Source organism: Arthrobacter sp. AL05 (assembly GCF_029960715.1).
Lineage (GTDB): Bacteria > Actinomycetota > Actinomycetes > Actinomycetales > Micrococcaceae > Arthrobacter.
Map to the genome: position 1 here is coordinate 336,216 of NZ_JASBRC010000003.1, position 53,415 is coordinate 389,630.

49 protein-coding genes, 1 tRNA gene and 1 other RNA gene (1 of these 51 cut by a window edge) are annotated in these 53,415 nt (G+C 66.1%); 20 read left to right on the forward strand and 31 right to left on the reverse strand.

Translation table 11 applies throughout. The features are described from left to right. The 3 genes from QK287_RS06125 to QK287_RS06135 all read right to left on the reverse strand — a co-directional run. Positions 1-753: the 5' portion of an ABC transporter permease gene (locus tag QK287_RS06125; RefSeq protein WP_226773910.1), read on the reverse strand. It extends 159 nt beyond the left edge of the window; 753 of the gene's 912 nt are visible here — the first part of the coding sequence; its start codon is at positions 751-753; the stop codon falls past the left edge of the window. Then, on the reverse strand, positions 753-1,790 hold the full coding sequence (locus QK287_RS06130; protein ID WP_226773911.1) for an aliphatic sulfonate ABC transporter substrate-binding protein: 1,038 nt from the start codon (positions 1,788-1,790) through the stop codon (positions 753-755). The genes QK287_RS06125 and QK287_RS06130 overlap by 1 nt, the downstream gene beginning before the upstream one ends. A 131-nt stretch (positions 1,791-1,921) precedes the next feature. Beyond that, on the reverse strand, positions 1,922-2,779 hold the full coding sequence (locus tag QK287_RS06135; RefSeq protein WP_226773912.1) for an ABC transporter ATP-binding protein: 858 nt from the start codon (positions 2,777-2,779) through the stop codon (positions 1,922-1,924). 337 nt (positions 2,780-3,116) lie between these two features. On the opposite strand from QK287_RS06135, the gene QK287_RS06140 reads away from it, so the two are divergent. From QK287_RS06140 to QK287_RS06160, 5 genes are all read left to right on the forward strand, one after another. After that, positions 3,117-3,542 (forward strand): CoA-binding protein, encoded by a 426-nt coding sequence (locus QK287_RS06140; protein WP_226773913.1) that lies wholly within the window; start codon positions 3,117-3,119, stop codon positions 3,540-3,542. 236 nt (positions 3,543-3,778) lie between these two features. Continuing rightward, positions 3,779-4,489, forward strand: a complete 711-nt coding sequence (locus QK287_RS06145; RefSeq protein ID WP_226773914.1) for a polysaccharide deacetylase family protein — start codon at positions 3,779-3,781, stop codon at positions 4,487-4,489. Positions 4,490-4,542: 53 nt separating this feature from the next. Continuing rightward, positions 4,543-4,950: an MmcQ/YjbR family DNA-binding protein gene (locus tag QK287_RS06150; protein WP_226773915.1), complete on the forward strand. Its 408-nt coding sequence runs from the start codon at positions 4,543-4,545 to the stop codon at positions 4,948-4,950. Then, complete coding sequence (locus QK287_RS06155) at positions 4,947-5,492, forward strand: DUF1990 domain-containing protein (RefSeq protein WP_226773916.1); 546 nt, start codon at positions 4,947-4,949, stop codon at positions 5,490-5,492. The genes QK287_RS06150 and QK287_RS06155 overlap by 4 nt, the downstream gene beginning before the upstream one ends. A gap of 132 nt (positions 5,493-5,624) precedes the next feature. Continuing rightward, the gene (locus tag QK287_RS06160) at positions 5,625-5,918 is read left to right on the forward strand and encodes a DUF503 domain-containing protein (protein WP_226773926.1); all 294 of its coding nucleotides are present in this window, start codon (positions 5,625-5,627) and stop codon (positions 5,916-5,918) included. Between the two features lie 213 nt (positions 5,919-6,131). Here the strand turns inward: QK287_RS06160 and purL are convergent, their stop codons facing one another. The 3 genes from purL to purS are packed head-to-tail and all read right to left on the reverse strand — an operon-like array spanning position 6,132 to position 9,467. After that, positions 6,132-8,459 (reverse strand): phosphoribosylformylglycinamidine synthase subunit PurL, encoded by a 2,328-nt coding sequence (gene purL, locus QK287_RS06165; protein WP_226773917.1) that lies wholly within the window; start codon positions 8,457-8,459, stop codon positions 6,132-6,134. Continuing rightward, on the reverse strand, positions 8,456-9,214 hold the full coding sequence (purQ, locus tag QK287_RS06170) for a phosphoribosylformylglycinamidine synthase subunit PurQ (RefSeq protein WP_226773918.1): 759 nt from the start codon (positions 9,212-9,214) through the stop codon (positions 8,456-8,458). Before purQ ends, purL begins: the two co-directional genes overlap by 4 nt. Before the next feature lies 1 nt (position 9,215). Continuing rightward, positions 9,216-9,467: a phosphoribosylformylglycinamidine synthase subunit PurS gene (gene purS, locus QK287_RS06175; protein ID WP_011690410.1), complete on the reverse strand. Its 252-nt coding sequence runs from the start codon at positions 9,465-9,467 to the stop codon at positions 9,216-9,218. Between the two features lie 268 nt (positions 9,468-9,735). On the opposite strand from purS, the gene QK287_RS06180 reads away from it, so the two are divergent. Together QK287_RS06180 and QK287_RS06185 are read left to right on the forward strand one after the other, a co-directional pair. Then, positions 9,736-9,921, forward strand: a complete 186-nt coding sequence (locus QK287_RS06180) for a hypothetical protein (RefSeq protein WP_226773919.1) — start codon at positions 9,736-9,738, stop codon at positions 9,919-9,921. A gap of 355 nt (positions 9,922-10,276) precedes the next feature. Then, positions 10,277-13,474: a S8 family serine peptidase gene (locus tag QK287_RS06185; protein WP_226773927.1), complete on the forward strand. Its 3,198-nt coding sequence runs from the start codon at positions 10,277-10,279 to the stop codon at positions 13,472-13,474. A gap of 117 nt (positions 13,475-13,591) precedes the next feature. Here the strand turns inward: QK287_RS06185 and QK287_RS06190 are convergent, their stop codons facing one another. Genes QK287_RS06190 through QK287_RS06205 form a run of 4 tightly spaced genes read right to left on the reverse strand, consistent with a single transcriptional unit; the run spans position 13,592 to position 15,961 of the window. After that, the gene (locus QK287_RS06190) at positions 13,592-13,957 is read right to left on the reverse strand and encodes a serine protease inhibitor (RefSeq protein WP_226773920.1); all 366 of its coding nucleotides are present in this window, start codon (positions 13,955-13,957) and stop codon (positions 13,592-13,594) included. Then, the gene (locus QK287_RS06195) at positions 13,957-14,910 is read right to left on the reverse strand and encodes a 3-methyladenine DNA glycosylase (protein WP_282359596.1); all 954 of its coding nucleotides are present in this window, start codon (positions 14,908-14,910) and stop codon (positions 13,957-13,959) included. Before QK287_RS06195 ends, QK287_RS06190 begins: the two co-directional genes overlap by 1 nt. Further along, positions 14,903-15,460, reverse strand: coding sequence for an SSI family serine proteinase inhibitor (locus tag QK287_RS06200; protein WP_226773921.1), 558 nt, complete (start codon positions 15,458-15,460; stop codon positions 14,903-14,905). Before QK287_RS06200 ends, QK287_RS06195 begins: the two co-directional genes overlap by 8 nt. Before the next feature lie 27 nt (positions 15,461-15,487). Beyond that, positions 15,488-15,961, reverse strand: a complete 474-nt coding sequence (locus tag QK287_RS06205; protein WP_226773922.1) for a MarR family transcriptional regulator — start codon at positions 15,959-15,961, stop codon at positions 15,488-15,490. A 76-nt stretch (positions 15,962-16,037) separates the two neighbouring features. Between QK287_RS06205 and QK287_RS06210 the strand changes: the two genes are divergently transcribed. Together QK287_RS06210 and QK287_RS06215 are read left to right on the forward strand one after the other, a co-directional pair. After that, on the forward strand, positions 16,038-16,271 hold the full coding sequence (locus QK287_RS06210; RefSeq protein WP_226773929.1) for a hypothetical protein: 234 nt from the start codon (positions 16,038-16,040) through the stop codon (positions 16,269-16,271). A gap of 194 nt (positions 16,272-16,465) precedes the next feature. Continuing rightward, on the forward strand, positions 16,466-16,660 hold the full coding sequence (locus QK287_RS06215; protein WP_226773930.1) for a hypothetical protein: 195 nt from the start codon (positions 16,466-16,468) through the stop codon (positions 16,658-16,660). Positions 16,661-16,807: 147 nt separating this feature from the next. Here QK287_RS06215 and QK287_RS06220 read toward each other — a convergent pair whose 3' ends face one another. After that, on the reverse strand, positions 16,808-18,166 hold the full coding sequence (locus QK287_RS06220; protein ID WP_253031338.1) for an aspartate kinase: 1,359 nt from the start codon (positions 18,164-18,166) through the stop codon (positions 16,808-16,810). Between the two features lie 243 nt (positions 18,167-18,409). On the opposite strand from QK287_RS06220, the gene QK287_RS06225 reads away from it, so the two are divergent. Then, positions 18,410-19,519, forward strand: a complete 1,110-nt coding sequence (locus QK287_RS06225; RefSeq protein ID WP_282359567.1) for a hypothetical protein — start codon at positions 18,410-18,412, stop codon at positions 19,517-19,519. Positions 19,520-19,592: 73 nt separating this feature from the next. Here the strand turns inward: QK287_RS06225 and recR are convergent, their stop codons facing one another. The 3 genes from recR to ffs form a co-directional block, all read right to left on the reverse strand. Next, a complete protein-coding gene (gene recR, locus QK287_RS06230; RefSeq protein WP_226773925.1) occupies positions 19,593-20,192 on the reverse strand; it encodes a recombination mediator RecR in 600 nt (199 codons plus the stop codon). A gap of 54 nt (positions 20,193-20,246) precedes the next feature. Continuing rightward, positions 20,247-23,219 carry a DNA polymerase III subunit gamma and tau gene (locus tag QK287_RS06235; RefSeq protein ID WP_282359568.1) on the reverse strand — a complete coding sequence of 991 codons (2,973 nt, stop codon included), beginning with the start codon at positions 23,217-23,219 and terminating at the stop codon, positions 20,247-20,249. A 27-nt stretch (positions 23,220-23,246) separates the two neighbouring features. Continuing rightward, positions 23,247-23,343: signal recognition particle sRNA small type (ffs, locus tag QK287_RS06240), an RNA gene on the reverse strand. Between the two features lie 224 nt (positions 23,344-23,567). Between ffs and QK287_RS06245 the strand changes: the two genes are divergently transcribed. Then, positions 23,568-23,652: transfer RNA gene (locus tag QK287_RS06245), tRNA-Ser, on the forward strand. Between the two features lie 67 nt (positions 23,653-23,719). On the opposite strand, the gene QK287_RS06250 is transcribed toward QK287_RS06245, so the two are convergent. Then, complete coding sequence (locus QK287_RS06250) at positions 23,720-24,631, reverse strand: oxygenase MpaB family protein (RefSeq protein ID WP_282359569.1); 912 nt, start codon at positions 24,629-24,631, stop codon at positions 23,720-23,722. Positions 24,632-25,638: 1,007 nt separating this feature from the next. Next, a complete protein-coding gene (locus tag QK287_RS06255) occupies positions 25,639-26,166 on the reverse strand; it encodes a hypothetical protein (protein ID WP_282359570.1) in 528 nt (175 codons plus the stop codon). Between the two features lie 160 nt (positions 26,167-26,326). Between QK287_RS06255 and QK287_RS06260 the strand changes: the two genes are divergently transcribed. The 3 genes from QK287_RS06260 to QK287_RS06270 all read left to right on the forward strand — a co-directional run bounded on the left by QK287_RS06260 (position 26,327) and on the right by QK287_RS06270 (position 29,383). Continuing rightward, positions 26,327-26,812: a glutathione peroxidase gene (locus QK287_RS06260; protein WP_282359571.1), complete on the forward strand. Its 486-nt coding sequence runs from the start codon at positions 26,327-26,329 to the stop codon at positions 26,810-26,812. A gap of 221 nt (positions 26,813-27,033) precedes the next feature. Beyond that, a complete protein-coding gene (gene fdhA / locus QK287_RS06265) occupies positions 27,034-28,245 on the forward strand; it encodes a formaldehyde dehydrogenase, glutathione-independent (protein WP_226775009.1) in 1,212 nt (403 codons plus the stop codon). 196 nt (positions 28,246-28,441) lie between these two features. Beyond that, a complete protein-coding gene (locus tag QK287_RS06270) occupies positions 28,442-29,383 on the forward strand; it encodes a phosphodiesterase (RefSeq protein ID WP_282359573.1) in 942 nt (313 codons plus the stop codon). Between the two features lie 88 nt (positions 29,384-29,471). On the opposite strand, the gene QK287_RS06275 is transcribed toward QK287_RS06270, so the two are convergent. Together QK287_RS06275 and QK287_RS06280 are read right to left on the reverse strand one after the other, a co-directional pair. Then, entirely contained in the window at positions 29,472-31,049 is a 1,578-nt protein-coding gene (locus tag QK287_RS06275) for a stealth family protein (RefSeq protein WP_282359574.1), read from the reverse strand. A gap of 125 nt (positions 31,050-31,174) precedes the next feature. After that, a complete protein-coding gene (locus tag QK287_RS06280) occupies positions 31,175-32,089 on the reverse strand; it encodes a hypothetical protein (RefSeq protein ID WP_282359575.1) in 915 nt (304 codons plus the stop codon). A 176-nt stretch (positions 32,090-32,265) separates the two neighbouring features. Here QK287_RS06280 and QK287_RS06285 point away from each other — a divergent pair, with 176 nt between their 5' ends. After that, on the forward strand, positions 32,266-32,565 hold the full coding sequence (locus QK287_RS06285) for a type II toxin-antitoxin system VapB family antitoxin (RefSeq protein WP_253031332.1): 300 nt from the start codon (positions 32,266-32,268) through the stop codon (positions 32,563-32,565). Then, a complete protein-coding gene (locus tag QK287_RS06290; RefSeq protein WP_282359576.1) occupies positions 32,558-33,235 on the forward strand; it encodes a LytR C-terminal domain-containing protein in 678 nt (225 codons plus the stop codon). The genes QK287_RS06285 and QK287_RS06290 overlap by 8 nt, the downstream gene beginning before the upstream one ends. On the opposite strand, the gene QK287_RS06295 is transcribed toward QK287_RS06290, so the two are convergent. The 11 genes from QK287_RS06295 to QK287_RS06345 all read right to left on the reverse strand — a co-directional run bounded on the left by QK287_RS06295 (position 33,232) and on the right by QK287_RS06345 (position 43,728). Further along, positions 33,232-33,870 carry a TetR/AcrR family transcriptional regulator gene (locus tag QK287_RS06295; RefSeq protein WP_282359577.1) on the reverse strand — a complete coding sequence of 213 codons (639 nt, stop codon included), beginning with the start codon at positions 33,868-33,870 and terminating at the stop codon, positions 33,232-33,234. The genes QK287_RS06290 and QK287_RS06295 overlap by 4 nt on opposite strands. A gap of 59 nt (positions 33,871-33,929) precedes the next feature. Next, on the reverse strand, positions 33,930-34,646 hold the full coding sequence (locus QK287_RS06300; RefSeq protein WP_282359579.1) for a DsbA family oxidoreductase: 717 nt from the start codon (positions 34,644-34,646) through the stop codon (positions 33,930-33,932). A gap of 55 nt (positions 34,647-34,701) precedes the next feature. Then, the gene (locus QK287_RS06305; protein WP_282359580.1) at positions 34,702-35,238 is read right to left on the reverse strand and encodes a GNAT family N-acetyltransferase; all 537 of its coding nucleotides are present in this window, start codon (positions 35,236-35,238) and stop codon (positions 34,702-34,704) included. Between the two features lie 76 nt (positions 35,239-35,314). After that, positions 35,315-36,184 (reverse strand): biopolymer transporter Tol, encoded by an 870-nt coding sequence (locus QK287_RS06310; protein WP_282359581.1) that lies wholly within the window; start codon positions 36,182-36,184, stop codon positions 35,315-35,317. A gap of 14 nt (positions 36,185-36,198) precedes the next feature. Continuing rightward, the gene (locus tag QK287_RS06315; RefSeq protein WP_282359582.1) at positions 36,199-37,194 is read right to left on the reverse strand and encodes a sugar phosphate isomerase/epimerase family protein; all 996 of its coding nucleotides are present in this window, start codon (positions 37,192-37,194) and stop codon (positions 36,199-36,201) included. Position 37,195: 1 nt separating this feature from the next. After that, positions 37,196-38,353, reverse strand: coding sequence for a Gfo/Idh/MocA family oxidoreductase (locus tag QK287_RS06320; protein WP_282359597.1), 1,158 nt, complete (start codon positions 38,351-38,353; stop codon positions 37,196-37,198). Between the two features lie 196 nt (positions 38,354-38,549). After that, complete coding sequence (locus QK287_RS06325; RefSeq protein WP_282359583.1) at positions 38,550-39,389, reverse strand: carbohydrate ABC transporter permease; 840 nt, start codon at positions 39,387-39,389, stop codon at positions 38,550-38,552. Continuing rightward, positions 39,382-40,413, reverse strand: a complete 1,032-nt coding sequence (locus tag QK287_RS06330) for a sugar ABC transporter permease (RefSeq protein WP_226775021.1) — start codon at positions 40,411-40,413, stop codon at positions 39,382-39,384. Before QK287_RS06330 ends, QK287_RS06325 begins: the two co-directional genes overlap by 8 nt. A gap of 55 nt (positions 40,414-40,468) precedes the next feature. Then, positions 40,469-41,791 carry a sugar ABC transporter substrate-binding protein gene (locus tag QK287_RS06335; protein WP_282359584.1) on the reverse strand — a complete coding sequence of 441 codons (1,323 nt, stop codon included), beginning with the start codon at positions 41,789-41,791 and terminating at the stop codon, positions 40,469-40,471. Between the two features lie 57 nt (positions 41,792-41,848). Beyond that, positions 41,849-42,991, reverse strand: a complete 1,143-nt coding sequence (locus tag QK287_RS06340; RefSeq protein WP_226775023.1) for a Gfo/Idh/MocA family oxidoreductase — start codon at positions 42,989-42,991, stop codon at positions 41,849-41,851. Beyond that, on the reverse strand, positions 42,988-43,728 hold the full coding sequence (locus QK287_RS06345; RefSeq protein ID WP_226775024.1) for a sugar phosphate isomerase/epimerase: 741 nt from the start codon (positions 43,726-43,728) through the stop codon (positions 42,988-42,990). The genes QK287_RS06340 and QK287_RS06345 overlap by 4 nt, the downstream gene beginning before the upstream one ends. A gap of 211 nt (positions 43,729-43,939) precedes the next feature. On the opposite strand from QK287_RS06345, the gene QK287_RS06350 reads away from it, so the two are divergent. Further along, complete coding sequence (locus QK287_RS06350) at positions 43,940-45,151, forward strand: ROK family transcriptional regulator (protein ID WP_226775025.1); 1,212 nt, start codon at positions 43,940-43,942, stop codon at positions 45,149-45,151. Positions 45,152-45,257: 106 nt separating this feature from the next. Next, positions 45,258-46,451 carry an MFS transporter gene (locus QK287_RS06355; RefSeq protein ID WP_226775026.1) on the forward strand — a complete coding sequence of 398 codons (1,194 nt, stop codon included), beginning with the start codon at positions 45,258-45,260 and terminating at the stop codon, positions 46,449-46,451. Between the two features lie 211 nt (positions 46,452-46,662). On the opposite strand, the gene aceB is transcribed toward QK287_RS06355, so the two are convergent. Continuing rightward, entirely contained in the window at positions 46,663-48,324 is a 1,662-nt protein-coding gene (gene aceB, locus QK287_RS06360) for a malate synthase A (protein WP_226775027.1), read from the reverse strand. A 205-nt stretch (positions 48,325-48,529) separates the two neighbouring features. Further along, positions 48,530-49,846, reverse strand: a complete 1,317-nt coding sequence (aceA, locus tag QK287_RS06365; RefSeq protein WP_282359585.1) for an isocitrate lyase — start codon at positions 49,844-49,846, stop codon at positions 48,530-48,532. A 168-nt stretch (positions 49,847-50,014) separates the two neighbouring features. Between aceA and QK287_RS06370 the strand changes: the two genes are divergently transcribed. Beyond that, positions 50,015-51,499, forward strand: coding sequence for a helix-turn-helix transcriptional regulator (locus QK287_RS06370; protein WP_226775029.1), 1,485 nt, complete (start codon positions 50,015-50,017; stop codon positions 51,497-51,499). Positions 51,500-51,604: 105 nt separating this feature from the next. Next, positions 51,605-53,353, forward strand: a complete 1,749-nt coding sequence (locus tag QK287_RS06375) for a pyruvate dehydrogenase (protein ID WP_282359586.1) — start codon at positions 51,605-51,607, stop codon at positions 53,351-53,353. Positions 53,354-53,415: the final 62 nt, after the last annotated feature.

The following is a 53,415-nucleotide window of genomic DNA, read 5'->3' on the forward strand; positions in this document are numbered from 1 at the left end:
GATGAGTTCGGCGGCCACCAGGAACAGCCAGGCCTGGGCCAGCGCGAGCCGGAGTCCGGAGAACACTGCGGGAACCACTGCCGGAAGCTGGACGGTGGTCAGCAGCTTTACCCCGTTGAGGCCGAAGGCGCGCGCGGCTTCCACCAGGTTGCGGTCCACGTGCCGCAGCGCCAGGGAGACGGTCGTAAAGACGGGGAAAAAGGCGCCGATCAGGATCAGGGTGATCTTGGAATCCTCGCCGATTTTCATCCAGAGGATAAGCAGCGGTACCCACGCGAGGGAGGGGACGGCGCGGAGGGCCCCGATGGTCGGAGCCAGTAGGGAGTCGGCGACTTTGGACAGTCCTACCAGTGACCCGAACACCAGGCCAAGGGCCGCGCCGGCAGCAAAGCCGATCAGCACGCGCTGGGTGGAGATCGCGATGTGCTGGCCGAGTTGCCCGCGCTGGAGCAGGTCAAGGCCTGCCTCCAGCACCATCTCCGGCGGCGGGAGCTGGACAACGCTGAAGACCCCGGCAGCCGTGGAGACCTGCCAGGCGGCCAGAACCGCCGCGGGAAGGACCAATCCAAGGAACAGACGCGTCCAACGGCTGGCCAGGATCCCGGCGGGGAACCATCCGTTCGCCGGGGAGCCGCCAGCGCGCGAACCAGGGGAGGCCGGCCGGGCAGCGTCTGCCGGACGTGCGGGGACGGCTGCAGTGCCCCCGTCGGCAACGCTCGTGCCGGTGCCAGGCGGATTCCGGTGGTTTGTCATCAGGAATCCCTGATCGCGGATGCATCCGCCTTCTTCACCAGCGAGTCATCAAGAAGAGTCGACAATGCCGTGTCGATTTTGTCCTGGCCGGTGACATCCCCGGTCTCAACGAAAGTGGGGCCGATCTTGGCCAGGACCTTGCGCTGGGCCTCACCCGGCGCGGGGTCGACGGCGAGGTTGCTGCGCTCCAGGATCACGGTTTTGGCGATGCCGACGTCGAGGCCCGCGACGTCGGCGAGGATCTGCGCGGTCTCGTCCGGATTCGCGGCGGCCCAGGCACGGGCCTTCTCGTAGGCATTGACGACGGCCTGCGCCTGCTTCGGCTTAGCGGCCAGGAACGACTCGTTCGCGTTCAGGAAGCCGTAGCTGTTGAAGGACACGTTTCGGTAGAACAGCTTTGCACCGTTCTTCTCGGCGCCGGCCATAATCGGATCGAGGCCGGCCCAGGCATCCACGGCCCCGTTCTCCAGTGCCGTGCGTCCGTCCGCGTGCTGTAGGTTCTGCACGGTGACGTCCTTGGCCGAAAGTCCGGCTTCGGCGAGGGACTGCAGGAGGAAGAAGTACGGGTCGGTACCCTTGGTCGCGGCCACGGACTTGCCCCTGAGGTCGGCCACCGTGGCGATCCCGGAGGAGGGCCCCGTGACGAGCGCGGACCATTCGGGCTGCGAGTAGATGTCGATCGTCTTGATCGGGGAACCGTTGGCACGGGCCAGCAGCGCGGCAGATCCGGCCGTGGAACCGACGTCGATCGCGCCGGACCGCAGCGCCTCGTTCGCCTTATTGGAGCCCGCGGACTGGACCCAGTTCACTGTGACACCCTGGTCCTTGAGTGCGGCCTCGAGCCAGCCCTTCTTTTTGATGACCAGGCTCAGCGGGTTGTAGGTGGCGAAGTCGATATTCAGCGTGCCGCCCGAGAATGCGGCGGCGGGGGCCACGGAGGATCCTTCGCCCGCAACGCAGCCAGTAAGAGCAAGGGCGGCGGAGGCGGCAAGGGCCGCCACTACTGAACGGCGGGTGGTTGTGCGGGCGAATGACATGGCGATCCTCTGGGAAGTGAAAAATGCGGAAGTGAAGCAACGTGGACCGGAGCGAAAACTCGCGGTGTAACAGGAGGTGGCGCGGGCCGGGCAGCGGCATTCCGGCTGGCGTTCGAGGCGCCGGCGGGCTGCTAATGGCCGCCGACGCCGAGGGACTGAAAGAGCGAGGTCCGCAGGCTGGCCAGTTCCACGGAACCGCGGCCGCGGGGCCGCGCGCCGGGCACCACAGCGGTGCGAACGATCGTCGCGCCGGTCCCGGCCGCGGCGGATCCGGTACCGGGCCCGCTTTCTTTGCCCAGGACGATGATGCGGTCGGCAAGCTGGAGGGCCTCGTCGACGTCATGGGTCACAAGCAGCACAGTGGTGGGCTCGACTCGGTGGATCTCCAGCAGCAGGTCCTGCATCTTGATCCGGGTGAGCGCGTCGAGTGCGCCGAACGGTTCATCCAGCAGCAGGACACCGGGGTTGCGGGCAAGGGCGCGGGCCAGGGAGGCGCGCTGGGCCATGCCGCCGGATATTTCGCGGGGCCGGTGCTTGGCGAACTCCGTGAGGCCCACGAGGTCAAGCAGCCGGGCCACCTTAGCCTTTCCGTCCCTGGCGCTGATGCCTGCGGGCAGGCCGATCGCGATGTTGGCTTGCAGGGTGTGCCACGGCAGGAGGCGCGGTTCCTGAAAGGCGAAAGCGCAGCGGGAGTCGATGCCCTGGACCGGTGTGCCGTCGATCTCAACACTGCCGGCGGTGGGGGAGTCGAGCCCTGCGGCGGCCCGGAGCAGCGTGGACTTTCCGCATCCGGAGGTGCCAAGGATCGCGAGGACTTCGCCGGCCCGGATTTCGAAGTCGACGTCGCGCAGGACGGTGTGCGCCGCGGCCCCGGCCCCGAAGGTGCGGCGCAGCGATCGGAAGGCAACCGGCAGCGCCGGGGTGCGGGGGGCGGCTCGGGCGGCGTCGTAGGACGACGCCGGCGCGGGGGCGGACAGGGCAGTAGTCATGGGGCACTCCATCGGTCCTGGCAGTAGCACCCTACGGAAAGAGCCGCTCGGCCGGATGGTCAGTCCGGCCGTTCCCGCGGCTCTTACCTCGTTATCGCCGGAGCCAAGGGAAGAGCTCCGGCGACCAGGGTTGCTGCGGCTTCATCGATCCAGGTCTCTCGGCCGCTCGGGATGGTCACCTTCTACTAAAACGGAATTGCCGGTTTTGCCCAAATCGACAACGTAATATTCGGAAACCTGACGGCGCGGGCAGGTGTTTCCGTAGATTATTCGAAACGCCGTGCCGGGGTGCCGTGACCCCGCGCGGGATGGCCGCGCGCGGGCCTAGGCTGGGTAGATGACCCATGTGAACGACCCCGCAGTCATCGAACGGCTCCTGCGCGAGAAGGGGCGCTGGGCCATCGTCGGACTGTCGACGAATCAATGGCGGGCGGCATACCAGACGTCCCTGTTTATCCGTGACAGTCTCGGGATGGAGATCGTCCCGGTAAACCTGCCCGGGGATGCCGTCCACGGCGAGCCCGGCTACGCCAGGCTGGCCGACATCCCGGCGTCCGGCCAAGCCCTTGACGTTGTGGACTGCTTCGTGAATTCGCAGCGGGTCGGAGCCGTAGTGGACGAAGCGATCGCCGCCGGCGCGAGGGCCGTCTGGCTGCAGCTGGGCGTGATCGACGAGGCCGCCGCCGCCCGTGCCAAAGCCGCAGGGCTGGACGTGGTGATGAACGCCTGCCCGGCGCAGGAAGCGCCGCGGTTCGGTCACTGAGTAACGGCCGCAGGCTGCCGGTCACTTCGACCTGCTATTCTGCGCCGGACCTACTTCGCCTAGCGCTGGGACCAGACTTGTGTGAGCACCACGTAACAGAGCCCCGGCGGCCCCTTGGGCGCCGGACGGCGCTTGGGTTCCTGGGCGCCTCGCTGGCGACGGCCTTGGTGGCCTGCGCGGATCCGGCTGGCCCGTCCACTGCGCCGCCGCAAGCACCCGGCCCCGCAGCCCCTGCCGTGTCCGCCCCTGCCGTGTCCGCCCGGCCCGGGCGTCTGCGCCTCCCGCTCTTGCCCGACGACGGACCCACCCGACGTCCGCGCGCACCGGTTATCCGGGATTTCACGCTGCCTCCGGTTCAGAACGGGCTGGCGCCGGTGCTGACCAAGATCGAGACGAAGCAGCCGGTGGTTTTCCTCACCATTGACGACGGGGTGGCGAAATCTCCCGAAATGATCCGGCTGATGGCCGCGTACGATTATCCGGCGTCGATGTTCCTGACCCGGAACTTCGTTCAGGACAACCCCGGTTTCTTCGAACCCTTCGCCGCCCAGGGGAGCCTGGTGGAGAACCACACACTGAGCCACAACATCAACATGGTCACTCAGATGGGGTACCAACAGCAGCTCGCAGAAATCACCGGTATGCAGGATTATGCCCAGCGGGTGTTCGGACGGCGTCCCGCGCTGTTCCGCCCGCCCGGTGGCGCCTACTCGATCAGCATGCGGCAGGCAGCCGCGGCGGCAGGGATTAAGGCGATCGTCACCTGGGAGGCTAAAGCCAACGCCGGCCGGATGGACTACCAGTACGGCAATACCCTGCGTCCGGGGGATATTGTGCTGATGCATTTCCGCCCCGAGTTCGCCGCCGATCTGGCTGCTTTCCGGGCCGCCCAGCTGGCCGCCGGCCTTGAAGTGGTGCTGCTGGAGGACTTTCTCGGCGTCGTTTGAGGTACTCCCGGCGGGGACCCAAGAAAGTCGGCGGAGGCAAGTAGGCTGAGTTCATGGACGCAGCGGGACTTCGTGGAATCTGCCTTGGCTTGACCGGTGCTTTCGAAGACTTTCCGTTCGGCCCGGAGACCGCTGTCTTTAAGGTGCGGGCCGCAGTGTCCGGCGGCGTCCGCCACGAAGCAAAAATATTCGCCCTCTCTGCCCTGCAGGCGACTGACTTCTCCGTCAGCCTGAAATGCGAGCCGGCCCTGGCAGAGCAGCTGCGTGCGGCGCACCCCGAGATCACCGGAGCCTGGCACCTGAACAAGAAGCACTGGAATGGTGTGCGCCTGGATGGTTCCCTTCCCGATGCGATGGTGCGCGACATGGTTGAAGATTCCTACGACCTCGTGGTGGCTTCGCTGAACCGCCGCCAGCAGGAACAGCTGGGCTGGGCGCGGCTGGCAGGAGGCCGGGCATGAGCGCGCGGATCGCGGCCGGAGAGCTGAACTATCCGGGCATCGGCTCCACGGAGCATGGGCCGGCGCCTGCGGGCTACGAATGCCTGGTCACGCACGCCTACGTGGGCGAGGGCCTGGCCAGCTACCGGCGCGTGGTCCAGGGGACGCTGAACTGGCAACTGCAGAAACGGGCAGGACTGCGTGTCCGCGCGGAATCGGATGTGGTGGCCCCCGGCACCCGCGTGGTCAGCGGGTTCGGCGTCGGGCCGTTCCGGATCGACGCACCGTGCGAGGTGGTCTGGGTCCGCCGCCCGGTACCCGGTAAGGGCCCGCAGTCCGCCGGGTTCGGCTACGGGACCCTCCCCGGGCATCCCGTCCGGGGCGAGGAGGCGTTCGAGATTTCCATCGATGCAGGGGGCCGGGTAGCTATCCGGATCACGGCGTTTGGGGTGCCGTCCAACTGGTTCTACGCGGCGGGCGACGTGCTGGCGAAGCGGGTGCGGGGCCACATCACGTCCCGCTACATCCGGAGTGCACGGGAACTTGCCGCAGGGGTGGACTGAGAGCAGCAACAGTGCTGAATCAACTGACCCTCGACCCAGCAAGGCCTCGACCGGACGCCGCATGAGGGACGCCGCTGCGCTCGGGCGATGGTGGAGCTCGCCATCGTCCGGAACCTCAGGAGGGACAGTGCAATGTGGATCGGCTGGATTGAATGTGACCTGCTCCTTGGCGACGTCCACAGCCTGAAGGAAAAGCGGTCCGTGGTGCGGCCCGTGCTGGCCGAGCTGAAGCGGCGTTTTGAGGTCTCCGTGACCGAGGCTGGCCTCCAGGACCAGTACCGGCGGACCATAATCGGCGCCGGTCTCGTCGCAGCGGACCGGGCCCATCTTATGGAAGTTCTTGCCGCCGTCGAACGCTTTGTCGCCGCCCGGCCCGACATGGAGCTGCTCAGCGTCCGCCAACGGGAGTTGCGCAGCGATGACTGACCTCAACTGATCGATGCAGCAGCGGCGGTGCGGGTGCCGCCAAGGCCCGCGGTCCCGGGCAGGACGAGCCTCCGCCGTGGACCGCCGCGGTCAGCGCTGTCCAAGCCACGCGGGGTGACTTGGCGCCCATCCCGAGGGGGTTCTCCAAGCGGCAAGTGGCCCCACGGCGCGGTCGGTTAGGCCCGCGCCGTGGGGTCAGGGTTGCGGTGCGGACTAGCCGAAGTACTTCGGCAAGGTAGCCTCGTGGGCTTCGCGGAGCGAGGCGAGGTCCAGGGTGTCGACGCCGTTGATCTCAAGCGTGCCGCCCTCGGCGTCCACGACGCCGATCCGGAGGTGCGCGAAGCCGCGGGCGGTGCACATGTCCTTGAACCTGATTTCCTCGGAGCGGGGCACCGCCACGATGGCGCGGCCCTGGGTCTCGGAGAACAGCGCGGTGAACAGGTCCACGCCATCGCGGTCCAGGATATCCTGCAGCGCAATCCGGGCACCCACGCCGTAGCGCAGCGAGGACTCCACGAGGGCCGCGGCAAGGCCGCCCTCGGAGAGGTCGTGCGCGGAATCCACCATGCCGTCGCGGGAAGCGTTAATCAGGATCTCGCCCAGCGCACGCTCGGCGGCCAAGTCAACCTTGGGAGGCAAACCACCCAGGTGTCCGCGCATGTTGGACCACTCCGAACCGTCCAGCTCCGCAGCGGTTGTGCCGAGGAAATAGATGGCCTGGCCGTCTTCTTGCCAGCCCGACGGCGTGCGCCGGTCGACGTCGTCGAACTTGCCCAGCACGGCCACCACGGGGGAGGGGTGGATGGGCACTGTGCCGGTCTGGTTGTAGAGCGAAACGTTGCCGCCGGTGACCGGGATGCCCAGGACCATACACGCGTCGGACAGGCCGCGGATGGCTTCGGCAAGCTGCCACATAACGTCGGGATCCTCGGGCGAGCCGAAGTTCAGGCAGTCGCTGACGGCCATCGGCACGGCGCCGGAGGTGGCGACGTTGCGGTACGCCTCGGCCAGCGCCAACTGTGCGCCGTGGTAGGGATCAAGGTAGGTGTAGCGGCCGTTGGCGTCGGTGGCCAGAGCCACGCCCAACCCGGTTTCCTCGTCCACCCGGACCACGCCGGCGTCGTCCGGGAACGACATCGAGGTATTGCCGCCGACATAGCGGTCGTACTGGCTGGTAATCCAGGACTTGCTGCACATGTTCGGCGAGGAAACGAGTTCGGTGATGGCGGTGGCCAGGTCCGCGGGGGCGGACGGGCGGCCGGCGTCCTGCACGGACCCGGTGAAGGAGTCGGCCTGCACGGCGTCCTGCCAGGCGGGGCGGGCAAACGGCCGGTCGTAGACCGGCCCGTCGTGGGCCACTGTGCGCGGGTCGACGTCAACAATCACGTCACCTTCCCACGTGATGATGAGGCGTCCGGTATCGGTCACCTCGCCCAGCCAGGAATACTCGACAGCCCACTTGTCCATCACGGCTTCAAATGCTGCGACGTTTTCCGGGGTGACGACGGCCATCATGCGTTCCTGCGACTCGGACATCAGGATCTCGCCCGGCGTCAGGGTGGGGTCGCGCAGCAGGACGGAGGTGAGCTCGACTTCCATGCCGCCGTCGCCGTTGGAGGCGAGCTCGGAGGTAGCGCAGGAGATGCCGGCGGCGCCGAGGTCCTGGATGCCCTCAACCAGGGAGCCCTTGAACAGTTCGAGGCAGCATTCGATCAGGACCTTCTCGGCGAAGGGGTCCCCGACCTGGACGGCCGGACGCTTGGAGGGTTTGGTGTCGTCGAAGGACTCAGAGGCCAGCACGGAGGCGCCGCCGATGCCGTCACCGCCGGTGCGGGCTCCGAAGAGCACCACCTTGTTGCCCTTGCCGGAGGCGTTGGCGAGGCGGATGTCCTCGTGCCGCATCACGCCGACGGCGAGGGCGTTGACCAGCGGGTTGCCCTGGTACACGGAGTCGAAGACCATTTCGCCGCCGATGTTCGGCAGTCCCAGGGAGTTGCCGTAGCCGCCGATGCCGGCGACGGCGCCGTGCATCACGCGGGCGGTATCGGGGTGGTCGATGGCGCCGAACCGCAGCGGATCCATTACGGCCACGGGCCGGGCACCCATCGAGATGATGTCGCGGACGATCCCGCCGATGCCGGTCGCGGCACCCTGGTAGGGCTCGACGAACGACGGCGAGTTGTGCGACTCGATCTTGAACGTCACCGCCCAGCCGTCACCGAGATTCGTGACGCCGGCATTTTCGCCGATGCCCACAAGCATGTCCTTTTTCATCTCCTCGGTCACCTTTTCGCCGAACTGGCGCAGGTGGTTCTTGGAGGACTTGTAGGAGCAGTGCTCGCTCCACATCACGGAATACATGGCGAGCTCGGCGCCTGTCGGGCGGCGGCCCAGGACCTTAACGACTTCCTCGAACTCGTTCTGCTTCAGGCCCAGCTCGGCCCACGGCAGCTCGACGTCCGGTGTCTTGGCCGCGTTCTCGACCGTGTCGATGTTGAACTTCTTGGTCTCGGTGGCGTTGGGGCGCGACGTGTCCGTCATTTGTTGTCTCCCACGATCTTGTTCAGGACAGAGGTGAAGAAGCCAAGGCCCTCGGTGCCGGAGCCGTTCTCGGGGCCGAATCCTGCTTCCACGGCGTGTTCCGGGTGCGGCATAAGGCCCACAATGTTTCCCGCGGCGTTGGCGATGCCGGCGATGTCGCGGCGGGAGCCGTTCGGGTTGAAGCCGACGTAGCGGAACACCACACGGCCCTCGGCTTCCAGCGCGTCAAGGGTCTTGGCGTCCGCGATGTACTGGCCGTCCTGGTTCTTCAGCGGCACGGTAATTTCCTGGCCGGCGGCGTAGTCGCCGGTCCAGGCGGTTGTGTTGTTTTCCACCCGCAGGACCTGGTCGCGGCACATGAATTTCAAGTGGTCGTTTTTGATCATCGAGCCGGGCAAAAGGTGCGATTCGGTCAGGATCTGGAAGCCGTTGCAGATGCCCAGCACGGGCAGCCTGCCGTCCGAGGTCGCGGCGTCGATGATTTTGGTCATCAGCGGCGCGAACCGGGAGATGGCGCCGGCGCGGAGGTAGTCGCCGTAGGAGAAACCACCGGGAATGACGACGGCGTCGACGTCCCCCAGGGTGGTGTCGGCGTGCCAGAGCGGGACGGCGGTGGCGCCTGCGAGCCGGACCGCCCGGATGGCATCGCGGTCGTCAAGGGTGCCGGGGAAGGTCACGACGCCGATTTTCGCGCCGGCGAGCCGGGGCTCTGCGGCGACGGCAATGGCTTCGCCGATCAGGGGAAGTTCAGTCATCTCAGGCCTCGACGACCTCGACGTTGACGACGTCTTCGATCACCGGGTTGGACAGCAGGGTCTCCGCGGCGTTCCGGGCCTGGGCCAGGATCTCTTCGGTCACCTCGCCATCGACCGTGAGTTCAAAGCGCTTGCCCTGGCGGACAGAGCTAAACGCGGTGAAGCCCAGACGGGGGAGTGCACCCACGATGGCCTTCCCCTGGGGGTCGAGAATCTCGGGCTTGGGCATAACGTCGACAACGATCCGGGGCATCCGGCAACTCCTGTGCGTGAGCGTTGGGTAAGGGCGCAGCGGAGTGGTGCCGTCTCACGCCGGTCTGCTGTGTGGTGAGGACAGCGTAAAAGGGCGCTCCGCGAGCTTGCATCCCTATTCTACCGGCCGCGGTGCGTCCGGCCGCATTCGCGCGGGCAGTGTGAACACCGGCAGCGCGGCGGGCGCAGGCGCTGGTGCGCCCTTCGCCTCCGGCCCGGGACGCCGCAGTGCTCTGGTCACCCCGGTGCCCCGTCAGTAGCATGTGCCTATGGCTGAGAAAACGAAGTCCGTGCTGTTGCCCGTTGTTGCTGCTGCCGTTTTTGCGGGCCTCGGGAGGATGGTCCTGCAGAAGGTCATGGGGGACCGGAAGGCCAGGGAAAGCAATGTGGCCGGCCCGCTTGACGAGAAGACCCGCGCCGGGATCAGCGAACTGGTGAGGACGCCGCGGGAGTAGCGTGCCGGCGAGACGCCCGGCTCCTTTCTTCCGGGGGCCGCAATTCGGCCTCCGGGGCCCACCCGGGCGGCCCGGCCCAAGGATCTTGTCGAATTGTGTGACAAATTTCGATTTCCTGTTTGTGTTCTATGTCATAACCGGCTCTCAGTCTGTACTGTATGAATCGGCTGGTATCCGTCAGGGCCGTGAGGTTCCTAGCTCTTTCAGTCCTGCCAGTCCCCTGACCCGGTAGTGCCGCCGCAGTCCCCTGACCCGGCAACGCCGCCGGTATCGTTCCTTATGAAAGGTTCAACTACACGTGAAATCACCAGGAAAGAGCTTCCTTCGAAGCGGGGGACTCCGGAGGGCCGCGGCACTGACCCTGGGCTTGCCGGTTCTCTTGTCAACAGCCGCAATCGCGCCCGCCACGGCGGCTCCCGCGATGGGCTCGCCCGTCGCCGGAGTTGCGCAGAAGAATCTGGATCCGAACAGCTACCAGGACGGACGCTACATTGTCGTCCTCAATGAGAAACCGGCGGCCACCTACGATGGCGGGACGCCCGGGCTGGCGGCAACCAAGCCGGACTCCGGCAAGAAGCTCGACACCGGGAAGACCGACGTCCAGCGTTACGAGGCCCACCTCGAAGCGAAGCAGGCCGAGGTCGCCGGGCAGCAGAACGTCCGGATCAAGCGGCAGTTCACCGCGGCCGTCAACGGTTTCAGCGCAAACCTCACGGGGGACCAGGCCATCAAGCTGGCCAAGGACCCCGGCGTGCTGGTGGTTGCTCCGGATACCGAAAATGCCCCGGACTACTCGAGCACTGACTTCCTGAAGCTCAGCGGCCCCAACGGCACCTGGAGCACGAAGTTCGGCGGCCAGGCGGCCGCCGGCAAGGGTGTTGTCGTGGGTGTCATCGACACCGGCTACACCCCCTCCAGCGCCTTTTTCGCCGGCGACCAGGTTATGCCGCTCGTTGGCGATCCCGTCGTTGGCGTGCCGTACCGCACCGACGACGGCAAGATTGCAATGCTCAAGTCCGACGGCGATACCTTCATCGGCGAGTGCCAGAAAGGCGAGGGTACCGGCGCAGACTTTGACGGCTCCGCCTGCAACTCCAAAGTCCTCGCGGCGCATTACTTCGCCGATGACTTCCTGACGTACGTTCCGGCGGAAGAACGCTCCCCGCTGGAGAAGATCTCCCCGGTCGATGTCGCCAGCCACGGCACGCATACGGCCAGTACCGCTGCCGGGAACGCGAACGTCGAGACTTTCGTTGACGGTCGCAGCTTCGGTCTGACCAGCGGCATCGCCCCCGCGGCCAAGCTCTCTGTTTACAAGGTCTGCTGGGAGGATACCGACCCGAACAGCGGCGGCTGCTACAGCTCCTCATCGATCGCCGCAGTCGACCAGGCCATCTACGACGGTGTGGATGTCCTGAACTATTCGATTTCCGGCGCCACCTCCACCACCACCGATCCGGTCTCCATGGCGTTCCTGTCGGCCGCCTCCGCCGGAATCTTCGTGGCAGCATCGGCCGGCAACTCCGGCCCGACGGCGAGCACAGTGAACCACGGTGAACCGTGGGTCACGACTGTCGCTGCCAGCAGCTTCTCGCAGGAACTGCAGGGCACCGTCGAGTTCTCCGACGGAAGCAAGTTCCGCGGCGCCAGCATCATGAACCGCGAAGTCAAGGGTGCCGGCGTCGTGCTGGCTGCCAACGCGGCCGCCACGGCCGGAAACCCCAACGCAGCACTTTGCGGTCCGGACACACTGGACCCGGCGAAAGTCGCCGGCAAGGTAGTGGTCTGTGACCGCGGCGTCTTCGATCGCGTCGCCAAGAGCAAGGAAGTCCAGCGCGGCGGCGGTGTCGGCATGATCCTCGTCAACCTGAGCAACTCCTCGCTGGACACGGACAAGCACGCCGTCCCGACCGTCCACGTCAACCCGCCGGCCACCGAGACCATCAAGGCCAAGGTCACGGCCAACCCGGCCATAACGGTTTCCCTGGTCAACAAGGACACCACCGGCCTGGCGCCTGAGGCCCAGCCGCAGATCGCCGGTTTCTCGTCCCGCGGCCCGCTGCTGGCAACCGAATCCGACCTGCTGAAGCCTGATGTGACTGCCCCCGGCGTTGCAGTCCTGGCGGGCGTTTCGCCGATAGGCACCGGCGGGGACAACTTTGGCTTTTTGTCCGGTACCTCCATGGCGGCTCCGCACGTCGCCGGCTTCGGCGCACTGGTCCTCGGCAAGAACCCGAAGTGGTCCCCGGCCACGGTCAAGTCCGCGATGATGACCACCGCCGGTGACATCAAGAATGCCGACGGCAGCAAGAACACCGATGTCCTCGCCACCGGCGCAGGCCAGGTTGATCCGGCCCGCATGCTGGACCCTGGATTGGTGTACGACGCCAACGAAGACGACTACCTGAAGTTCATCCAGGGCACCGGAGTGGACCTCGGCATCCCGGGGCTGGGCAGCACAAAGGCCCGCGACATGAACGTCCCGTCGTTCTCGCTGGGCAACCTGACCGGCAAGATCGAAGTAACCCGGACCCTGACCGCGCTGACCCCCGGCACCTACCGGGTCAAGGCCGACGTCCCCGGTGTCAAGGTCACGGTAACCCCGTCCATCCTGACGTTCGGAACGGCAGGGGAGAAGAAGAACTTCAAGGTCTCCTTCGAGAATCAGAGCGCAGCACTGGGCAAGTTCGCCATGGGCTCGCTGACCTGGCAGGGCGCCAACAAGAACGTGGCTTCCCCGATCGCGGTCCGTCCGCAGTCGGTCGTCACCTCCAAGGATGTTGCCTTCACCTCCGAGGGCGGCACCGGCTCCGGTGACCTCAAGGTTGTCTCGGGCACCAACAATGCCATCAACATGACCCTGGACGGTCTATCCAAGGCGGACTCCTCTGCCGTTGAACTGGTCCCCGGTCCGGTGGCCCTTGGGGTTACGAACGCCTCGAACTTCGCCAAAGCCGTCCAGGTGCCGGCCGGCAGCCCGCTGGCCAAGCTCTCGGTCTACTCCGCGGACCCGAATGCCGACTTCGATATGTATGTGGTGAATCCCGCCAACCAGCTGATCCAGGTCGCAACCTCGTCTGCGAGCGAGTCGCTCTCAATCCCCAACCCGACCCCGGGAACCTACCGGATTTTCGTGAACCTCTACGCCAGCCCCAACGGCCAGGCCACGAAGGCGAGCGTCGATGCAGCTGTGCTCGGCTCCAATGTCGGCAACGCGACGTTGACGCCCAACCCGTTGCGTCTTGCCAACGGCAAGTCCGGAGTCGTGACGCTGAAATGGAAGAACCTGGCAGTCGGTTCCTACATCGGCCGGGTGACGTTCGCCGGCACCAGCGAGCCGACGTTTGTCAGTGTGCTCGTGACTCCGGCAGGCGCCGTGGTGGTGCCGCCGACCTCTGAGGACCAGGACAGCAATGACGGTCCCGGTGACAGCGGCGACGGAAGCCACGACGGCAAGGACAAAAAGGACAAAAAGGACAAGGGCAAAAAGGTGAAGAAGGAGCAGGCTAAGTTCCAGAACGAGGAACTTAGCGCTCCCAACAACGCCGTCTAGGCGCAGTTCCAGTCCTGACAAAACGGCAACGGCCGGCGGTTTGCACCGCCGGCCGTTGCCGTTCCTGCACTGCCGGCCGTTGCCGTTCCTGCGTCCTGCCGGACGCAGGCGGCCAGCCTAGATCGCGCCGGTGGAACCCGCCACTCCGCCCAGCAGCGGCGCCATGGCCCGCCAGCGGGCGATCTCGCAACCGTCCGTGCGGCTGAACTGGCTGGTGACTTCCCGGCCCAGGAACCACCCGGTGACCACGGCCAGCTGCGGACCGCCGTACTGCTGGGTGCACAATTTCGGCGGACCGGGCCGGGGGAAGAACATGTCCTCCCCATGCTGTGTGACGGCAGCGAGGGCGGCGGTGGCATCCGGCAGGGTACATCCCGCCGCGAGGACGCCGTCGCTTGCCGACAGCTGAAAAACGTGTTCCGGGGCGCCCGGTGCCTCGGTCAGTCGAACGGTGAGATCGATCTCGTGGTGATTGTGGGTCATTACTGTCCTTTTGTACGTTCGATGTCAGGGCCGGACCGTATCGACCGCAGCAGGGGAGCAAGCTCCCGCAGCAACCGCTCCCGCAGGTCTTGCGCTTCGGTCGAAAAAGCCCGCTGGTATTCGATATAGGCGGCTTTGCCCTCGGGTGTTTCGATCAGGATGGCGGGATAGCCCCACTCGTCCAGGTCATAGGGGGATGCCTGCATGTCCATGGCCCGGATCCGCCAGGAGAGCTCGAAACAGTCCATCACCAGCTCACTCGGCAGCAGCGGGGCAAGCTTGTAGGCCCACTTATAGAGGTCCATGTTGGCGTGCAGGCAACCGGGCTGTTCCATGGACCGCTGGTTTTCCCGGCTTGGCGCCAGGCTGTTGAGCGGAACCGCGTCCGGTGTGTAAAAACGGAAGGCGTCGAAGTGGGAGCAGCGGATCCGGTTTTGCTCCACCACTTCGTCGGTTCGTTCGGAGCCTAGCCGCAGCTGGAGGTATTCGTGCCGAAGCTCGAACTTATCCTGCCGGTAGACCATGGCCCATTCGTGCAGCCCAAAGCAGCCGAATTGGGCCGGGCGCGCCGCAGTCCCGGCCAGGATAATCCCGGCGAATACCAGGGCCTCCCGACGGTCCCGGACGAAGGCTTCGACGTCGACAGTGGCAGCCGTGGTGCCCGGCGGCAGCCCCGCGGCGGCGAGTTCGCCGTCGTCGGCCGCGCGGTAGTACTTCCAGCCGGTCCGCTCGGCCGCGGCGGGCCCTGACAGTACGACGCCGGCGCCGGGGTGCCAGCGCAGCAACTGCCCGGGTTTCTGGGTGTAGTAGGTGAAGAGAAAGTCCTCTACCGGGTGCTTCTTGCCCGCCGAACGCCGGGCGAGGTAAGGGTCCGCGTAGCGGCGGACACGCGCGTGGTGGGCAGCTTGGCGGGGCAGCCAGTGATCTGTGGAAAGTCCCTGCAGTTTAGACAGCTCCGCCGGTGGAGCCCAGGACGTCCTTGGCGGCGTTCCAGGCGGAGATCTCGCAGCCGTCGCGCAGACTGAACGTTGTTTCGACCGGACGTCCGTCCACGACGCCCGTGACCGTGGCCTCCTGCGGGCCGCCGTACTGCTGGGTGCAGGCCTGGTCTTTTGGCCGGGGCTGCGGGCTCAGGAGCGCTGCGTCGTTCTTCAGGGCGGTGCAGGCTGCGGCAGCGTTGGGGTGCTGGCTCTCGGCGGAGGGAACTCCGTCCACGCAGACCAGTGTGAAGTTTGCGGGTGTGCCGGACGCGGACGGTTTGACGCTGATGGCGAGTTCGGCGTTGCCCAGTCCCGGCCCCGGGGTCGCGGAGGCGGCGGACGGCGCAGGTGCCGGCGTTTTTGTTTCGGCATCGGGCGAGGGTGTGCCTGTCGGGGCAGTGCTGGTCCCGTCCGTCGGGGCGGTGGCGGTGGTCGACGGCGTCGGTGTTGTTCCTGGCGAGCAGGCGGCGAGTCCGGCCACTGCCATCAGAACGAACGCCGCCTGGCTCAGTTGCTTGCGCATCAGCAGTCCTCCTGTGTTTTGCCCAGTCTACCGCCGCGGCGGCAGCTCGACGGGGGTCTTTGTGGCAGCAATCAGGCCCATCATGGCGCTGTGCAGATGGCTGACCTGTTCACGGGTCATGCCCAGCCGATCCATCATGGTGCCGGGCACGGCTGTCGCTTGCTGCCGCAACGCCGCACCCCGCGGCGTCAGGCCCACGGCAAGGGTCCGTTCGTTGCCGGGCACGCGCTGGCGGGTGATGAATCCGGCCGACTCCAGGCGGCGGAGCAGGGGCGAAATCGTTGCCGGTTCCTGGGCGATGGCAGCGCTGATGTCTCGTACGGAGCGGGGGCTGGATTCCCAGAGGCAAAGCATCACAAGGTATTGCGGGTGGGTCAGGCCGAGCTGGTCCAACACCGGCTTGTAGGCGCCGACGACGCTCCGGGAGGCCACCGTAAGAGCGAAGCAGAGCTGGTGCTCTAGCAGGAGGTCGTCCCGGGCTTCCCCGGTCGATTCCGTCATCTGGCCTCCTAGATAGTTCGTGTACTAATCATTAGCGTACACTGGAGTCATCGTCCCGTTCTAGGAGTGGATTGTGATGGCCAACGAAAAAGCCGAAAACGGCTCGCAGCGTTTTATGCGTGCCACCGGCAAGCTCCGGATGATCTTCGGCCCCGCCAACCGCAGCGCCCTCGGCCATGAGATGACGGAACAGAACCGGCAGCTGCTGGCCGCGCGCGAAGCCGAAACCCAGCAGTGGGAGACCCTCCGGAGGCCGGACGGAAGCACCTATGTTGTGCCGCGCAACCCCGATGACAAGTCACTGCGCTGAGCCGCAGCAAGGCCGGGGCTCCGGGGCCGCGTCCGGCCCTGGTCTCGGGCCGCCCGGCGCCTTTTGCCGCCGTCGGGCGTAAAATGAGGGCACTGGCCCCGCACGCAGCCGTGGCCGTTCAGCATGGCCCGGACGCTGGAGAGGGGGTGGGAATTGTGGCACTCGCACTGCGGAAAGCTGCCCTCGGAAAGCACCTGCACCCGTCGTCCTGGATAGGTTTCTTTTTCGGTACTGCTTCGAGGGGGGATACCTCCTCGCCGGTCGTGCACAAGCACGACGACTTTGAGCGGGCTTCCGAAGTGGACCTCGCCGGTTTCGAAGTGGAGACCGATGCGCAGGGACATCACTACGCTGTCCGAAAGGAAGATCTCCGGAACCAGGAAGCCTGAGCATTCGCCGGAGGGGCGCAAAGGTCCCGGGCGTAACGGGCAGGGAGCGGCCGGCGCCGGTCCCTGCCTTCAATAATGGTGTCTTGTCTTAATGACGGCTGGCTAGCCGCGTCCGGCGTGAATCCCCGCCGAGTCCCGCCGTTCCGGTCAGCGGCCGGTACCGCCGTAGACCGTTGCCTCGTCCTCGCTGTCCAGGTCAAAAGCCTTGTGAATGGCGCGAACGGCGTCGTCGAGCAGATCAGCGTGCGTGACGACGGAAATCCTGATCTCCGAGGTGGAGATCATGTTGATGTTGATGCTGGCCTCCGAAAGCGCCGCGAAGAACCGCGCAGAGACACCGGGATGGGACCGCATGCCGGCGCCGATCAGCGACAGCTTTCCGATCTTTTCGTTGTATTCGATGCTTTCGAAGCCGATCCGGTCCTGCGCGGCGTGCAGGGCGGCCAGGGCGTCGGCGCCCTCGACGATCGGCAGGGTGAAGGAAATATCGGTCCGGCCGGTGCCGTGCGTGGATACGTTCTGGACAATCATGTCAATGTTCGAGTGCGCATCGGCGATGACCTGGAAGATCGCCGCGGCCTTGCCGGGAATATCAGGAACCCCGACGACCGTGACCTTGGCTTCGGAACGGTCGTGGGCAACACCGGAGATGATTGGCTGCTCCAAGGCAACTCCTTCTTGGGTTGGGATCTTGTCGTCGGCGCCGGGTAGGACCCAGGTGCCTTCGTTCTGGCTAAAGGAGGATCTTACATGCAGCGGCATACCGAAACGGCGCGCATACTCGACGCAGCGCAAGTGCAGGATCTTGGCGCCGGACGCCGCCAGTTCGAGCATCTCCTCGCTGGAGATCCGGTCGATCTTGCGCGCGGACGGTACAACTCTGGGATCTGCGGTGTAGATCCCGTCGACGTCGGTGAAGATCTCGCACACGTCGGCATCGAGGGCGGCGGCCAGCGCCACCGCTGTGGTGTCCGAACCGCCGCGGCCCAGCGTTGTGACCTCGTTGGTGGTGCGGCTCATGCCCTGGAAGCCTGCGACGATCGCAATGTGTCCCTTGTCCAGGGCGGTGCGGATGCGGTGCGGGTCGACGTCGATGATCCGGGCTTTGCCGTGGATGCCGTCGGTGATCATGCCGGCCTGGGAGCCGGTGAAGGACTGTGCCGAAGCGCCGAACTTGTTGATGGCCATGGCGAGCAGGGCCATCGAGATGCGTTCACCGGCTGAGAGCAGCATGTCCATTTCCCGGGCCGGCGCCGCATCGGTGACCTGTGCGGCCAAGTCCAGCAGTTCATCGGTGGTGTCGCCCATGGCCGAGACAACCACAACGACTTCGTCACCGGCGTTCTGGGCGTCGACGATCCGCCTGGCCACCCGCTTTATCCCCGCAGCATCCGCTACTGAGGAACCGCCGAATTTCTTGACCACCAGGTGCCTGGTGGGGGCGGCCGTGACGGGCAGCGTTAGCGGCTGCGGTCCGGAGTGGACTTCGGTAGTGGGCAAACTCATGCGCGCACCCTCACTGGATCATCGGGGTTCTGGGCCAGGCAACCAAACGGCGCGACGGCGTAACTTCTCAGCCCAGTTTATCGCCGTGTCCCGTCGGTTGCTTCATTGTGACCGAATGGCAGACGGGCCCCCTCATTTCCTCTGGACATGCTCTCCCTCGCGGATCAGGATTGGGCATATGGCGGGTATGTCCGTTCAGGGACGCGGGTGCTGGACATGTCCACTAGGTCGGAGGCTCAAACGGTGGACCAGGATGGGGAAGAGTTTGGCTATGAGCTGATCGGCGCCGGGGCCACTCCGGATGCCGCGCCCGGGGTCGGCGACGGGCAGAGCGGCGACGACCGGGACGGCGGGCCATTCCAGGCCGCCGGCCGCATGACCCGCGTAGTCCGGGCAGCCGTTCACGAACGCCTGCTGGCCGTGCGCACGCTGAGGTTCTGGCTCGCGTCGGCAGCGGTATCGCTGGCTTCGTGGGGTTTGGCCATGTTGCTGGTCGCGGTCCTGGGTGCCGGCGAAGAACTCCACGGCGATTCGTACCGTTTGGCGTACGTTCTGACCGCGGCGGCGTTGACAATGGTCGCGGCGTTAGCAGGGGTGCTGTGGGGTCTCGGTTGGCGCAGCCGGGTCCATTGCCCCTCGCCTTCGGAGCCGGTGTCCGAACGGGGCGGCGGCGCTGGCCCGCTGCCACGCTGGTTCGAGGCTGCGTCGCGGGGTGTCGCGTTTGCTTTGGCTGCCTTCGTTTTCCTGCTGGTGCCGGCCTTTGGATCCGGCGGGCCGGTTGAAGCAGCGGTTGTTGCGGCAATCGTTATGGTGGTGGCTTCTGCGGCGTTCGGTGGGATTGGTGCCGGCGCCGCTGCCTGGCTCCGTCCCGGTGCCGCGCGAACCGCCGCCTGCGTTGTTGCGGCCTTTCTGGTGCTGGGAAACGTGGTGGCAGTGGTCGCTCTACTGCCGGCGGTTCGCGCTGACGAGCCGGTGCTGGTGGCCATCAATGTCGAGCGCGATGACTTGGGCCGGGTGGTGCATTTTGAATGTTCGCCCGAGTTTGCCGGGATTGCCGAGGTCTTCCACACCGAGCGGATCTTCTGGCTGGCGGTTTCGAACCCGGTGATTATATTTACCCTGCTGCTTGGGGACCCATCGTCTCCGCCGGACTCCCTCCGCTGGCTGCCGGTTGAACTCCAGGCCGCCGCCGAAGGCCGGCATGTCCCGTGTCTTGAAGCGGAGCCGTTGGAAGAATCCGGACTGCAGATCCCGTTGGCTCTCAGCGGGTTGGCCGGCCAGGGTGTGCTGGCCGGGATTTTCCTGAACGGAGGGGCTGCGGCAGTCCGACGGCGTGAGGTTGCTCCGAGGTAAACGCCCCCGGGCCGGTTAGGCGCTAGTGTGCCAAGGTGGGGCCGAGGCGGCGTTCATCATCATCCCGGGTGGACTAGCTCAGAGCGTTGCGGCGGCCCTCGAACGCACGGCCCAGCGTGACCTCATCGGCGTATTCGAGGTCGCCGCCCACGGGCAGTCCCGACGCCAGCCTGGTGACGGCGATCCCGATCGACTTGAGCATACGGGCCAGGTAGGTAGCCGTTGCCTCGCCCTCCAGATTGGGGTCGGTGGCAATGATGACTTCCTGGATGGCCCCGTCGTTGAGCCGGGTGAGCAGCTCACGGATCCGGAGCTGCTCGGGGCCAACACCGGCGATGGGGTTGATGGCCCCTCCAAGCACGTGGTAACGGCCGCGGAAAGATCGGGTGCGTTCGACGGCAAGGACGTCTTTGGATTCTTCAACGACGCAGATGATCGAGGGGTCCCGGCGCGGGTCCCGGCAGATGTTGCAGAGTTCCTGCTCCGTGACGTTCCCGCAGACGGTGCAGAATTTCACCCGCTCTTTGACAGTGATGATGGCATCGGCCAGCCGCTTCATGTCCTGCGGGTCGGCTTCAAGGATGTGGAAAGCCAGCCGCTGGGCGGACTTGGGCCCGACGCCGGGAAGCCGTCCGAGCTCGTCGATCAGCTCTTGAACTGCACCTTCGTACACTTTGTCCTCGTTCGTCTTTGTGTGTGGGGGGGTCGGTGGCCTGCGGCGGGGCGGCTAGAACCGCGGCGGCAGTGCGCTGCCGTCCAAGGACCGTTCTTCCACGAGTTTTCCGCCCAGGATGCGTTCCACGGCGGCCCGTCCGAAGACGCCTGATTCTTCGATAGTCTCGTCGTCGGCGCTGGGTACGTCCTGGACATAGGTGTTGACCGCGGCTGCGGCGCGGGCCGGGGCCTTGGCGCGGCCCGCTTCGGCCTCAGGGCTGTTGGAGAGGCGCTGGTACAGGCTTTGCCTGCCAGCGGATGGTGGGGTTGCCAGGTCCGCGGGCGCCATCACCGGCGTGGCGTGCAGGGCAACGGGCTCGCCGCTGGTTGACGCTGGCTCGGAGGCAGCGACGGCCGGCACCAGCTCCGCGGAATCTCCCCACCCGTTCGAAGAGGCAACGGGCTGGTAGGACGCGGAAGCCGACACTGCCGCGGCGTACTGCGGGACCTGTGCCGCTGCTGGTTCATACTGCGGTGGATCGGGCTCGGGCGTTGGGGTGGCAGCGACGGTTTCCTCGCGCCGGTAGCCTCCGACGTTGGAGTCGGTGCCGACGGTCCAGACGCCGGGGGCTTCCTCGAGGGCACGGCCCCAGGGGTCGTCGGCAGGGGCTGGCGCTTCGACCGGCGGAACGGCGGTCGGGGTTGTTTTGGCGGCAGCCCCGGCGCGGGCGGGTGCGGCGGGCCTGTTGCGTACAGCTGAGGCTGCCGGTTGCGGGGCGGCGCTGGCAGCTGGGGCCGAAGGGTCCCAGTCCATCGGCGGTTCCTCGTCCAGCGGCGGAGCGTCTTCGTCCCGCGGCGGTCCCCAATCGTCGTCGGGATAGGCGTAGGAGCCGGCCGGGTCCTGGACCGGTCCCGGGTGTTCGTTCGCTGCCGAAGCTGCCGGAACGGCGGTCCGGGGTTCCTCCGGCGTGGTTTCTGTCGGAGCGTGCGACGGCGTAGGCGCAGAGGCAGAGGCAGAGGCAGAGGCAGCGGGTGCCGGGGCCGCCGCTGGAGCATCTTCGGCCGGCGCAGGCCCTGGTGGCAGCGCGGTGGCCGGGGCGTCCTGGTGCGCAGCACTTTGCTCCGCCGCGGCCGTGGGCAGGCTCCAGCCAGCGTCGGTGGGCGTGGCCGGGACGTCCCGGCTAGCGGGTGCTTTTGGGTTTGGCTCAGAGCTCGCTGCGCTGTTGCTTCCACTGGCCACGGCAGTGATCTGGCATTCGATGCCAATCGTCTTGTGGATCGCCTGCCGCAGATTCTCCGAGTGATCTGCCCGCCCGAACGCGCCCGCCAGGCCCGCGGTATTAAAGGCGAGCGTCAGTACATGGTCTTCGAAGTGCCCCACTTGGGCATTTGGTTCGACGAGGGCCCAGGTGCTCCGCTTGATCTTGCTGAGGGTCTGCAGGATCTCGGGCCATGCGCGGCGGAGGACTTCGACATCGGCCCCGGATCCGGTGCCATTAGCAGCAGCGGGAGCTGTTGACGCGGCGGAGGGGGCGGGCCGGATTTGGGCCACAGCGGACGGGGCAGCGACCGCCGGCACCGGCGGAGCTGCCTCGCGCGCCGGCGCCGGTCCGGAGGCCGCCGGGTTGACCGCCGCCGGCTCAGTGACGGGCCAGTCCCGGGTGCTGACACGCGGCGGAGTGAGAGTTTCCCTGGCCGGTTCAGCGTCGGGCAGCCGGGCCGCTTGAACGGCGGCGGCCGGCGGAGTGGCGGCTGCAGGCACCGGAACGGCAGGCGCCGGAGCCGCCGCCGCGGGGGCAGCCGCCGCTGCGGTAGCGTCCGGGGCCTGGGCGGCCGTGACCGCTGGGGCGGCAAGGGGGGCCCCGACGTCGTTTCCGGCATAATTCAGGCGGCGTTCCACCCGGTCGATTCGGGCGGCAATGCCGCGCTCTGTCTGCTCCGAAGACGGCAGCAGGATCCGGGCGCAGAGTAATTCCAGGTGCAGCCGCGGCGACGTCGCACCGGTCATCTCGGTCAGAGCGGTGTTGGAGACGTCCGCTGCCCGGGACAGCTCTGCCGCGCCCAGGTTGTGTGCCTGGTTCTGCAGACGCGCGATTTGGTCGGCGGGAACGCCGCGGAGAATTGACTGGGCGCTCTCCGGCAAGGCTTGGACGATGATGAGGTCGCGGAAGCGTTCGAGCAGGTCCTCCACGAACCGGCGCGGGTCATGTCCGGTTTGGATGACCCGGTCCACTGCGCGGAACACGGTGGCGGCGTCGGAGGCCGCGACGGCCTCCACAACGTCGTCGAGCAGCGTCGCATGGGTGTAGCCCAGCAGGGCAACGGCGAGCTCGTAGTCCAGGCCGTCCGGTCCGGCGCCGGCCATAAGCTGGTCCAGGACGGAGAGCGAGTCCCGCACGGAACCTCCGCCGGCGCGGATAACGAGCGAAAGCACGCCCGGCGCCACGGGGACATCTTCCTGCCTGCAGAGCAGCTCCAGGTACGCCATCAGCGGCTCGGGCGGCACGAGGCGGAACGGGTAGTGGTGTGTACGGGAACGGATGGTGCCGATGACCTTGTCCGGCTCCGTGGTGGCAAAAATGAATTTGATGTGTTCCGGCGGCTCTTCGACGATCTTGAGCAGGGCGTTGAAGCCGGCTGAGGTGACCATGTGGGCTTCGTCGATGATAAAGATCTTGTAGCGGTCGCGGACGGGAGCGTAGGTTGCCCGTTCGCGCAGGTCGCGGGCGTCGTCGACACCGCCGTGGCTGGCGGCGTCGATCTCGATGACGTCGAGGGACCCGGAGCCGCCCCGGGCCAGTTCGACGCAGCTCGGGCACTTGCCGCAAGGGGTATCCGTGGGGCCCTCGGCGCAGTTCAGGCAACGGGCCAGGATGCGGGCGGAAGTCGTTTTTCCGCAGCCGCGGGGGCCCGAAAAGAGGTAGGCGTGGTTCACGCGATTCTTGCGCAGAGCGGTCATCAGCGGCTCGGTGACGTGTTCCTGCCCGATAACGTCCGCGAACGAATCAGGGCGGTATCTACGGTAAAGGGCGGTAGTAACAGTCACAGCTAAACCCTACCAATCGGCACAGACATAAAAGACCCCTCATGCACCCGCCAGAGCCCATTTACCCTTGCTACCTTCCGGTCCTGGGGGAGTTCAACAGGATGACGCCACATGAGGGGCCGTCAGCAAGTTTACCCGACGTTTGAGTGTGCCCCGAATCGTGGGCTGCGAGCCGGGAAAATCCCGCCGGACATGCTCATTTTCCAGTGCAGAGGCAGGGCACAATAGGCATATGTCCATTGGTCGCGGTGAGCGTGGGGCATGTCCGGTGGGGCCGGGGGCGGGGCCAATTGGGCGATGCCGGGAAGTTCAGGTATTCTAGTATCTGCTTTTGATTCAGAAGCTACTGGAGAATTCGCCTAGCGGCCTATGGCGCACGCCTGGAACGCGTGTTGGGTTAACGCCCTCGGGGGTTCAAATCCCCCATTCTCCGCGCTTGGCCCCGGTCCCTTGGACCGGGGCCTTTTTGCTTGCCCCGAAGATGACGGCCCGGCGGGGCCTCAGGCCCGGTAGCCCAGCCTGCGGAGTCGATTCCGGGCAGCCTGTTCACTCGGGCCCACCCGACCCAAAGCGAGATGGACGATGCTGAGCGTAACCTTCGTCGCCAGCCGCACCGGCAGCGGGAAGGGCCCCAGCCGGGCGGTGCGCAGGCCCAGCAAGTCCCGATACTTGGGCTCGAGGCTGACCACGGCCGCCGCGAACAGCACCCGGTAGCCCGGTCTGAGCACGGGGTGGAGCGGCGGGTTGCGGATGAACGCCACGGTCTCGGCAACCCTGCCGTCGGAGCGGAGCTCGCCGGCTTCATACCAGTGGTCCAATTGCCGGCGCATAGCCGCCTCGCTGAGCGGCGGCGACTGCACCCCCATCAGTTCACCGGCCTGTGCCCACTCACGCACGTAGGCGTCGGGACCGCCAGGAATCGGCCGGCCCCAGATCTTGTGCGTCGAGAGGAAAGCGTCGGTGAAGGCGATATGCACCCAGCGAAGCAATTCCGGATCATCCGCCGCGTAGCTGCGGGCGACACCGTGACCGTCCACGTATTCCCCGCGCACCGATCCGTGGAGCCGCAGCACCCAGTCGGAGGCAGCGCGGGCCGCGGTGGTTGACCCGTAGGTAACCGTAAAGATCCAGCGGATCGTCCCCGCAAGCCGGCCCAGTGGATCCTCGCGGAAACGGGAGTGGTCGTGGACGCCGGCCAACGCGCCGGGATGGAGCGTCTGCATAAGCAGTGCCCGAATGCCCGCCACAATCGGTGTCATGTCCCCATGCACGGCCCAGACTGCCGAGCCTGGCGTGTGGTAGCCGGGGTCGTTGCCTTCCGCCAGCCGGGGCACCCATTCCGGGACCTCGTCCCGGGACCCGGAAAACGTTTGCTTTAGTTCGGCCTGCCATTCCCTGAGGACATTGCGCATACTCCCATTCTCACCCACAGCCGCGGTGCCAGATACTCGCCGCCGGGCGCGGAACTACTGTGCTGCCCACTCGAGTTTGAAAGCGACGGGTTTTTACGGTTCACAGGCCACGACGAATGTGGTCCCATAAGAACGTCGGTCCGAGGTATTTGCGATCGGCGAACAGGATGCGGGAGCCACATCGTGGGAAAACACTGGGGAAACTCATCGGGTGGGCAGGCCACTAGAACCCGAATCTTTGCTGGGCGCCTTCTGTCCGGGGGTTTGTGCCTCTCCCTTGCGGTGCTGAGTTTCGGAGTCCAGGGGCTCGCGGGCAGCGGAACTGCCGGATTGCCGGCCCGAGTGCCGGCGCGAGTGCTGCCCTCCGGCGTCGTGGGTCCGGGCACCTTGGCGGCGGACGGTGGAGGCATCCCCGCCGCTTCGGCTGTTGGCGCCTTGGCCGCCACATCATTCACCGCCGACGCCCTGGCGCTTTTGGCCTACAACCGGTCAAGTGTCCTGACGACGCCCAGGGACGGCGTAGCCGTGCAGCTCAACGTTGCATCTGCCGGATTGAAACGGCCAGCAGAAGGCTTCCTGATGGCTCCCCTCGAATCCCTGCACGAGTCCTCTCCGTTTGGGCAGCGAATCAGCCCCATCTCGGGAGCGCCCGGCGAATTCCATTGGGGCCAGGACTACTCGGCGCCATGCGGTACCCGGGTCTACTCCGCCGATGCCGGAGTGGTGCGGGCAGTCGGCTGGCACCCCTGGGGTGGCGGAAACCGTGTGGAAATCGATCACGGCAACGGCCTAGTGACCACGTACAACCACCTTGAGGGGATCGCCGTCAAAAAGGGCGACTCGGTTCGGGTTGGCCAGGTCATTGCGAGGGTGGGAACCACCGGGTCCTCCACCGGCTGCCATCTGCATTTTGAGACCATCCTCAACGGCTCCCACAAAAACCCCCATGAATGGATCCTCCTGCCGATAGTGCAGACGGACCAGCTTGGCGCCCTGGTGATGACCAGCTACGCGCCCAATGCCGGGCTGCCGTCGAATACTTCACTTGGCTGGGCGATCCCGGGTTCCCGGGACCGGAGCGGCGAGTCCGGCGCCCAAGCAGCACCCCCAACGGAGCTGCCGCAACTGCCAAACCTCATCGCGACGCCGACGACGCCGACCGAGACGACGCCGACCGTGACGCCGACGACCCCGCCGACCGCGACGCCGACGACGCCGACCGTGACGCCGCCGACCCCACCGACCGTGACGCCGACGACGACGCCGACCGTGACGCCGACGACGACCGTGACGCCGACGACGACCGTGACGCCGACGACCACACCGACCGCGACGCCGACGACCACACCGACCGTGAGGCCGACGACCCCGTCCACCGTGACGCCCGCGCCCACACCGACCGTGACGCCGACGACCCCGCCCGCGACGACGCCGTCCACCGCGCCGCCAACGACGCCGGCCACCGCGACGCCGACGCCCACACCCACCGTGACCCCCGCCTCCACCCCTACCCCTACCCCGACGACCGAGCCCACGCCGCTGACTGCGCCGCGGGTACCCGTCCCGTCGCTGCCTCCGGGGCCGTAGCAGGCCCCGACCCATACCCGCGTACGTTGGTATCGAATGACAGTCGTGACCAATCCGGATCACTGCTCCGGGCACGAACTCCCTACCAACTTCGCGAGGAACCCCGCTATGATCGATCTCCACAGCATTCCGCTCACCCTTATCGACGGCACCAGCACCGACTTTGGCCGGTTCAAGGGGGAGGTGGTGCTGGTGGTCAACGTGGCGTCGCAGTGCGGTTTCACCCCGCAGTACGCCGGGCTTGAGGCGCTTCACAATAAGTTCCGGGATCAGGGCTTTCAGGTACTCGGGGTGCCCTGCAACCAGTTTGCCGGCCAGGAACCCGCCGCGGACTCCGAGATCGCGGAATTCTGCGAACGGAACTTCGGTGTGACCTTTCCACTCAGCACCAAAGCCGACGTACGCGGCAAAAACCAGCACCCTCTCTACGCGGAACTCACGAAATTCAAAAACGGCTTCCTGCCGGGGCTGGTTAAGTGGAACTTCGAGAAATTCCTTGTGAACCGTGAGGGCGCAGTGGTTTCCCGGTTTGCTCCTACCGTCGGTCCGGATTCGCCCGAAGTACTGGAAGCCGTTCGCTCGGCCCTTAGCTGAGAGCTGGGTCCCGGACTGCAAGGGGACAAGGACCCCTATCCCTAAGCAGGCTTACCGACTTAGACTGGCCGGACCTTCCAGATACACCGGGCATGCCCACGGCGCCAACGCGCTCGTGCGCGCTGGCGCTCTGCTGCGCGTGCCTGGGGACGGTACGTCAGTACGCTTCGTGAATCACTACCGGACTCTCAGAGCGGGTCCTTGAAACCAGGAGGAATGTGATGACAGGGAACAAAGCCGTTGCCTACAAGGGGCCGGGAAAGGTCGAGCTTATCGACATCGACTACCCCAGCTTCGAACTCAAAGACGGTCCGGGGGTCAACCCCGCCAACGTGGGCCGCTCCGTGCGCCATGGCGTAATCCTCAAAACCGTTGCCACGAACATTTGCGGTTCGGACCAGCACATGGTCCGCGGCCGCACCACCGCTCCCTCAGACCTGGTGCTGGGCCACGAAATCACCGGCGAAGTGGTCGAAGTAGGGCCCGACGTCGAGTTCATCAAGGTGGGGGACATCTGCTCGGTTCCCTTCAACATCGCCTGCGGACGGTGCCGCAACTGCAAGGAACGCAAGACCGGTATTTGCCTTAACGTCAACCCGGACCGTCCGGGCAGCGCCTACGGCTACGTCGACATGGGCGGCTGGGTCGGCGGCCAGGCCAACTACGTCCTGGTACCGTACGCGGACTGGAACTTGCTGAAGTTCCCGGACCGGGACCAGGCGCTCGAGAAGATGATGGACCTGACCATGCTCTCGGACATCTTCCCGACCGGCTTCCACGGCGCTGTTACCGCCGGCGTTGGAGTCGGTTCCACGGTCTACGTCGCCGGGGCGGGCCCTGTTGGGCTGGCTGCGGCAACCAGCGCCCAGCTCTTGGGCGCCGCCGTCGTTATTGTCGGTGACATGAACGCTGACCGCCTGGCGCAGGCGCGCAGCTTTGGCTGCGAAACCGTGGATTTGAGCGAAGGCGGCCCGGCGGAGCAGATCGAACAGCTGCTGGGCGTCCCGGAGGTCGACTGCGGCGTCGACGCCGTCGGCTTCGAAGCCAGGGGACACGGCCACGACGCCAAGGAAGCGCCGGCAACGGTGCTGAACTCGCTGATGGAAATCACTGCAGCCGGCGGCGCCCTGGGCATTCCGGGGCTCTACGTCACGGGGGATCCAGGCGGTGTGGACGAGGCGGCCAAAAAGGGGGCGCTCTCGCTCAGCCTCGGGACCGGCTGGGCCAAATCGCTGAGCTTCACCACCGGCCAGTGCCCGGTGATGAAGTACAACCGCCAGCTGATGATGGCGATCCTGCATGACAGGGTCCACATCGCTAAGAACGTCAACGCCAAGGCGATCACGCTGGAGGAAGCGCCGAAGGGCTACGCGGAGTTCGACGCCGGCGCCGCCACGAAGTACGTGCTGAACCCGAACGGCTACCTGAGCTAGCAGCCAGGTGCCTGAGTAAGTACGTTCCGGCGAGCGCATAGCGGGGCAAGTATGCGTTCGCCGGAATACTCGTTGTTGTCTTTTTTTCAAACATGCCTACTGGAGTTTGCGCATTGTTCGCCGATTGTCTGGTTGGATAGACCTTACTGAGAGGGACGTTGGGGGCTACAGCCTCCACCCAACCAGGAAGGTAGCAATGGAGCTCATCGAGGCCGAACACCCCCGGCCACGTCATTTTCTACTCCATCTGAGTGACCCCCACCTGCTGGGAGGTCCGGATCCACTCCATGGTGTGGTCAACAGCGAATCCCTGCTCCAACAACTTTTTGACGAAGTGCAGGCCTCCGGAGCCCGCCCGGAAGCCGTGATTTTCACCGGCGACCTGGCCGACCGGGGCGAAGCGGCGGCCTACGCCAAACTGCGGGCCATTGTTGAGCCCGCCTGCAAGGCCCTTGGGGCAAAGGTCATTTGGGCAATGGGAAACCACGACGACCGCGCCAACTTCCGTACCGGCCTGCTGGACGTCCCGGCCGACGATTCCCCCGTGGACCAAACGTATTTCATCAACGGGCTGCGGATCATCACCCTCGACACCTCGGTTCCGGGCTACCACCACGGCGAGCTGAGCCCCGGGCAACTGGAGTGGCTCGCGGCCGAACTCGCCACGCCCGCCCCGGATGGAACCATCCTGGCCCTGCACCACCCGCCGGTGCCTTCGGTCCTGGATCTCGCGGTCCTCGTCGAGCTGCGGGACCAGGCGGCCCTGGCCGGGGTCCTGCGGAACTCCGACGTTCGCGCAATTTTGGGTGGCCACCTACACTATTCGACGACGGCGACTTTCGCCGGGATCCCGGTCTCGGTAGCGTCAGCCACGTGTTACACGCAGGACCTCAACGTTCCGGTCGGCGGAACTCGCGGGCGCGACGGCGGCCAGGCGTTTAATCTCGTGCACGTCTATGAGCACACAATTGTGCACTCCGTGGTCCTGCTCGGCGACACACCCGCGGTCGGCGAGATTGTTCCGGCCGCGGAGGTCCAGCGGCGGATCACGGCGGCCGGGATCCGCATCCCGGCCAAGGCGAAGCTTGAGGATCCGGCCAGGACCCCCAGCAACCGCCGCCTGACTTCCCGCAGCTAGCGCAGGACCCGCCGTCGCCCGCCGGGACCCCGGTCCGGTGACCGCGGCCGGAGGGCGATGTTGGTTTCGCCCCGCGGCCCGCGCCCGGCTACTTTTCCCAGGGGGCCTTGATCGGGTAATACTTCTCCAGGAAGTCAGTCACGAGCTCGGCCCGTTCCTCAGCGGCAACCTCGGGGAAGCTTCCGTCATTGAGGCAAAAGAAGTCCATGTTCCGCTTGGCGAGCAGTTTTGGCAGGTAGTTCAGGCCGGCCCTGGCGGTGGTGTCCACGTAGCGCACCTTTGCCGCCGTCTGGGTAACGGCCCGGCCGGTGAGCAGGGCGTAGTAGTGGTAGAACGAGTTGGTCACCGAGATGTTGTCGGCCGCGCGGAAGGTACTGGCCGCAGTTTTTGCGAATTCGGCCGGAAACTCCTGTTCCATCGTGGCCACGACACTGCGTCGCAGCGGTGCGGCCGTGTGTTCCAGGTGCCGTGTGGTGATCCGGCCGAAGCGGTCCCAGAGCAATTTTCGGTTGACCCGGGCAGCGTTTTCGAAGCCGCTGCGCTCGGCGTCGTTGTCCCCAAGCCCGATCCGGGTTTCGGCTTCAATAAACTTCGTGATGCCGCCTGGGGTAAAAAACATGTCCGGTCCGACGGCACGGCCGAAGAACATGTCGTCGTTGGAGTACAGGAAGTGCTCGGACAAGCCGTCGATGTTGTGAAGCTGGCACTCCACGGCCTGTGAGTTGTGGGTGGGCAGCACGGACGGGTCCGCAAAGAACTCTTCGCTGCGGACAATCGTCACTCCCGGGTGGTCCGCAAGCCAGGCCGGCGCGGTCGAGTCCGTGGCGATGAAGATCCGGCGGACCCAGGGCGCAAACATGTACACCGAGCGCAGCGCGTACTTGAGTTCGTCGATCTGGCGGAAACGGGCTTCGTGGTCGTCGCCTTCGCCCACCACAACGCCGGCCATCCGTGCGCGCCGCGCTGCAATGTACTCCGGGGAACTGCCGTCCACCCAGGAGAACACGATGTCGACGTCGAAGCTGATGTCACTTGCGTGGTCAGCGAACATGTTCTCGATCGTGGGCCAAGTGTGGCCGTAGCGCTCCACCGTGCCGCGGACGGCGTCCTGGGCCAGCAGTGTCCGGCGGGTCAACGAGTTCTCGATCGGCAGGATCAGCTGGTCCCCCTCGAAACTCCACAGTTCCAGCTGCACGCCGGCCGAGGCGCCGAACTCGAAGCCGCCCTCAGGCTCGACCCGCGGACGGTACAACCGGAAGATCCGGGCCTGCCGGTTGGGGGAGAGTTCGCCGTCGGCAACCAGGACGGAGGACTTCTTTTTGGCGTCAACGGTCATCGAGTAGAAAGGCTCGTCGCGGCAGGCAGTGACGAGGGCGCTGCGGAGTTTCTTGCGGTCCTTCCAGTCCACAGCGATGACCGGCCGGTCGTTATTGCCCCGGACCAGGAGATAGTCGAGCCCGGCGTCGTCAAGCACCGACCTGATGAGCATCAGGTCCTCGACCATGGCCTGGTACGGCGTGCGGTTTTCGTTGATCAGGCCGTAGCGGCCCCGCCGGCGCACGACGTGCTGGCGGGTACGGAATCTCGCGACCGCAGCCGCGGAGGTGACCTCGTCGTGGGCGTCCACGGATGCCTGGCTGCCGTAATAGATCTCGTCCTGGACCATTGCGTCTGTAATTTCGGTTCTCCGTGATTCTTTGCGTGAGTGGGTGCCTACTTGCATGATAACGCCCGCCCCAAAATCGGCCGGAATTTCCGCGGCTAGGGATGCTGCGGAAGTGGCCGGCCGGCTCAGCCCGCCAGGGCTAGGCGCCAGCTGCGCAGGAAGGCCGCGCCGGCGTCGTCGTGGATGACTTCCGCACCCAAACCCAGATCCGCCGCGGTGAGGACCTCGTAAGGTTTTACCGGGACACCGTCGGCCGGCCGGACATCGACATGCTTCACCGGATGGTCGTTGTGGTGCAGCCAATCGGCCATGGCGTAGTCGGTGCGGGAATCGCCCACCGTGCGCCAGGCCTGCGGGGTAACGCCCTGCGCTGCCAGCAGTTCCACGGCCCGGCTCGCACCGAGGTCCTTGCCGAGCCGGACCGACTCGATGTCGGTGGAGATGATGGTCGGATCCACCCGATAGTCGACCCGGTCATCGGAGTCCGGGACGTGATGGTCCAGCCGCACGACTCCCAGTCCATGCCGGGACATCAGTTCGATGGCGTCGGCGTCGAAGAGCTGCTGCTCGGCCTGGTAGTCGGAGCTCTCGACGGCGATGTGCTGTTCGACGGAGACCATGGCCAGCTTGGTTTCGTCGAAGAACATGTGGCTGGTGTAGTCCTCCGCCACGAGCCGGCGGACGTCATCGCTGAAAGCCCGGGGAACGGCCAGTTCATGGTCGACATGCACTGGGCCGGGCCCCGCAGCGGTGTAGCTGAACCAGACAGCGCCCTTTTCACATACCGCATGGATCAGGGTGCCGGCCGGCATTCCCGCGGCAATCATCGGCTCCATCACCTGTTCACGGATGAAGTCGGCCGAACGGCCGGTATTAAAGACCACCGGGATCCCGGCCCCGGCCAGCGCGAGCAGGTCCGCGATGATCTCCGGCTGCACCGTGCGGGTGACGGGGCTCGCTACCGGACCGTCGACGTCGAGCAGGAGTGCCAGCGGGGGAGTCGACGGCGTGAGGGAGGCGTGGATCTCGGCAGTTGTCATGACCCCATTCTCCCAGCAGCCAGGCACCAATGGATGCGTTGGAAGCCGTGCTGCCGGAAGATGGCACTGTGACAGTTCGACTCGACGGTGTGACAGATGGTTACCGTTTGGCCACAACCTCCCGCTAGCGGGAGTGGTGGATTCCCTTGGCCAGCCAAGTTCCATAGGCTTGCCGGGTGATATTCAAAGCCGTGGGCGAGGGCCGCCCGTACCCCGACCATGGTTACCACACGCCCAAGGATTGGGCGTCGCTGCCACCGCGGCCGGTCCGGCTGGATGAGCTGGTGACCACCAAGCGCACGTTGGACCTCGATGCGCTGCTGGCGGAGGACTCCACGTTCTTCGGCGATCTGTTTCCGCATGTGGTGGAATACCGCGGCGTCCTCTACCTCGAGGACGGACTGCACCGCGCCCTTCGGACTGCCCTGCACCAGCGCACTGCGATCCACGCACGCGTTCTGGTGATAAATGGCTAGGAAGCCGAAGGACGTCAGGGTTCTGCATGGGCACCAGGTCATCACCGGCGCGGATTTGCGAGCCACCTTTGTGGCGGATGATGAACTGCACGAGAATCCGGTCAGAATGCGGCGACGCATCCGCCACGGCGTTGTGCTGGTGCTGCTGGTGGGACTGGTTACGGCCGCGATTGTGGTGGCGGTCGCGATTATGAACGGGCAGATTAAGATTCCGACGGCGCAGCCCAGCCAGACGGCCGCGTCCGCCTGCCCGGCGGCGAGCTTTGACTACACGCCGCCGGAGAAGATCAACCTCAATGTCTATAACTCAACATCCCGCCCCGGTCTGGCCCGCACCGTGGCCGACGAGTTCGCGGCCCGGAAGTTCCTGGTCGGCGCCGTCGACAATTCGACGTCGGGCTACCGCGGGGTGGCGTTGGTTGTCTCCGGTGCCGCCGGCCAGTCCGCGGCGTTCAGCGTGCAGCGCAACCTGCCGGGCTCGGATTATTTCCAGGACGGGAGGACGGACCCCAGCGTGGACGTTGTCCTCACCGGGGACTTCAAGGAACTCGCGAAGCCGGAACTGGTCGATCAAACCCCCGGCAAGCTTAGCTGTCCGCGGGAGGACCGCCGGGTAGTGGATGAGCCGGGTTCCATTACGCCTGCGGTCACGCCCGCTCCCGGCGGTTAGACGATTCGGCGGACGGGCCGGCCTTCGCCGTCAAACCGTGCACCGGCGCCCAGTTGGATAAAACGCACCGTCCGGGCCAGCCGGGCTTCTGCCTCGGCGTCCCCGGACGCACCGTCGCCACGGGCGGCACTGGATGAGAGGGTGCCGTGGATAAGCTGCGCCAGCTGGATGACGTCTGCGTCCGGCAGGTAACCCTGGGCCATGCCGGCCCGCAGGATGCCCTGCAACAGCTGGCTGAGCTCCCCTACGTGGCCGGCGAGTTTTGCGAACGATGCCGGCGAGAGCACTGTGGCCATTGCGGGTCCGGGTGGCAGGTGGCGCCGGCTGAGGTCCTCAACCTGGGCGCGGACGTAGCGGGCCAGACGGTCCACCGGGTTCTCCAAGGAATCCAGGGACTGCCTCAGGTCAACCAGAAAACGCCCCGTCTGATCCAGCGCGTACGCAATCAGCAGTTCTTCGATGTCCGCGTAGTAGTTGTAGACCGCCGTCCGGCCAATCCGGGCATGCCGTGCGACGTCGGTCATCGTCAGCCCCGGCAGGCCATGCGTAAAGAGGAGCTCGCCGAAACCGGTCAGGATACGCCGCTGGGTTTCGGCGCGTTGGGCGGCGTTGTTCGCCGCCGAAATCCTGGGCATACGGACACTTTAGCGCGATCTGTCAGCAAAATGCGCTATGTCGCCAGCCGCGGCAGCCGTTAGACGGCGCAACCATCCGGTCCGCAGGCCGCCGCAGTTTCAGCGGCGCCGCCGGCGCCGGCCGGGACCATCGTCAGGGGGCGGCTCTCCTGCCAGGCCTGTTCGAGGGCGTTGCTGAACGTCTCGGCGGGCTGGGCGCCGGAGAGCCCGAACTTGCGGTCGATCACAAAGAACGGTACACCGGTGATACCCAGCGCCCGCCCTTCTTCGAAGTCCAGCCGCACCTCATCGGCGTATTTGTCGGTGCTGAACAGCTCGTCCAATTCGGCAGCACCGATCCCCAGATCCAGACCCAGAGAGGTCAGGTAGTCCTGGCTGCCGATATCTTTACCGTGTTCGAAGTGGTCGCTGAGCAGCCGCTCCTTCGCAGCATCCTGGAACCCGTGCGCGGCGGCGAGGTGGATCAGCCGGTGGGCGCTGAAGCTGTTCGCGACAACGACGTCGTCGAAACGGTAGTTGAGGCCCTCGCCCTTGGCCTGCTCCGCCACATGTGCGAACATTCCGGCGACCTGGGCCGGGGCCATACCCTTGCGGGTGCTCAAGTACTCCAGGGTCGTGCCGTCGTAGTGGTCCGGCAGGGAAGGATCCAACTGGTAGCTGCGCCAGAGCACCTGCACCGAATCGCGGTGCGGGAAGGCCGCGAGTGCGGTTTCAAAGCGGCGCTTGCCGATGTAGCACCAGGGGCAAGCGACGTCGGACCAGATTTCAATCTTCATATCCACCGCAACCCGCACCGGGCCGGCTCCATTCCCCCGGGCACTGTCGGGTTGGTCACGGGGTGAGCCGGCGTTCCATCACGAAGTCGTGTTCCACGGTGTTTCCGAGCGTAAATGATTTGGTGCCGACCCTGCGGAAGCCGGACTTCTCGTAGAACCTGATGGCGCGGGCATTCTGGCTGTTCACCCCGAGCCACAGTCCGCGGGCGCCGGCCGCCGCGGCTGCCCCGATACTCGCATGCATCAATTCGGCTGCGGCGCCGAGGCCGTGGTGGTCCGGATGCACGTAGCACTTGCTCAGCTCGGTGCACGGGCGTTCTGTCAGGACCGCAGCGACGGCCGGGTCCCCGGTGGGGCGGGTGGCCAGGAGGCTGTAGCCCCGGAGGTCACCGCCGCCGTCGATCACCAGGACGGTGACCCCAGGATCGGCAATGTAGCTGCGGAAGTTGGCCTCGCTGAGTGTACTAGCGAGGTGGGCGGCGATGTCTTCCGGGGAAGAACCCGGCGGGCACGCCAGCGGGAAGGTGACGGCCGCGAGACCGGCCAGCCGGGCGGCGTCGTGGGCGGTTGCCGGTCTGATTACGTGCGTCATGCCCAGAACCGTAGCCCGCGGAAGCGGCGGCCTGCGCTTTGTGAAGCGTTGTTGCGCCCGGAGTCCGCTGCGGGAGTCAGCCGAGCGGGTACGCGACGTAGGCGAACCGGGTTGAATCGGGAGACCAGCTGTTGACGTTGAGCGTCCCCTGGCCCCCGCGCAGGGTCCAGGTGTGCAGCGCGGTGTTCCAGTCCGCCGTCGAGACCGTTACGACCTCGACGGGCAGATCTGCCGGGTGGCCGACGGTACCTGCCGGGAACCGAAGATAAGCGGCGTGAAGCCCGTCGGGGGAAATATGCGGGAACCAATCGGCTGTTCCGCTCCGGGTCAATTGCTCCAGCCCTGATCCGTCGCTGCGAACACGAGCGATTTGCGCGTGCCCGGGCCAGTCGCCGAAACTCTCGGTATTGAGGTAGATCCACTCGCCCTCCGGTGCGTATTCCGGCCCGTCGCAATGCCCCGGCCCGGTGTCAATTGTTGTCCCGGGTCCGCCCCCGGCCGGCATCGTGATGAGCAGACCCGGTTTCGCGAAATCACCCGCCGCAACCCCCACATAGGCGAGTTCGCGTCCGTCCGGACTCACGCCGTGCAGGAAGTGCGAAGACCCGTCGTGCTCCGTTACCCGGACCGCTTCCCCGCCCTGGATCGCCGCCCGGTAGATGTGGCCGTCATCGGCGGAGAGGTAGATGTGGTTGCAGCCGGGGGCCAGAACATGATCATTGTTCAGATCGGGGATGCCGGTGAGAGGGACCTGCCCGAGCGAGCGGCTGGACATGTCCAGCCGCCACAAGCCACCGGCACCGTTGAGGAAAAGCGCAGAATTGTCCGCTGCCCAGTTCGGCGCTTCCAGCAACACGGCGCTGGTGAGGATGAGCTCGCGGGCACCCGTGGTCAGGGACGCGATCCAGACTTCGCAGCGGTGGCCGGCTGCCAGCGCCCGGGGCACCAAGGACCCCTGACTTACTGCTTGAACGCGGCGTCGAAGGAGGTATTCGACGCCGGGAAGTCGAACCTCTTGAGCGCGGCGAGGGCTTCGGGGGCGCCGTGCAGCCGGTCCATGCCGGCGTCCTCCCATTCAATGCTGATCGGGCCGGTGTAGCCGATCGCGGTCAGGGCGCGGAAGGACGATTCCCACGGCACGTCGCCGCGGCCGGCGGAGACGAAGTCCCAGCCGCGGCGCGGGTCGCCCCAGGGCAGGTGTGAGCCCATAACGGTGTTCCGGCCGGTGGGGCGCAGCTTGGTGTCCTTGCAGTCCACGTGGTAGATCCGGTCCTGGAAGTCCCAGATGAAGGAGACCGGGTCGATGCCCTGCCACATAAAGTGGGAGGGGTCCCAGTTCAGCCCAAAGGCCTCGCGGTGGCCGATCGCCTCGAGGGTCCGGACTGTGGTCCAGTAGTCGTAGGCGATCTCGGACGGGTGGACCTCGTGGGCGAAGCGGACGCCGCATTCGTCGAAGACGTCCAGGATGGGGTTCCAGCGGTCGGCGAAGTCTTGGTAGCCGGCCTCGATGACCTTTTCCGGTACGGGCGGGAACATCGCGACGTACTGCCAGATCGAGGAGCCGGTGAACCCGACTACGGTGTCCACGCCCAGGGCCCTGGCCAGGCGTGCCGTGTGTTTCATTTCCTCGGCGGCTCGCTGCCGGACGCCTTCGGGGTCGCCGTCGCCCCAGACCTTGGCCCCGACGATGGCCTCGTGCCGGAAGTCGATCGGATCATCGCAGACGGCCTGGCCCTTGAGGTGGTTGGAGATGGCCCAGACCTTGAGGTTGTACTTCTGAAGCACGGCGAGTTTGGACTCGACGTAGCCGGGTTCGTCCCAGCGCCAGGCGTCCAGGTGGTCCCCCGAGACGGCGATTTCCAGGCCGTCGTAGCCCCAGCCGGATGCCAGGCGAGCCACTTCCTCGAAGGGCAGGTCGGCCCACTGGCCGGTGAACAGGGTGTACGGGCGGGCCATGTCAGGCTCCTTCGGGGGCGGGGTTCGATGCAGGGATGCCGGCGGTCGGCTCGCCGGCGAGTTGGATGATGGAGCTTTTGGCCGCCGCACTTTTCTCCACAGCGGCCAGAATACGCTGGACTATCAAGCCGTCCTCGAAGGACGGCGAGGGCTCGAAGCCGGCGCCGATCGCGACGAGGAAGTCCCGGATTTCGTGGGTGAAAGTGTGTTCCCAGCCAATCACGTGCCCCTGCGGCCACCAGGCGGCGGCATAGGGGTGAACCGGTTCGTTGACCAGGATGCGCCGGAAGCCTTGTTCCCGGACCGGCACCGTTGCGTCCAGGAAACCCAGTTCGTTCAGCGACTCAAGGTCGAAGAGCAGGGAACCCTTGTCCCCGTAGATCTCCAGTTTGAGCGAGTTTTTCCGCCCGGTGGCGACCCGGGAGACTTCCACCGAGGCGACGGCTCCGGAGGCGAGCGAAAGCGTGGCCCAGGCGGCGTCGTCGACAGTTACTTCTTCGAGTCCGTTCCGGCCGGGGCGGTGCGAGGTGAAAGTGTGCAGCCGGCCGGAGACCTCGGTGACCTGGTCGCCAAGCAGGAAGAGCACCTGGTCGATGGCGTGCGAGGCGATGTCCCCCAGCGCCCCGGAGCCGGCGGTGTCCTTGTTCAGCCGCCACGTTATGGGCGACGCCGGGTCAACGAGCCAGTCCTGCAGATATGCCGCCCGGACGTGCCGGACGGCGCCCAGCCGGCCCTCACTGATCAGTTCCCGGGCCAGGGCCAGGGCCGGGACGCGCCGGTAGTTGAAGCCGATCATGGACTGGATACCCTGGCGCCGGGCCGACTTCGCCGCAGCGGTCATCGACTCGGCCTCGGCCAGGGTGTTGGCCAGTGGCTTCTCCACCAGCACATGCTTGCCGGCGGCCAGCGCGGCGACGGCGATCTCCGCGTGCATAAAGCCCGGGGCGCAGATGTCCACGACCTGGATGTCGTCGCGTTCGATCACCGAGCGCCAGTCGGTGGAGGACTCCGCCCAGCCGTACCTGGCGGCCGCTTCGGCTACCCCGGCCGCGTCCCGTCCGACCAGGACGCGTTGTTCGAAGGCCGGGACGTCGAAGTAGCTGGCCACGTTGCGCCAGGCGTTCGAGTGGGCCTTGCCCATAAACGCGTAGCCAATCATGGCCACGCCGAGCGGGGAACCGGCAGGGGACCCGGTTGCCCCGCCGGACGGGGTGAAGGTGCGGGTGCCGGGCTGCGCCGGCGGTGGCGTGGGCGCCGTCGTCATCTGATGCTCCTTGGAACTGGGGTGGCCGGGCCGCTACGGCGCATGCCGGGTCAGGGGGTGGGCCGGGTGGAATTCACTGCGCTTGCCGCGCCTACTTCACTGCCCCTGCCGACAGCCCGGAGACGAGGTGCTTCTGGACCAGGATGAAGCCGATGAGTACGGGCAGGCTGACCACCACGGACGCGGCCATCAACTGGTTCCAGAACACGTCGGATTCGCTGGCATAGGACTTGAGCCCCAGGGACAGCGTTTTGGTCGCCTCGTTGGTCAGGACCGAGGCGAACAGGACTTCCCCCCAGGCGGATATAAACGAGTACACCGCCACGGCGATGATGCCCGGCTTGGCCACGGGCAGGATGACCCGGAACAGGGCGCCCATCCGGCCGGTGCCGTCGATCATCGAGGCCTCTTCGAGTTCCTTGGGGATGGCGGCGAAATACCCGGTCAGCATCCAGATGGCGAACGGCAGGGTGAAGGTCATGTACGTGATAATCAGGCCCAGGTATGAGCCCTGGAGCTGCAACCCGGTGACGTTCCTGATCTGCGTGAAGATCAGGTACAGCGGCAGCAGGAACAGGATGCCGGGGAACATCTGGGTGGACAGCACCGTCAGGCTGAAGGCGCGCCGGCCGCGGAACTGCAGCCGCGCGACGGCGTACGCGGCCAGTACGGCGACGGTCACCGAGCAGACCGTGGCGGCCACCGTGATGATCAGGCTGTTCTGGAAATACTTGGCCAGCGGCACCGTGGTCCAGATATCGAAGTAGGGCGAAGCCGTGAGCTCGTCCGGGATCCACTGGAACAGCCCGGAGACGTCCTTGAGGGGCTTGAGCGAAGTGGACACAACGACGTAGAGCGGCACGGCCACCCAGAGGGACAAGATGGTCAGGACGATATTGCGCAGAATGCGGAAGTTGCGGGTCTCAATCATTGTCGGCCCCCTTGGGCAGCACCATGCGGATGTAGAAGAAGGACGCAATGAACAAAGCGATCAGGAGCAGTACGCTCATGGCGCCGCCCAGGCCGAAGTTCCAGCTGCCGAAAGAGTTCTGGTAGATCAGCGGCGAAACCAGGGTAGCTTCCTTCGGGGAGGCCGCGCCGAAGAGCACAAACGGGATGTTGAACTGGTTGAAGGTCCAGAGCGACATCACCAGCAGCAGCACGCCGTTCGCAGGGCGGACCATCGGCAGGGTAATGCTGCGGAATTGCTGCCAGAGCGAGGCCCCGTCAATCGAAGCGGCTTCATAGACGTCGGCGGGGACGGTCTGCAGGGCGGCCATCAGCATCAGGAACGCGAACGGCCACAGCTGCCAGACGTTCACCACGATCATGGCACCAAAGGAGTTTTGGCCCAGGAGCCAGAACGGACGCTCGTCCCCAAAAAGGTGCAGGGTGTCAACGAGGATCTGGTTCACGGCGCCGTCGCGCTGATTGAACATAAAGGCCCAGGCGATTGTGCCCACATAGGCAGGCAGGGCGTAGGGAACCAGGAAGAAGGTCCGCAGGATGGCGCGGCCCTTGAAATTGGAGGACAGGAACACCGCGCCGGCCATGCCCAGGACCCAGGAGAAGCCAACCACCGTCACGGTGTAGAGCAGGGTCCGGCCGACGGTGCTAAAGAACGCCTGGCCGATGGTGCTTTCGGGGTTCAGTCCGTTGACGAAGTTCTGCAGGCCGACGAACGGGGCGTTGAGCCAGTTGGTGAGGTTGAGCTGGGTGAGCGAGATAAAGGCAATCCACACCCCCAGAAGCATCGGGCCGATATGGATGAGCAGCTCGAGCAGGGCCGCTGGCAGGACAAGGCCGTAGGGGAGGAAGGACTTTTTCTTCTTGCGGACCGGCAATGCGGTCCGTGCCGCCGGAGGATCAGGAACAGGGCCGGAGGCGAGCCCTGGCTGCGGGGCGTCGCCGCCGCCGGGTGCGGGATCGCCGCGGTCCAATGCTGAGTGGGTCATGGAAGCTCCTTGGCCGAAGGTGCGGGGGCGTGGCCCCCGCACCTGTCAGGCATTGTTACTGGGCCGCAACCATCTGGTTGTTGGCATCCTTGAGGGCGGACTGGACGTCTGCTTCCGTGACGGTCCCGGTGGCAGCCTTGGCAAAAAGGTTCTTGATCGCGGTGCCTGTCAGCGTTTCCATCTGGCCTTCCTTCGGGATCAGCGGCATGGGCAGGGCATGGTTGGCCAGTGCGTCGTTCTTGAGCTTGACCTCGTCGGTTTGGAATGCGGCATCCGAGGAGACGCTGGAAACCACCGGCAGGGAACGGTAGGCCTTGTTCAGCGCGACCTGCTCGGCGTCGCTGGTGAGCCAGCCGGCCAGCTTGATTGCGTTTTCTTTGTTCTTGGAATTTTTGAACACGCTCAGGTTGATGCCGGCGACGTGGCTCTGGGTGCCTTCGGGTCCGCTGGCACCTGCCTTCATCATGGGGATGGGGGCAACGGCCCAGTCCGTGAAGCCGCGGGCCTCAAAGTTCTTAACCGGGCTCTGGTCGAAAACCATTGCTGCCTTGCCGTTGATCAGGTTGTCCACTTTCTGCGAGCCATCCGAGATTTCGGCGTCCGAGGGCGACATCACCTTGTCAGTTGCCATCAGGTCAACCCACTGCTTCACACCCTCGACCTGGGCGGCACTGTCAAACGTCGGTTTGCCGTCCTTGTCGAAGAGGGCGCCGCCGTTCTGCAGCCCGCGCACGAAGGCCTGGTGGGAGTTGGCGGAGACCGAGGCTCCGGCAGCCGTAAAGCCCCACTGGTCCGGCTTTCCGTCGCCGTTGGTGTCCTTGGTCAGCTTCTTGGCGTCTGCGACGAACTCATCCCATGTGACCGGCGGCGCCTCGATGCCGGCCTCCTTAAACATTTTCGGGTTGTAGTACATGTTGTACGCGAGCCCGTACAGCGGGACCGAGGTCGGGGCCTTGCCATCAGCGCCGCCGGTGGACCAGCTGGTCTGCAGGAAACGGTCCTTGCCGCCGACAGCTTCGAGCAAGGCACCCTCCACCGGTTCAAACGCGCCGGTTTCCTGCAGGGTGACTGCCCAGGTGTTGCCGATGTTCAGGACGTCGGGGCCGTCGCCGCTGGTGACGGCGGTCAGGATGCGGTTGTACAAGTCGCTCCAGCCGATGACCTCGAGCTTGACCTTCACTCCGGTCTTCTCGGTGAAACGGTCCAGGCTGGGCTTGAGCTTGGCCGCGGTGTCCTCGAGGCTGTTGCCCTGGTTGGAGGCCCAGTAGGTGATGGTGTCACTGTTGGTTGCATGGCTGCTGCCGCCGCAGGCGGTCATGCCGAATGCCAGCGATGCCGTGGCGGCCAGGGCCGACAGGACTTTAATGGGGTTCTTCATGGTTGCTCCGGGTTTCTCGTCGTCGAGCTGGGGCTGGTGTATAGGGTCGGGCTGGGACTACCGGGCAGCGAGTGTCGCCGCGGTCGGATCCCAGTCCTCGGGTAGGGCAGGGACCTTGGCGGCGGAGCTTTCGACCTCCACGAAGGCGCGGGTGTCGATCGAGTCGGAGATGGCGGCCATGGTGTCGAGGATGTGGAATGCCAGCTCACCCTGGGCCCGGTGCGGCCGGCCCGCGCGGATGGCGCGGGCCATTTCCAGCACCCCTGCGCCGCGGCCGGCGGTGGAGCCGATGGACGGGACGGTGGTCCAGTCGTCGGAGCCAAGCGCGCAGATCCGGATGTCGCCGTCGAAGTTGTTCGGGTCCGGCAGGGCGATGGTGGCGTCGGAGCCGGTGATTTCCACAAAGCCCGCGCGCTTGAACGGTGAATCGAAGCTGAAAATGCTCTGGCCGGACTCGCCGCCTTCGAACTCCAGGATGGAGCTGACGTGCGTGGGGACGGTGACGGCGAATTCCTCGCCGGCCTTCGGTCCGGAACCGATGACCCGGGTTTCGCGGGACGTGGAGCCGAACGCCGCCACCCGTCGGACACTGCCGAAGGTCTGGACCAGGGTGGTGAGGTAGTACGGGCCAATGTCGAACAGGGGACCGGCGCCGTCCTGGAAGAGGAATGCGGGGTTCGGGTGCCAGGACTCCGGGCCGGGCGACTGCATTAGGGTCAGGGCCGTCAGTGGTGTGCCGATGTCGCCGCGATCGATCATCCGGCGCGCGGTCTGCAGCCCCGCGCCGAGGAAGGTGTCCGGGGCGCAGCCGAGCCGAAGACCGGCGGCGTCGGCCGCCTTGAGCAGTCCGCGGCCGCTTTCGCGGTCCAGCGAGAAGGGCTTCTCGCTCCAGACGTGTTTGCCGGCGTTGACGGCCTGGGTGGCCACCTCGACGTGGGCTGCCGGGATGGTCAGGTTGATGACGATCTCGACGTCGGGGTTGCCCAGTACGGCGTCGACTCCGCCGTGGTTTTCAATCCCGTACTCGGCTGCGCGGGCGGCGGCAGCCTCCTCGAAGAGGTCCCCGATCGCGACGACCCTGACGTCCGGGAAGCTCGTGAGGTTATCCAGGTATTGCTTGCTGATGACCCCGGCGCCGATAATGCCGACGCCGACAGGTCCCGATCCAAGCGGGCCGGACGCTGCTGCTGAGTGGCTCATGCGGAGACCTTCCCGGCGCTGAGGTAGTTGTAGCTGTCCCGGACCGCGTCGAACATGTCGCCCTGGAAATCGTCCAGTTCGATCACACCGGCTTCGAGGGATCCTGCCGCCGCGAGTACGTCCCAGACCGGCATCTTGCCGTCACCCACGGCGAGTTGGCTGGCGGGGTCGGCGGTGACGGGTCCGTCCTTGATGTGGATGAACTTCACCCTGTTGCCCAGACGGGCGAGGAGGCCGGCCGGATCCTGGCCGCCGACGGCAGCCCAGTACGTGTCGAGCTCGAGGACGACCTCCGGGTCCAGATGGTCGGCGAGGTGCTCCAGGGCGGTCCTGCCGTCGATCACCGACTCAACTTCCCACCAGTGGTTGTGGTAGCCGACGCGGACGCCATAGCCGGCACCTTTGGCGGCGGCGGCGTTGAGCTGGGATGCGGTCTCCTTGATGTCCTCGATCGTGTTCCAGCGCTCGATCGGAACGTGCGGATCGATGACGGTGCCGATGCCCAGCTGCCGTGCCGCCGCGAAGATGGCGTCCTGATCATCGCTGAGCAGGGGCGCGTGGCCGGAAGGTGCGGTGAGGTTGTTCTCGGCCATGGCCTGCTTCAGTTCAGCGGCTTTGGCGACGAAACGATAGGGCTCAACCATGGTGAAGCCGATGTCGGCCAGGCGCTGGATGGTTCCAGCGAGATCCTCTTCAAGGGCCTTGCGGACCGTGTAGAGCTGGATCGAGTATGACACTGTCTCTCCTCGTCGTTGGGGTGTGAGCTGCAGCTGTTTTTACTGGACCGCCCGACGCACCTTCGTGGGGCGTCCGGTTCAGTCAGGCAAGTGAGCCGCCTCACACCCCAAGCTAGAACGACTTATGCTGACCGTCAAGCAAAAGTTGCAAACTTAGTGCCAGTCTTTCTTCAAGGTGACATGCATAAGAACTTCGTGCTATCACTTACTCATGAGTACGACCACCGGCGCCGAACCCGCCGCGCCCGAGGCCGCCGGCAGCCTTTCCCGAGCCGGTGACCTGTTTCAGTTGTTGCGCGACGGCAAGGCCCGCACCCGCGCCGAACTGGCGCTCACCACCGGCCTGGCCCGCTCCACTGTCGCATCCCGCATCGACGCGCTGATGCATTCCGGACTGGTGGGGCCCGCCGGCGAGGCCAGCTCCAGTGGCGGCAGGCCGCCGTCGCGCTTTGCCTTCAACCCGGCCGCCCGCGTTGTGCTGGCGGTCGACGTCGGAGCCACGCATATGATCATCGCCGTTACGGACCTGGGTGGCACCGTACTGGCGGAGCGTCGGCTGACCCAGGATGTCGCCGACGGCCCGGATGTTGTGCTGGACCGTCTCGTCGCCGAAGGGACCAAGCTGCTGGGCCAGGCCGGCCGCGGCAGGGACGACCTCGCAGGCGTCGGCATCGGACTGCCCGGCCCCGTGGAGCACGGCACCGGAATGCCGGTGAAGCCGCCCATTATGCCCGGCTGGGACGGGTTCGACGTCGTCCGGCACGTCCGGCGCTCGCTGCCGGTCCCCGTGCTGGTGGATAACGACGTTAACATCATGGCGTTAGGGGAGCGGACCGGCTACTGGCCGGAACACGAGAACTTCCTCTTTATCAAGGTGGCCACCGGCATTGGCGCCGGCATCATCAGCAGCGGCCAACTCCAGCGCGGCGCCGACGGCACGGCCGGAGACCTCGGCCACGTCCGGGTGCCCCGCGGCGACGAGGTGCTCTGCCGCTGCGGCAACTACGGTTGCCTTGAGGCGCTCGCCTCCGGCCCCGCCATCGCGCACGGCCTGGCGCTCCAAGGCCTGCAGGCGGAAAACGGCGGCGACGTGCTGCGGCTTGTGGCCGGCGGAAACCTGCAGGCGATCCAGGCGCTGCGCCAAGCCGGCCGGGACCTCGGCGACGTCCTGGCCACCGTGGTGAACCTGCTTAATCCTTCGGTCATCGTGATCGGCGGAAGCCTGGGCCAGGCCGGCGAACACCTGATGGCGGGGGTCCGGGAGGTGGTCTACCGGCGTTCGCTGCCGCTGGCCACCACCCACCTGCGGATCGGCCTGTCCATGGCCGGGGACCAGGCCGCCATCCTGGGCGCCAGCCAGATGGTCACGCAGTACGTCCTCTCGCCGGCAGCGATCGAGGCGACCCTGCAGGCGGCGGGCTAACACTCGGGTTCGGGGACCTGTCATAAACGCCTGCCCGGCCGTGGCCCGTGATAGCAATGGGATTGATGAAAGCATATTTCCGCCCGCCGGCCGGGCTGCGGCAGCCATGAGCGCCAACGTCCTCGCCAAGGTGCCGCGCAGCTGGATCCTGCTGGCCGCAATCGGGCTCATCGCCCTGAACATGCGCGGCCCGTTCGTGGCCGTGGCGCCGGTGGTCGGCCTGATGCAGCAGGAACTCGGCTTCTCTCCGGTGGAACTGGGCCTCCTGACGGGCATCCCGGTGCTGTGCTTCGCCCTCGCCTCCCCGCTCGCCTCGCTGACCGGGCGCAAACTCGGCGCCGAAGCCGCCATCAGTCTCACCCTCCTGGGGGTGCTGCTGGGCATCATTGTCCGTTCCGCCGGCAGCGGCGCCACGGTTATGCTGGGCACCGCGATCCTCGGGATCGCCATCACGATCGGCAACATCGCCGTGCCGCTGATCATCCGGCGGGACTTTGCACCGGCCCGGCAGGCCACCGCGATGGGCATCTACACCGCGGCCCTTAACATTGGCTCCTTTGTCACCGCCATGGTGATGGCGCCGCTGGCCGGGATGCTTGGGTGGCGGCTGGCCCTTGGCGCCTGCGGGCTCTTCGCCGTCGCGGCCGTGCTGGCCTGGCTGTTCGCTTTCGGCAACCGGGCATTCCGCCCTGAACCCGTCCCAATGCCGGACGCGGGACGCGCCGGGATCAAGCGCGCGTCGCGCTGGATTACGGTCGGACTGACCGTGGGATTCGCCGGGCAGGCGTTCTCTTACTATGGTGTGACCGCGTGGCTGCCCAGTATCCTCGCCGACGAGCTGGGCATGACGGCCGATGGGGCCGGCGCCGGGTCCTCACTGTTCCAGATTCTCGCCATCGTCGGCGGTCTGGGGGTTCCGCTGGCGGCCCGTTTCGCCAGTACGACGGCGGTCGGACTCACTTTGGGATTGTTGTGGCTGACCGTCCCGGCGGGCCTGCTGCTCTCGCCCGGGCTGTGGTGGCTGTGGTCCTCGTTCGGGGGCATCGCCCAGGGCGGCGGCATCACCCTGGTTTTTATTGCCATCATCCGGCTGGCCCGGGATCAGGCCTCGGCCGGCCGGATGTCCGCCGTGGTGCAGGGGGTCGGCTATTCCTTTGGCGCGCTGGCGCCGACCCTCCTGGGCTATGTAAACGGCGTCTCGGGGTCCTGGACCGGGCCACTGCTGATGGTGCTCGGCTCCGTGGCGATGTTCATCCTGGGCACCGCTTTTTCGCTCCGTCACGTCCCGAAAGCACACTGAACCGGGCGCACCGCTTCCGCGGAGGGACAGCCAGGGCCCATATTCCCTGGGGAACATGGGCCCTGGCTGTTACTTCCCGACGCCGTCGTCGAGTTGCTGCGGGGGTCTTCCGTCGCTGGGCCGCCGCCCCGGATCTCGGGGGTGCCTGTTGCGAAGGGCGTGGCAGCCCAGCAGACGGAAATCTTTACCTTCCGGGGGTCCGGTCCGGACCTCAGGCGGGGGCGAGTGCGGGGTCCTCGACCGGGAGCTCACCGTCGCGCGCTTCATGCAGGAACCGGTCGTAGGCCGGCAGGGTCAGGAATGCCGGGAACGACGGGGTGAGCGTGACTTCCTCGAAGATGTCCCGGGCGTCGGCAAAGCGGTCGCCCTCGAAGCGTTCCAGCTTGGTGAACTCCTCATCCAGCATGTCCTCCACCCATTCGCGGGAGATGACCTCGCCCTGGTCCGTGATGGCACGGGAGAAGATCCACTGCCACAGCTGCGAGCGGGAAATCTCCGCGGTGGCGGCGTCCTCCATCAGGTTGTGGATGGCGACGGCGCCGTTGCCGCGAAGCCAGGACTCGATGTAGCGGATGCCAACTTCGATGTTGTTCCGGATGCCCTGCTCGGTGATGGTGCCGGTGGTGGCGGCGATGTCGAGCAGTGCGCGGTCGTCCGGGGTGACGTCCTCGCGGAGCCGGTCCAGCTGGTTCGGGCGTTCGCCCAGGACGCCGTCGAACACTTCACGGCAGACCGGAACCAGGTCCGGGTGCGCCACCCAGGAGCCGTCGAAGCCGTCGCCGGCCTCGCGGGTCTTGTCGGCACGGACCTTCTCGATGGCGATCGCGTTGGCCTCGGCGTCCTTGCGGTTGGGGACAGCCGCCGCCATGCCGCCGATCGCCATGGCACCGCGTTTGTGGCAGGCCCGGACCAGCTGTTCGGTATAGGCACGCATAAACGGCTGCGTCATGGTCACCTGGCTGCGGTCCGGCAGGACAAAACGCGGGCCGCGGGTGCGGAAGTTCTTGATCAGGGAGAAGATGTAGTCCCAGCGGCCGGCGTTCAGACCCGCGGCGTGGTCCTTGAGCTCGTAGAGGATTTCCTCCATTTCGAACGCGGCGGTGATGGTTTCGATCAGCACGGTGGCGCGGATGGTGCCCTGCGGGATGCCGAGCAGGTCCTGGGCGAGGATAAAGATGTCGTTCCACAGGCGGGCTTCGAGGTGGTTCTCGATCTTCGGCAGGTAGAAGTACGGACCCTTGCCCTGCGAGATCAGGCGGCGGGCGTTGTGGTAAAAGTACAGGCCGAAGTCCACGATGCCGCCGGCGATCGGGGTGCCGTCAATGAGCATGTGCTTTTCCGGCAGGTGCCAGCCGCGGGGACGGACCACGATCGTCGGCAGGTCCGCGGCGGGGTGGAGTTTGTATTCCTTGCCCTCGGTTGAGGTGAAGTCGATCCGGCGCTCCAAGGCGTCGATGAGGTTGAGCTGGCCCTGGATGACGTTGCGCCACGACGGGGTGGAGGAGTCCTCCATGTCCGCGAGCCACACCTTCGCACCGGAGTTCAGCGCGTTGATGGTCATCTTTTTGTCCACCGGGCCGGTGATCTCGACTCGACGGTCCGTCAGGCCGGGGGCGGGCGGGGCGACGCGCCAGGTCGGATCGTTGCGCACGGACTCGGTCTCGCTCAGGAACCGCGGGTCCTGGCCCTTGCCGATCTGCTGGCGGCGGTCACGGCGGGCCTGCAGCAGCTCCAGCCGACGTTCCGCAGTGGCCTTGTGCAGCTTGCCAACAAAGGCCAGCGCGTCCGGCGTCAGGACCTCGCTCTGCCGGCAGATGGGCTGGGCCGTCAACGTGATTCCGTTGATGGTGAAGTTGTCAGTGAAACTGTTCATTTCAATCTCTCCCTAGAGAAGAAGCAAGTTCGAGGGCGGCTGGCGACGTGCGTACCAGGCCGAAGGTGCCGGTGTTGCGGCAGCCTGCGTAAAAGGGGCCCCATTGCCGCCCCGCGATGTGGAAACGAAGCAGCGGCGGCAATGGGGAATAGCAGGCAGAGCAATGCCGGACCGAAGGCCGGACGGAGGCACCGCCGTCGGGTGTCTAGTGGAACTGGCCTTCTTCGGTGGATCCCACCAGGGCCAAGGTGGATGCGTTCGGGTTGAGCGCGGTTGCGATGTCGTCGAAGTAGCCGGTGCCAACTTCGCGCTGGTGCTTGGTCGCGGTGTAGCCGCGGGATTCGGAGGCGAATTCCTTCTCCTGCAGCTCGACGTAGGCGCTCATGCCTTCCCGGGCGTAGCCGTGGGCGAGATCAAACATCGAGTAGTTCAGGGCGTGGAAGCCGGCCAGGGTGATGAACTGGAAGGTGAAGCCCATGGCGCCGAGTTCGCGCTGGAACTTGGCGATCGTGGCGTCGTCGAGGTGCTTCTTCCAGTTGAACGACGGCGAGCAGTTGTAGGAGAGCATCTGGTCCGGGAAGTCTGCCTTGACGGATTCGGCGAACTTACGTGCCAGCTCCAGGTCCGGGGTGCCCGTTTCCATCCAGATGAGGTCGGAATACGGGGCGTAGGCCTTGGCGCGGGCGATGCAGGGTTCGATCCCGTTGCGGACCTTGTAGAAGCCTTCCGCGGTGCGCTCGCCGGTGACAAATTCCTTGTCCCGGTCGTCGACGTCGGAAGTGATCAGGGTGGCTGCCTCGGCGTCGGTGCGGGCGATGATGACGGAAGGGGTGCCCGCGACGTCGGCTGCCAGGCGGGCGGCGTTCAGTGTGCGGACGTGCTGCTGGCTGGGGATCAGGACCTTGCCGCCGAGGTGGCCGCACTTCTTCTCCGAAGCGAGCTGGTCTTCCCAGTGCACTCCCGAGGCGCCGGCCTGGATCATGGACTTCATCAGTTCGTAGGCGTTCAGCGGCCCGCCGAAGCCTGCCTCGGCGTCGGCGATGATCGGGACCATCCAGTCCTCAACGGTCTGGATGCCTTCGGAGAACTCGATCTGGTCGGCGCGGAGCAGGGCATTGTTAATACGCCGGACCACAGTGGGCACCGAGTTGGCCGGGTAGAGGGACTGGTCCGGGTAGGTGTGGCCGGAGTTGTTGGCGTCGGCCGCAACCTGCCAGCCGGAAAGGTAGATGGCACGCAGGCCGGCCTTGACTTGCTGCACTGCCTGGTTGCCGGTCAGTGCACCCAAGGCGTTGGTGTACTTGCCTTCCCTGTGCTCGGCGGTGAGCTGCTTCCACAGCTTCTCCGAGCCGCGGCGTGCCAGTGTGTGTTCCTCGGAGACACGGCCGCGCAGCCGGACGACGTCGGAGGCCTTGTAGTCCCGGGTGACACCTTCCCAGCGCGGGTTGGCGGCCCACTCGAGCTCCAGGGCCGCGGCTTGCTCAGCGGGCGTCTGCTGGGTGGGCTCAAATGCTGCAGTCATCTTTGTCTCCTTGGTGGGTCCGGGACCGGGTGCGCTGCTTCTTCGCAGAGCCCCTGGCTGATCCGGAGCGGTGTAACTTTTCCGTAAGACCCACTTTTCTGCACTTCCACGCATCTTTCTAGACCAAAACCATGGAAAGAAATGAACTTCTTCGCGTATTCTTAAGAAATGCACCCCGCCAGTTGGAACCGTCCCGCATCCGCAGCGACCGCCCCCGCCGTCCCGGAAGTCGACGTCATCAGCATGGGCCGCCGGGTCCGGCACCTCCGCAAGGCCGCCGGACTCACTCTTGATGACCTGAGCGCCACGGTGGGAACGGCCCCCAGCCAGCTGAGCCTGATCGAGAACGGAAAGCGCGAACCCAAGCTCGGTCTGCTCCAGCAGCTGGCGGGGGCCCTTGGTGTCAGCATCGACGAGTTGCTCGGTGCGGAACCGCCCAACCGTCGCGCGGCCCTGGAGATTGAGCTGGAGCGCTACCAGCGCAGCCCCATCTATGAGTCGCTGAAGCTGCCGACGATCCGGATCAGCTCCCGGCTGCCCATGGATGTGCTGGAGTCCATGGTGGGGCTCCAACACGAGCTGGAACGGCGGCTCAACGAGCAGGTGGCGACGCCGGAGGAGGCCCGCCGCGCGAACGGGAAGCTGCGCGCCATGATGCGCGAGCGGAACAATTATTTCCCGGAGTACGAGGCGGAAGCGCAAAAGGTCCTCGCCTCCGTCGGCCACACCAGCGGCCCGCTCTCCCACCACGTCATCGCAGACATTGCCGGGCATCTCGGGTTCAGCCTGCACCACGTGGGCGACCTCCCGCACTCCACTCGTTCGGTGACCGACCTCAAGAACCGCCGGATCTACCTCACCCAGAACGCGCGCAGCGACCATGATCCGCGCTCGGTGCTGCTGCAGGCACTGGGCCACTATGTCCTGGGGCACCAGACCCCCACGAACTACGGCGACTTCCTGATGCAGCGGGTGGCCACCAACTACTTTGCTGCTGCGCTGCTGCTGCCGGAGCAGGCCACCGTGGAGTTCCTGCAAAAGGCCAAGCAGGCCAAGGAGATCTCGGTGGAGGACATTCGGGACGCCTTCGCCGTGTCGTATGAGACCGCGGCGCACCGCTTTACCAACCTCGCCACCGAGCACCTGGACCTGCGGACGCACTTCCAGAAGACGCACAAAAGCGGCATTATCTACAAGGCTTACGAGAACGACGGAGTGACGTTCCCGCAGGACCACACCGGCGCCATCGAGGGCCAGCCGTCCTGCAAGAACTGGACCTCCCGGGTGGTTTTCGATGTGCCGGACAAGTTCAGTGCCTACAACCAGTACACCGACACCCCGGCCGGGACCTACTGGTGCACGGCGCGCACGGAGCGCTCCGCGAACGGGGAGTTCTCGCTCTCCGTGGGTGTCCCGTATGCGCAGGTGAAGTGGTTCCGCGGCCGGGAAACCACCGAGCGGTCCACGTCGACCTGCCCGGATGAGAGTTGCTGCAAGCGTCCGCCGGCCGCGCTGACCTCGGAGTGGGCCGGCAATGCCTGGCCCTCCGCACGGGCCCACTCGCACCTGCTTGCAGCGATGCCGCCGGGCGCCTTCCCCGGCGTGGACGAGACCGAGGTCTACTCATTCCTGCAGGCGCACGCGGGGAACTAGCTGGGCACTGCCAGGACCGGCCGGGGCCCGCCTGGCGCGGCACGCGGCCGGGGCGACTATATTGGCCGTGTCAGCTAACGGATCCGACCGCGGGAGTGCCCAGCCATGGCCAAGGAACTTGCCAGCCAGCTCATCGAACAACTGCAAGCCGCCGGCGTGCAGCGTATCTACGGAATTGTCGGCGACAGCCTCAATCCGATTGTCGACGCCGTCCGCAAAACCGGCGGTGCCGCGAAGGGCGGGATCGACTGGATCCATGTCCGGCACGAAGAAGCAGCCGCGTTCGCGGCCTCGGCTGAAGCCCAGCTGACCGGCCGTCTGGCGGTCTGCGCCGGCTCCTGCGGGCCGGGAAACCTGCACCTGATCAACGGCCTCTATGACGCCAACCGTTCCGGCGCGCCGGTGCTGGCGATCGCCTCGCACATTCCCAGCAAACAAATCGGCAGCAGCTTCTTCCAGGAAACGCACCCGGACCGGCTCTTTAACGAGTGCTCGGTGTACTCCGAGCTGATCAGCACCGCCGGCCAGGCCCCGAGGGTGATGCACAGCGCCATCCAGCATGCCGTCGCGCTTCGGGGCGTCGCCGTCGTGACCCTGCCCGGCGACATCGCGGGACTGGACGCGACCGCAGAAACCCCGGCGCCGGCAGCTTTCCTGCCGGCCACGCTGGTCCCGGACCCCGCCAGCGTGCAGGAACTTGCCGACGCCATCAACGCCGCGGACAAGGTCGCCATCTTTGCCGGTGCAGGCGTCCAGGGCGCCCATGATCAGGTCATTGGACTCGCCGAACTCCTCAAGGCGCCGATCGGCCATTCGCTGCGCGGCAAAGATTTTATGCAGTACGACAATCCCTACGACATCGGTATGACGGGGCTGTTGGGCTATGGCGCGGCGGCCGAGGGGATTGAGGACGCGGACCTGCTGATCCTGCTGGGGACCGATTTCCCGTACGACCAGTTCCTGCCCGCGACCCGGACGGCCCAGGTGGACCGGGCCGGGCAAAACCTGGGCCGGCGCACCGACGTCGACGTCGCGGTCCATGGCGACGTGTTGCCCACGTTGACCGCGCTGATGCCGTTGCTGGCAGCAAAGAAGAGCCGCCGGTTCCTCGACGCGATGCTCAAGAAGCACGACCGGCTGATGAACAAAGCCGTCGGCGCCTACACCCGGAAAGTGGAGAAAACCGAGCCGATCCATCCCGAGTATGCCGCGTCGCTGCTGGACCAGCTCGCCGCCAAGGACGCGATTTTCACCGCGGACACGGGTATGTGCAACGTCTGGACCGCCCGCTACATCAACCCATTGGGTACCCGGCGGCTGATCGGCTCGTATTTGCACGGCTCCATGGCGAACGCGCTGCCGCAGGCGATCGGCGCCCAACTGGCCTACCCCGGGCGCCAAGTGGTCTCGGTCTCGGGCGACGGCGGCCTGTCGATGCTGTTGGGGGAGCTGATCACAGTGGCCGCGCACCGGCTCCCGGTCAATGTGGTGGTGTTCAATAATTCCACCCTGGGCATGGTCAAGCTGGAGATGCTGGTGGACGGGCTGCCGGACTTTGGCGTCGATGTGCCCGATGCCAACTATGCGGCCGTGGCCCGGGCCCTGGGCTTCCATGCCGTCCGCGTCACGGATCCGTCCCGGATTGAGGCCGCCTACCGGGAAGCCTTTGCCCATCCGGGACCCTCCCTGGTGGAACTCATCACCGACCCCAAAGCGCTCTCGCTGCCGCCGAAGATCAAAGGTGCCCAGATCCTCGGGTTCGCGACGGCGATGTCCAAAGTGGTGCTCAACCGGGGCGCCGGTGAGGCCGTCAGCATGGCCCGGAGCAACCTGCGCAACATCCCGCGCCGCTAGCCCTTCTCGAGTTCGCCGGAATCGCCCCGGTTCGCCGGAAGCTTCCGGCGAACCGGGGCGAT

What these genes read in the sequence shown, in the direction of transcription:
- QK287_RS06130 (WP_226773911.1), bottom strand. Translation starts at nt 1,790, where the DNA reads ATGTCATTCGCCCGCACAACCACCCGCCGTTCAGTAGTGGCGGCCCTT.
- QK287_RS06135 (WP_226773912.1), bottom strand. Translation starts at nt 2,779, where the DNA reads ATGACTACTGCCCTGTCCGCCCCCGCGCCGGCGTCGTCCTACGACGCC.
- QK287_RS06140 (WP_226773913.1), top strand. Translation starts at nt 3,117, where the DNA reads ATGACCCATGTGAACGACCCCGCAGTCATCGAACGGCTCCTGCGCGAG.
- QK287_RS06150 (WP_226773915.1), top strand. Translation starts at nt 4,543, where the DNA reads ATGGACGCAGCGGGACTTCGTGGAATCTGCCTTGGCTTGACCGGTGCT.
- QK287_RS06155 (WP_226773916.1), top strand. Translation starts at nt 4,947, where the DNA reads ATGAGCGCGCGGATCGCGGCCGGAGAGCTGAACTATCCGGGCATCGGC.
- QK287_RS06160 (WP_226773926.1), top strand. Translation starts at nt 5,625, where the DNA reads ATGTGGATCGGCTGGATTGAATGTGACCTGCTCCTTGGCGACGTCCAC.
- purL (WP_226773917.1), bottom strand. Translation starts at nt 8,459, where the DNA reads ATGACGGACACGTCGCGCCCCAACGCCACCGAGACCAAGAAGTTCAAC.
- purQ (WP_226773918.1), bottom strand. Translation starts at nt 9,214, where the DNA reads ATGACTGAACTTCCCCTGATCGGCGAAGCCATTGCCGTCGCCGCAGAG.
- purS (WP_011690410.1), bottom strand. Translation starts at nt 9,467, where the DNA reads ATGCCCCGGATCGTTGTCGACGTTATGCCCAAGCCCGAGATTCTCGAC.
- QK287_RS06180 (WP_226773919.1), top strand. Translation starts at nt 9,736, where the DNA reads ATGGCTGAGAAAACGAAGTCCGTGCTGTTGCCCGTTGTTGCTGCTGCC.
- QK287_RS06190 (WP_226773920.1), bottom strand. Translation starts at nt 13,957, where the DNA reads ATGACCCACAATCACCACGAGATCGATCTCACCGTTCGACTGACCGAG.
- QK287_RS06200 (WP_226773921.1), bottom strand. Translation starts at nt 15,460, where the DNA reads ATGCGCAAGCAACTGAGCCAGGCGGCGTTCGTTCTGATGGCAGTGGCC.
- QK287_RS06205 (WP_226773922.1), bottom strand. Translation starts at nt 15,961, where the DNA reads ATGACGGAATCGACCGGGGAAGCCCGGGACGACCTCCTGCTAGAGCAC.
- QK287_RS06210 (WP_226773929.1), top strand. Translation starts at nt 16,038, where the DNA reads ATGGCCAACGAAAAAGCCGAAAACGGCTCGCAGCGTTTTATGCGTGCC.
- QK287_RS06220 (WP_253031338.1), bottom strand. Translation starts at nt 18,166, where the DNA reads ATGAGTTTGCCCACTACCGAAGTCCACTCCGGACCGCAGCCGCTAACG.
- QK287_RS06250 (WP_282359569.1), bottom strand. Translation starts at nt 24,631, where the DNA reads ATGCGCAATGTCCTCAGGGAATGGCAGGCCGAACTAAAGCAAACGTTT.
- QK287_RS06260 (WP_282359571.1), top strand. Translation starts at nt 26,327, where the DNA reads ATGATCGATCTCCACAGCATTCCGCTCACCCTTATCGACGGCACCAGC.
- fdhA (WP_226775009.1), top strand. Translation starts at nt 27,034, where the DNA reads ATGACAGGGAACAAAGCCGTTGCCTACAAGGGGCCGGGAAAGGTCGAG.
- QK287_RS06270 (WP_282359573.1), top strand. Translation starts at nt 28,442, where the DNA reads ATGGAGCTCATCGAGGCCGAACACCCCCGGCCACGTCATTTTCTACTC.
- QK287_RS06275 (WP_282359574.1), bottom strand. Translation starts at nt 31,049, where the DNA reads ATGGTCCAGGACGAGATCTATTACGGCAGCCAGGCATCCGTGGACGCC.
- QK287_RS06280 (WP_282359575.1), bottom strand. Translation starts at nt 32,089, where the DNA reads ATGACAACTGCCGAGATCCACGCCTCCCTCACGCCGTCGACTCCCCCG.
- QK287_RS06290 (WP_282359576.1), top strand. Translation starts at nt 32,558, where the DNA reads ATGGCTAGGAAGCCGAAGGACGTCAGGGTTCTGCATGGGCACCAGGTC.
- QK287_RS06295 (WP_282359577.1), bottom strand. Translation starts at nt 33,870, where the DNA reads ATGCCCAGGATTTCGGCGGCGAACAACGCCGCCCAACGCGCCGAAACC.
- QK287_RS06300 (WP_282359579.1), bottom strand. Translation starts at nt 34,646, where the DNA reads ATGAAGATTGAAATCTGGTCCGACGTCGCTTGCCCCTGGTGCTACATC.
- QK287_RS06305 (WP_282359580.1), bottom strand. Translation starts at nt 35,238, where the DNA reads ATGACGCACGTAATCAGACCGGCAACCGCCCACGACGCCGCCCGGCTG.
- QK287_RS06315 (WP_282359582.1), bottom strand. Translation starts at nt 37,194, where the DNA reads ATGGCCCGCCCGTACACCCTGTTCACCGGCCAGTGGGCCGACCTGCCC.
- QK287_RS06320 (WP_282359597.1), bottom strand. Translation starts at nt 38,353, where the DNA reads ATGATTGGCTACGCGTTTATGGGCAAGGCCCACTCGAACGCCTGGCGC.
- QK287_RS06325 (WP_282359583.1), bottom strand. Translation starts at nt 39,389, where the DNA reads ATGATTGAGACCCGCAACTTCCGCATTCTGCGCAATATCGTCCTGACC.
- QK287_RS06330 (WP_226775021.1), bottom strand. Translation starts at nt 40,413, where the DNA reads ATGACCCACTCAGCATTGGACCGCGGCGATCCCGCACCCGGCGGCGGC.
- QK287_RS06335 (WP_282359584.1), bottom strand. Translation starts at nt 41,791, where the DNA reads ATGAAGAACCCCATTAAAGTCCTGTCGGCCCTGGCCGCCACGGCATCG.
- QK287_RS06340 (WP_226775023.1), bottom strand. Translation starts at nt 42,991, where the DNA reads ATGAGCCACTCAGCAGCAGCGTCCGGCCCGCTTGGATCGGGACCTGTC.
- QK287_RS06350 (WP_226775025.1), top strand. Translation starts at nt 43,940, where the DNA reads ATGAGTACGACCACCGGCGCCGAACCCGCCGCGCCCGAGGCCGCCGGC.
- QK287_RS06355 (WP_226775026.1), top strand. Translation starts at nt 45,258, where the DNA reads ATGAGCGCCAACGTCCTCGCCAAGGTGCCGCGCAGCTGGATCCTGCTG.
- aceB (WP_226775027.1), bottom strand. Translation starts at nt 48,324, where the DNA reads ATGAACAGTTTCACTGACAACTTCACCATCAACGGAATCACGTTGACG.
- aceA (WP_282359585.1), bottom strand. Translation starts at nt 49,846, where the DNA reads ATGACTGCAGCATTTGAGCCCACCCAGCAGACGCCCGCTGAGCAAGCC.
- QK287_RS06370 (WP_226775029.1), top strand. Translation starts at nt 50,015, where the DNA reads ATGCACCCCGCCAGTTGGAACCGTCCCGCATCCGCAGCGACCGCCCCC.
- QK287_RS06375 (WP_282359586.1), top strand. Translation starts at nt 51,605, where the DNA reads ATGGCCAAGGAACTTGCCAGCCAGCTCATCGAACAACTGCAAGCCGCC.